Origin of the sequence: Micromonospora sp. BRA006-A (genome assembly GCF_033433935.1) — a bacterium.
Lineage (GTDB): Bacteria > Actinomycetota > Actinomycetes > Mycobacteriales > Micromonosporaceae > Micromonospora > Micromonospora aurantiaca.
Map to the genome: position 1 here is coordinate 158,700 of NZ_JANCLW010000001.1, position 55,730 is coordinate 214,429.

The following is a 55,730-nucleotide window of genomic DNA, read 5'->3' on the forward strand; positions in this document are numbered from 1 at the left end:
GCTGCCCGGCCTTCATCTGACTCGTGCGGCCGTACCGCCAGCGGTGACCAGTCCTGCGATTGATCCCGACCAGCCGGCACGCTTCACTCGTACTCACACCCCGCGCCACAAGATCCAAATATGCCTGACGCTCCGCCCGAAGCTTCTTCGGTCCCTGCGGCCGGCGATCCCCACGGATCTCGAACACTGCAACCCCTGATCAGGTCAGGCGTTGCAACGATCCCTAGAACCCAAGCAACTGCTGTTAACAAGGGGCCCTTCCTCTACCGGAGGCGTTAAAAGGGGGCCCTTCCTTTCACTGCACCAGCACCCGGACGGCCTCGCGCACGTCGTCGGTCAGGTGGATCGTGTGCGACAGGTCGCCGAACGGGGACGCGGCGAACAGTGGCCGCAGCAGCGACTCCACCGGCAGCTCCGTGGTCCAGTACGTGCGGTCCAGGAAGACGTACGCCCCGCTCGCTCCGTCGGTGCCGTAGAACGTCTTGGTGGCCGCCTGGAACACCTCCTGCACGGTGCCGGCCTTGCCGGGTGCGAACACGATCCCGCCCCGGGCCAGCCTCAGGATCGTGTCCTCCCGGATGGCGTTGGAGAAGTACTTCGCGATCCGGCCCGCGAACAGGTTCGCCGGCTCGTGGCCGTACAGCCAGGTGGGGATGGCCAGCCCGCCGGACCGCGCCCACTCGGTGCCCGGCGCCGACGGGCGGGGCGAGGGCAGCGACGTGCCGTCCGCGTACCGCTTGCGTACCGCCAGCGCCGCCGCCGTGTACCGGTCGTGGTCGGTGAAGTCCGGCGCGACGGCGAGCACGTCGATCGCGGCGGACAGCTCCTCGGCCGGCCAGGCCGCGAGGAACGCGCCGAGGTTCGCCGCCTCCATCACGCCCGGACCGCCGCCGGTGACCACCAGACGGTCGGCCCGCGCCAGCTCCCAGCCCAGCACGGCGGCCATCCGGTACGCGACGCTGCCGCGCGGCACCGCGTGCCCGCCCATCACCCCCACCACCGACTGCGGCCCGTGCGCGGCCAGCCACGACCGGGTGGCGTCGGCCAGCGCGTTGTCCACACCGTGGTCGTGCAGTCGCTGCCCGAGCGCCTCGCGTACGTCCGGCAGCGCGCCGCCGTGCGCCCGGAAGTGCGCGTACACCCGGGTGTCGTACATCTCGGCGAACCCGCCCTCGGCGAACCCGGCGGCCAGCTCGTCGGCGGTGTAGAGGTGCGACGGCTGGGTCGGGTAGGGCAGCCCGGAGAACGGCGGGACCACGTTGGCGCCCCGGCGGACCAGGTCCGCGCCCACCTCGCGGCCGGCGAAACGGCAGCCCACGAAGAGCGTGCCGGTGACGTCGACGTCGCGCAGGTCGGGTACCGGGTCGAGGTCGAGGCGCAGGCCCTGCACGGTCAGACCGGCCAGGGTTCCCCCGGCCAGCCGCTGCTCGAAGGCGGTGCGGGTCTCGATCTCGTTGACGTGGGGCGCGTGCGGCTCGATGACGTCCGCGGGTGGTGGGGTCGGCACCAGGCCATCCTGCCCCCGCGCGGCAAGTGCCGAAACCGGGGCGGGGAACGACAGGAGCCCGGCGGGCACGCCGCCGGGCTCCTGCGTAACCGGGTCCTGGGGAGGCTCCGGATCTGTATTTGTAGTGCAAGAACCACGGCGGCGGCATGGGCCGCGGGTACGTGTGCTCCCGCCGCAGGCGTGACGAAACCCTCAGCCGTTCAGCCAACCGTCCGGGCGGGGCCCCTCGCGTACCCGTGGGCGAAGCGGGTTGAATGGGGCGATGCAGAACCTGTTGCCTGAGCCACCGGCCACCCTGCTCCCGGTCCACGAGGAGGCCGACGCCGCGCTGGCGGCGGCGGCCGAGCAGGGCACCGACGAGGCGTACGCCGAGGTCGCGGCCCGATTCCCGACCTACAGTGCGGCCTGGGCCGCGCTGGCCGGCCGCTCGCTCGCCGCGGGTCAGGTCGTGACGGCGTACGCGTACGCCCGCACCGGCTACCACCGGGGCCTGGACCAGTTGCGCCGCAGCGGCTGGAAGGGCCACGGCCCGGTGCCCTGGTCGCACAAGCCCAACCGGGGCTTCCTCCGCTGCCTCTACGTGCTGTCCCGCGCCGCGGGGGAGATCGGCGAGGCGGACGAGGCGGCCCGGTGCGCCCAGTTCCTTCGCGACTGCGACCCGGCCGCCGGAGACGCGCTCTCCGGCGACTGACCACTGCCGCGACGGCCGGTCCCGATCCGGGCACCGGCCGTCGCGCCCGTCCTACAGCCCTTCCGCCACCGACGCGGCGATCTTCAGCCAGGCGTCCCGGGTGGCGGAGGAGAGCTGCCCGTACCGCAGCGGCTCGCCGGTGTCGATGAGCCGCTCGTACGGTGCCAGCAGCACCGCCCGGGTCCGCGCCGCGAAGTGGGCCTGGATCGCGGGCAGGTCGATCTCCTTGCGCGACGGCGGCATCGAGACCACTGTCACCGCCTGGCGGACCAGCCGCTGCCGGCCGCTCTGCTCCAGGTGGTCGAGCATCCGGGCGGCGGTCTCGGCCGAGTCGTTACGGGCCGACATGGTCACCACGAGCTGGTCGGTGGCGTCCATCGCGGCCTGCCAGTTCTGCGCCCGGACGTTGTTGCCGGTGTCCACGAAGATCAGCTTGTAGAAGCGGCTGACCACCTCGCGGATCTCCGCGAACGCGGCGGCGGTGAGCATCTCGCCGCCGGTCGCCGACTCGTCCGAGGCGAGCACGTCGAACATGCCCTCGCCCTGCGAGCGGACGTACTGCGACAGGTCGCCCACCCGGCCGTGCGCCCCCTGGAACTGGGCCAGGTCCCGCAGCATGTCCCGCACCGTACGGGCGTGGAAGTCCTGCTGCGCCCGCATGCCGAGGGTGCCCTGGGTCTCGTTGTTGTCCCAGGCCAGCACGTATCCGCCGCGCTTCTGGCCGAACGTCATGGCCAGCAGCAGGATCGCCACCGTCTTGCCGGCGCCGCCCTTCGGGTTGACCACTGTCACCTGGCGCAGCCCGCCGAAGTTGCGGCGGACCATCTCGATGTCGCGCTTCATCTCCTGCTCGTGCCGACCGGGCGCGAGCCGGACCAGCCCGATCTTGTTCACCACCGCGCGTACGCCCATGGTGGCCACCGGGTCGACCGGCCGGGCCTGGCGGCGGCGGGCGAAGTCCTCGGCGGTCGGGGGTACCGCCTGCTGCGGTGTCCAGCCCTGCTCCGGGTGGGGCGCTCCGGGCTGAGGCGGCGGTGGCGGCACCACCGGGCCGGACACCGGCGCCTGCGGCGGCATCGGGCCGCCCGGCTGCGGTGCGCCGGCCTGCGGAGTCCAGCCGGGCGGCGGGTACCAGCCGGGCTGACCGGGCTGGTACCCGGGCGGCGGGTAGCCGTTGCCGTACGGGGACGGCTGCGCCGGCACGCCCGGCGACGGCGGGAACGGCCCGAGGCGGGGCGTCTGCTCGGACGTGCCCGGCCCTGCCGGTCCCGTGCCGGAGGCCGGTGACGGATGCGTCCCGGCGACGGTGGCGCGGCCCGCGGCGATGCCGTCGGCAGGGAGGGCGTCGGATGGTGGCGGCGGTGCCGGGGTGACAGTGGCGCGGCCGGACACCGTGCCGTCCTCGGGGAGGGCGTCAGGTGGCGGGGGCGGTGTCACGGTGGCCCGGCCGGAGGCGGTGCCGTCGGCCTCCGCCGCCTCGGACGGCGGAGCCGCTGCATCGGCGGGAGGCGGGTCCGGCGTGGTGGCGGAGTCCGACCCGGCCCGCTGCGGCGGCTGTGCCCACGGCGAGGTGGCCCGCCCGTTCCCCGCGCCCTCGCCGCCGGTCGCCGTTCCGGCAGTGCCGGGGGTGGGCGTGGCCGCCGGGGCGGGTGCCGTCTGCGTACCGGGCACCGCCGGTGAGGCGGGTGCCGCCGGTTCCGGCTGGGCCGGTGACGGGGCGGAGGTCGCCCGGTCGAGCGTGAACGGCAGGTCCAGGTCGACTGCGGGCGCCCCGGGCGCCGGAACGTCCGCCGCCACCGGAGCCTGGGGCGCCGGGACGTCCGCCGCCGCCGGCGTGGGAGCGTCGGCGGGCGGGAGCGGCCAGGGCACCGACGCCCACGGCGGGATCGTGGCCGCCGCCGCGTCGGTCTCCTCCGGCGGCCACAGCGGCTCGACGTCCCGCTGCGGCACCTGCGGTCGGCCCGGTACGTGGGCCCGGTCGTCGTTCTCGTGCACCACGGTTCCTCCCCATTCCTTCCGCCGAGGATAGGCGGTCCGGCCAGCGCCGCGAGCCGGGTGGGGATCGACCGAGGTCAGCCCGTCCAGACCGCCCAGGCGCCGGGCTCGGTCCACCAGGAGCGCTTGCGGCTCAGCTCGCCCTCGACGCCGTCGTCGAGGAAGGGCACCTTCTCGTCGCGGGGCACCACCGCCACCGCGCGTCCCCGCGCACGGCGTACCTCCAGCCGGACCTTCTTCCGGCCCAACGCCGACCGGGTCACCACTGGTACGGCGACGCCCACCGTCACCCGGCCGTCGGCCGGATCCGGGCCGCCCAGCAGGTCCACCTCGCCGAGGCGCGCGTACCCGCCCGCGTTGCCGATCGCGCACGCGGTGATCGGCTCCGAACCGTCGCTGAGCACCGTGCCGTCGACCTCGACCCGGGCCCGCCAGTGCAGCGGACGGCCGGCGTCGTCGGCGGCGCCGAGCAGCGCGCCGTCCAGCGTCACCGAGCCGCCGTCGTTGCGCAGCAGGTCGAGCCGCCGGGCGGTGCCGTCCAGCACCGCGGCGGCCACACCCGCCGGATCGCGGGGCAGCCCGAGCTGCGCGGCCAGGTCCCGCGCCGTCCCGGACCGGGCCGGATCGAGCGGGAGTACGCCGACAGGGGGCAGGTCGGGCACCGTACGGTCGTCTGCGAGGTCCGCGGGGCGGCGGCTCGGCGGCGGAGCGTACCGGCGCACCAGCCGGCGCAGGACGGCGCGCAACTGACCGTCACTCGCAGTGGCGACGATCAGCCGGGTCTTGCCGTCGGAGTCCGGCCAGGTGAGGCCGTCGGCGCGCGGCGGGCCGTCGAGGCGGGCCAGCACCTCGTCGATCTCGGAGTCCGACCGGGCGGTCACGGTGGTCACCCGGGCGCCCCTGGCGGTCAGCTCGTCCGCACAGGCCAGCACCGGTACGCGCGGCGTCTCGCAGCGCTCCTCGCCGGTCTCGGCGGCGGTGTCGTCCGCGCCGCCGCAGCAGGCGCCGCCGCTGCCGCAGCCACCACCGGGAGCGTCCCGGTCCGAGCCGAGGGTGAGCAGCACCACGTCGTACACGAAGGAGCCTCCTGCTTCTCGACCAACCCCTGCTGGTCCCGCCGTCACTACTTGTTAGCCTGACACCCCGGGCTCGCTGACCGGTCGCCACCTGGCACCCGAGCCTTCTGGAGGCGAGAAGATGCCAGCGATCGTGCTGCTCGGCGCCCAGTGGGGCGACGAGGGCAAGGGCAAGGTTACCGACCTGCTGGGTGAGCGGGTCGACTACGTCGTGCGCTACTCCGGCGGCAACAACGCGGGCCACACGGTGATCACGCCGGACGGCCAGAAGTACGCGCTGCACCTCATGCCGTCCGGCGCGCTCTCACCGAGCGCGATGATCGTGATCGGCAACGGCGTGGTGGTCGACCCGAAGGTGCTGCTGCAGGAGATCGACGGGCTCGCCGAGCGCGGCGTGGACGTGTCCCGCCTGCGCATCTCCGGCGACGCGCACCTGATCATGCCGCACCACCGGGCGCTGGACCGGGTGGTCGAGCGCTACCTGGGCAGCTCCCGCATCGGCACCACCGGCCGGGGCATCGGTCCCGCGTACGGCGACAAGGTCGCCCGGATGGGCATCCGGCTCCAGGACCTGCTCGACCCGGGCATCCTGCGCAAGAAGCTGGAACTCGCGCTGCGCGAGAAGAACCAGCTCCTGTTCAAGGTCTACAACCGCAAGGCGATCGACGTCGAGGAGACCGTCGAGGAGTACCTCCAGTACGCCGAGCGGCTGCGCCCGTACATCGCCGAGACCCGGGTGATGCTCTGGGACGCGCTCGACCGCGGCGAGACCGTGCTGCTGGAGGGCGCCCAGGCCACCATGCTCGACATGGACCACGGCACCTATCCGTTCGTCACCTCGTCGAACCCGACGGCCGGCGGGGCGTGCGTGGGCGCGGGCATCCCGCCGACCGCGATCACCAAGGTCATCGCGGTGAGCAAGGCGTACACGACGCGGGTGGGCTCCGGCCCGTTCCCGACCGAGCTGTTCGACGACAACGGGCAGCACCTGCGCAAGGTCGGCCACGAGTACGGCACCACCACCGGCCGGGAGCGCCGCTGCGGCTGGTTCGACGCCGTGGTGGCCCGGTACGCGTGCCGCCTCAACGGCGTCACCGATCTGGTGGTCACGAAGCTGGACGTGCTGACCGGCCTGGCCAAGGTGCCGATCTGTGTCGGGTACGAGATCAACGGCGAGCGGTTCGACGACATGCCGATGACGCAGACCGACTTCCACCACGCCACGCCGATCTACGAAGAGCTCGACGGCTGGTGGGAGGACATCACCAAGGCGCGGACCGAGGACGAGCTCCCGGAGAACGCCCGCCGCTACATCGCCCGCATCGAGGAGCTGACCGGCACCCGGGTGAGCGTGGTGGGCGTAGGCCCAGGCCGAGAGGAAAACGTCCTCCGCCACCCCCTCCTCCCCTAACCCCCTCCCACCCCGCCCTCCCGGCCCCCCACCCTCCACCCACCCCCGGGACCACGCGTCGATCATGAAGTTAGCGGCCGTTTTGTAGATCCACATCGCCGCTAACTTCATGATCGACGGGACGGGGGCGGGCGGGGACGGGACGGGGGCGGGCGGGACGGGGGCGGGCGGGACGGGGGCGGGCGGGACGGGGGCGGGCGGGGCCTCGGGGGTGGGTTATCCACAGGGTGGGGTGGGTTGTCCACAGGGGGCCCCGCGTGGGTGGGGTGTGCGGGGACGCTCGGTGGGTGGAACGGGCTCGGGTGATCCGGCAGATCGCGAGTGACCAGGGTGGCGTCGTCACCCGTGCGCAGGCGCTCCGGGCCGGCTACAGCCGGCACGAGATCGACAACCTCCTCACCTCGCGTCGGTGGCGGCGGCTGGCTCGCGCGACCTACGCCGTCGAGCGCACCGGACCCGACGGCGTGGAACGGCGTCGTCAGATCCGGGCGGCGGTCCTGTCGCTGGGCCCGGAGGCGCACGCCGTCCTCGGCACCGCTGCCGAGCTGCACGGGATCGCGGGGCTGCCGAGGGCGGGCGCGATTCACGTCGCGGTCCCGGGCCGCGCGGCCCGGCCGTCCCGCGTCAGGGATCCCGCCGTGACGTTGCACCAGTTCGAGCATCCCGAGCCGGCGCTGACGACCGTCGACGGCATTCCGGTGACGGCTCCCGCGCACACGCTCGCGGACCTCGTCCTCCGGGTGCGTCGCTACTTCGCGGTGGCCCTGCTCGACTCGGCGCTCAACCAGGCGAGGATCACCGAGGAGGAGTTCGGTGCCATCCCCGCCCTGATCGCGGGGCGGCGGGGCGTGGTGAACGCACGTCGCCACCTGGCCGAGGCGAACGGTGCCGCCCAGTCGCCGCTGGAGACGCGTACCCGGCTGCGGTGCGTCGACGGCGGCGTCCCGCCGGACGCTCTCCAGATCGAGGTGCGTGACGCCGACGGTTATCTGCTCGGCATCGGCGACATGGGCTGGCGGGCCGCCCGGGTGATCGCCGAGGCGGACGGAAGTGGTCCGCACTCCACGCCCGATGCGCTCTTCGACGACCGGCAGCGGCAGAACCGCCTGACCAACGCCGGCTGGACCGTCCTCAGGTTCACCTGGCCCGACACCCTCCGCCCCGACTACATCCCCCAGGTCGTCCGCGCGGCGCTGGCCGCAAGAACCCGGCGTTGACCATGAAATTGACGGCGATGTCGATCTCACATCCTGCCGTCAACCTCATGATCGACGGGGTGGGGTGGGGCGGTCAGTAGGATGCCGGTCGTGCGCGTACTTCTTGTGGGTGGTGGTGGGCGGGAGCACGCTCTCGCGCTCGGACTGGCCGGTGACCCGGCTGTCGAGACGCTCGTCGCGGCTCCGGGGAATCCGGGGATCGCGGCCGTGGCACAGCTGCGGGAGGTGACACCCACCGATCCGGCGGCGGTGGCGGCCCTCGCCGTCGAGGTCGCGGCCGACCTGGTGGTCATCGGGCCGGAGGCGCCGCTGGTGGCGGGCGTGGCCGACGCGGTACGCGCCAAGGGCATCGCGGTGTTCGGCCCGAGCGCCGAGGCGGCCCGGCTGGAGGGCTCGAAGACGTTCGCCAAGGACGTGATGACGGCCGCCGGTGTGCCGACCGCCCGCGCGTACACCTGCGAGGACGCGGCTGCCGTGGCGCGCGCGCTCGACGAGTTCGGCGCGCCGTACGTGGTGAAGGACGACGGGCTCGCCGCCGGCAAGGGCGTGGTGGTCACCGACGACCGGGCGGTCGCCGAGCGGCACGCGGCGGAGTGCGGCCGGGTGGTGATCGAGGAGTACCTGTCCGGTCCCGAGGTCTCCCTGTTCGTGGTGACCGACGGCGAGGCGGCGGTGCCGCTGCTGCCGGCGCAGGACTTCAAGCGGGTCGGCGACGGCGACACCGGGCCGAACACCGGCGGCATGGGCGCGTACACGCCGCTGCCGTGGGCCCCGCCGAACCTGGTCGACGACGTGATGCGCGACGTGGTGCACCCGACGCTGGCGGAGCTGCGCCGCCGGGGCACGCCGTTCGCCGGCCTGCTCTACGTGGGCCTGGCGATCACGCCGTCCGGCCCGCGTGTCATCGAGTTCAACGCGCGTTTCGGCGACCCGGAGACGCAGGTCGTGCTCGCCCTGCTGGAGACGCCGCTGGGTGGGCTGCTGCACGCCGCCGCCACCGGCACGCTCGGCGCGCATCCGCCGCTGCGGTGGCGCGACGGCGCGGCCGTGACGGTAGTGGTGGCGGCCGACGGCTATCCGGCGGGCCCGCGTACCGGTGATGTGATCACCGGCGCGGACCGCGCCGGGATCATCCACGCCGGCACCCGCCGGGACGCCGACGGCACGTTGCGGTCCGCCGGCGGCCGGGTCCTCTGCGGTACGGCGACCGGGCCGGACCTGGCCGCCGCGCGCGACGCCGCCTACGCCCTGGTACGCGACGTGGATCTGGCCGGTTCCCACCACCGCACCGACATCGCGGCGGCGGCGGTGGACGGCCGGATCACGATCCCGGGCTGACCGTCCCGCGCCGGCGGCCGGCCATCCGGTTGAGCACGTTCGCCGTGGCCCGCTCGATGCGCGGGTCGCGGTGTCCCTGCCGGTCCAGCGCCAGCGTCCAGCCGAGCGTGCCGCTGGCGAACACCACGGCGCCGCGTGCCGTCTCGTGGACGTGGCTGCTCTGGAGCCGCCGGCCGCCCTGCTGGGCCGGGTACGGCGACGCGCTGAGCGTGGTCCCGGCGGGCCGGGCGAGGGCCGCGTGCAGCCCGTCCGCCTCGCCCGCCACCACGCCCGGGATGCGGTCGCCGTCGGCGACGCCGGTGCCGGACCACACCCAGTTGTCGGCACCGCGTACCACGAGCGGCTGCGGGGTCAGCACGATGCCGTTGTACTGCACGCCGAGCAGTGCCTGTTCCGGCCGGTCGAGGTCGCGCCACGTCAGCGTCGGGTCGCCGGTGCCGGCGCCCGGGTCGGGGAGCGTCTTGGCGCACTCCACGACGCGTTCGGGGCGGCCGTCGGCGGCGGCGCGTACGCGGACGTGCCAGTAGACGCTGTTAGCGCCGAGGAACGCGAGGCTGGTGCCCCCGTCCAGGCCGACCTCGGTGGCGCGGCGCATCTCGGCCGACCAGTACTCGTCGTGCCCGCAGAACACCAGGCCCCGGTACCGGGCCGGGTCGAGTCGCCCGGAGTGCAGGTCGAAGCTGGTGGCGTAGCTGACGTCGTAGAGGTTGCGTTCCAGCCACCGGACCGCTGCCTCGTCGCGGTCGAAGTGGGTGGGCAGGCCCGCGCCGGCGTACGGGCGGTCGAACGAGACGGCGCGTGCCCGCAGCGCCGGGTCGCGCCGCCCGTCGGGCCGGTAGCCGTTGTAGAGGCTCTTGCCGACGCGTCGGTCGCGCGGCCACTGGTTGTACGCCTGCCAGGTGGTCACCGGCAGCACCACGCAGAGCGCGGCCGGGCGCCGGTCGTCGCGTACCACGAACGGCGTGCAGGCCCGCCAGCCGCCGGCCGAGGTGAAGACCGCCTGGTAGAGGCCGGAGGTCCAGCCGTGCGGGACGGACAGGCGCCACGACACCGGCCACCGGCAGTCGAGCACACCGGTGTCCGGGTCGGCGACCGGCACCGGCTGCGGCTCGCCGCGCAACTCGGGGCTGGTCAGCATCGTGCGGGCGCCCGCGCCGTCGTACCAGCCGATGCGGTGCACGCTGATCCGGAACCGGCCGCCCGGGTTGACGGCGACGTGGAAATCGATCACCTCGCCGGGGGCGACGCTCGTCGTCGAGGCGTACCCCTGGATCTGACGCCGCCGGTCGTCGGCGGCCCGGCCGCCGCGCTCGGGCCACCACGGCTCACCGGCGGCGCGGTTCTCCCGCTCGACGGGCGGAACCGGCCACCGGGTGGTTGGGTCGTCGGGCCGTCCGTGGACCGGGTCGAACGAGCCGAGCGCGGCGGCGGACGCGCCGCCGACGAGGAGGCCGAGCGCGGTACGCCGCCGAAACCGGTCCATTGTGGTGCTCCCCGTTCCCCGTTCGATCGGGAGAGAAGGTAGCACCGGGCGGCCAGGGCTGTCCGACCGATGTTGATCAATCGAAGTAGCGGCGCAGCTCCCGGGTGAGCACCTTGCCGGTGGCGTTGCGCGGCAGGTACTTCACGAACACCACGTCGCGGGGCACGGAAAAGCGGGCCAGGTAGCGCCGGACGTACTCGCGGACCGCCTCCGGGTCGAGTGTCTCGCCGGTGCGCAGCGCGAGGAACGCGGCCAGCCGCTGACCGTAGTCGGGGTCCGGGACGCCGATCACCGCGACCTCGCGGACCTGCGGCAACCGGGCGATCAGATCCTCCACCTCGGACGGGAAGACGTTCTCGCCACCCGAGACGATCATGTCGTCGGCCCGGCCGTCGACGAAGAGCAGTCCGTCGGCGTTGAGCCGGCCCAGGTCGCCGGTGTCGAGCAGTCCGTCGCGGCTCTCCCGGCCGGTGCCCGAGGTGTAGCCCTCGAACAGCATCTCGTTGCCGACGAAGATCCGCCCGACCTCGCCGTCGCGGACCGGCCGGCCGGTCTCGTCCAGGATGGCCAGCCGGGTGCCGTGCGGCGGCCGGCCCGCGGTGGTGGGCGCGGCGCGCAGTTCGGGCGGGCCGGCGATGGAGGCCCAGGAGACCTCGGTCGAGCCGTAGAGGTTGTAGAGCACGTCGCCGTACCGGTCCATGAAGGCGGTGGCCAGGTTGCCGGGCAGCGCGGATCCGCTGACCGCCACCACCTTGAGCGGCGGCCGGGGCTGCGGCGGCGCGACCTCCATCAGTCGTTGCAGCATCACCGGTACGGCGAACATCGCGTCGCACCGCTGGTCGACGAGCGCGGCGAGCGTGGCGGCCGGGTCGAAGCGCCGGTGCAGCACGACAGTGGCGCGCAGCGCGAACGAGACCTGGAGCGCGGCGTACCCCCAGGTGTGGAAGATCGGCGCGGCGATCATCACGGTGTTCTTCGCGTGCAGCGGGATTCTGTCGATGATGGACACCAGCGGACCGAAGCCGTGCGGGGTGGGCCGGCGGGCGCCCTTGGGCGCGCCGGTGGTGCCGGAGGTCAGCACTATGGTGCGGCCGTCGCGCTCCGGCGGCTGGAGCTTCTCCCCGGGCACGGCGGCGGCGATCAGCTCCTCCTGCCCCCGCTCGTCGACCCGGTGCAGCTCGGCCGGGAGGCCGAGGACGCGCTCGGTGAACTCGCCGTCGTGCACCAGGACGCGCAGGCCCTGTTCCTCGGCCACGGTCACCAGTTGCGCGGCGGACAGGCCGGTGTTGACCAGGACGGCGTCCGCGCCGAGCAGCATCGCTGCGACTATCGCCTCGATCAGGCCGTGGTGGTTGCGGCAGAGCACGCCCACCCGGTCGCCGGTCTGCACGCCGAGGTGGGAGCGCAGCGACCGGGCCAGCCGCTCGGAGCGGTCGAGCAGTTCCTGGTACGTCATGGTGGCGCCCTGCTCGTCGACCACGGCGACGCGGCCGGGGTCGCGGGCGGCGGCCTGGCGCAGCTCACCGGCGAGACTCCAGCCCCACCGGCGCAGCGCGTTGAGCTGGGAGGCCACGCGGATCGGTCCACCCGGGGCGAGCAGTCCACGTCGGGTCAGCGTGGCGGCGATGAACGGCAGGTCCAAGGCGCAACTCCTTCGCGTTCGTGGTTCGTCGACCAGGCTCCGGACGGTCGGCCGTCCGGTTCGGCGTGATCTTGTGCCCGATCGCGGTTCGGGTCGGCCCGGGAGCGGCGGCCCGGCCCGCGACGACGTTCCATGCCGTCACGGGCCGGGCCGCGGCCCGCCGGCGCTCAGCGGATCTGCATCCCGGAGATGGCCCGGGAGATGACCAGCCGCTGGATCTCGGAGGTGCCCTCGAAGATGGTGTAGATCTTGGCGTCGCGGTACCACCGCTCGACCGGGTGGTCGCGCAGGAAGCCGGCGCCGCCGAGGAGCTGGACCGCCTTGTCGGTCACCGAGACGGCCACCTCACCGGCCTTGAGCTTGGACATCGAGCCCTCGCCGGCGGTGAACGGCCGGTTGTTACGGCCCATCCAGGAGGCGCGCCAGACCAGCAGCCGGGCCGCGTCGATCTCCATCTTCATGTCGGCGAGCGCGAACGCGACCGCCTGGTTGGCGATGATCGGGCGTCCGAACTGGACCCGCTCCTTGGCGTAGTCCAGGGCGTACTCGTAGGCGGCGCGGGCCACGCCGAGCGCCTGCGCGCCGACTGTCGGGCGGGACAGCTCGAACGTCCGCATCGCCGCCTGACCGGAGGCGCGCTGCCCGGACCGGGCACGGGCCAGACGCTCGTCGAGCGCGTCCTTGCCGCCGAGCAGGCAGCGGCCTGGCACCCGGACGTCGTCGAGGAAGACGTCCGCGGTGTGCGAGGCGCGCAGCCCCAGCTTGCGCAGCTTGCGGGTGGCGGTCAGACCGGCGGTGCCAGGGGGTACGACGAACGCGGCCTGGCCGCGCGAGCCCAGCTCCGGCTCGATCGAGGCGGTCACGACGTGCACCCCGGCGATGCCGCCGTTCGTGGCGTACGCCTTCTGCCCGTTGAGCACCCACTCGTCGGTGGCCTCGTCGTAGACGGCGCGGGTACGCATCGAGCCGACGTCGGACCCGGCCTCCGGCTCGCTCGTGCAGAACGCGGCCACGGCCGGGGAGTCGACGTCGCCGAAGCACTGTGGCACCCACTCGACGAGCTGCTCGGGGGTGCCGGCGCCGTAGATCGCGGCGACCGCGAGGGAGGTGCCGAAGATGCTCAGGCCGATGCCGGCGTCACCCCAGAAGAGTTCCTCGCTGGCGATCGGCAGGGAGAGGCCGGTGGGGTCGGCCCAGCAGGTGGCGAGGAACTCGAACCCGTACAGGCCGACCTTCGCGGCCTCCTGGATGATCGGCCAGGGGGTCTCCTCCCGGGCGTCCCACTCGGCCGCGGCCGGGCGCACGACCTCGGTGGCGAAGCCGTGCACCCAGTCGCGAAGGTCCCGCTGTTCCTCGTTCAGGTCGAGCGAGAACTCGGCCATGTCAGGCCTTGGGGATGTCGAACAGGTTGGCGATGTTGGCGGCCAGGCCCAGGTCGCCCTTGGCCTTCAGCTTGCCGGTCATGAACATCATCACCGGGTTGGCGCCACCGGAGACGATCTTCAGGAACTCGACCGGGCCCATGGTGAGGCTCAGCTTCGGGTCGCGGGTCGCGGTCTCCGAGACGGTGCAGGTGCCGTTCTCGATGACGATCTCGTAGGTGTCGGTGCCACCGTCCGGACGGCCGGTGATGTTCCAGTGGATGACCGCGTTCGTGGCACCGGCGCGGTCGGCGCGGAACAGCGTGGGCATCCGGTTGAAGACCTCGCTGAGGATCTTGCCGCGCGCGTCACCGGACATGATCTCGGCGATCTTCGCGTCCGGCGTGGACTTGACCAGCTGCGCGAACTCCTTCGGGCCGACGTTCGCGAAGTTGGCCGGGTCGAAGTCAGTCATGGGGGATTGCACCTCTCGGGCGGGGCCACTTTGGTTACTCTGGCGTAACCTTACGCACGGGTAGGTATGCTCGCAAGGGTGTCCAGCACGCCGACCTTCAAGCGCCTCCCACGCGCCGTACGCGAGCAGCAGATGCTCGACGCGGCGGTGAAGGTGTTCTCCCGCCGCGGCTTCCACGCCGCCAGCATGGACGAGATCGCCGACGACGCCGGCATCTCCAAGCCGATGGTGTACGCCTACCTCGGCACCAAGGAGGAACTCTTCATCGCCTGCCTGCACCGGGAGAGCACCCGGATGATGGAGGCGATCGCCGGCGCCGCCGTCCCCGACCTGCCCGCTGACGAGCGGCTCTGGCGCGGGCTGCGCGCCTTCTTCGGCTTCGTCGGCGCACACCGCGACGGCTGGGCGGTGCTCTACCGGCAGGCCCGCGGCTCCCAACCGTTCGCCGCCGAACTCGCCGCCATGCGGGGCCGGCTGGTCGAGGTGGTCGCCGGGATGCTCGACCACGCGCTGCGCGCCTCCGGCCGCGAGATCGGCGCCACCGACCTGGAGGTGGTCGCGTACGGGCTGGTCGGGGCCAGCGAGTCGCTCGCCGACTGGCTGGCCGACCACCCGGAGGCGGACGCCGGGAAGACCGCGACGCGGATGATGAACGTGGCCTGGCTCGGCGCCGACCAGCTCCTGCGCGGCGTCACCTGGCATCCGCCGGCGGCGTAAGGAAGGGCCCCTTCTTAACGTCTCCGGTAGAGCAAGGGCCCCCTCTTAACACCTGCGGCGCGCGGCGCCCCCGGGCCCAGCGCACCACCTCCACCACCAGCGTCACGGTGAGCGCGAGCCCCAGCCCGAACAGCAGGCCACGGACCGGGTCCCGCTCGAAGGCCAGCCCACCGAGATAGCCCACCGACGCCGAGTAGGTGCCCCAGGTGGCGGCGGCGAGCGCGTCGAAGGCGAGGAACCGCCGTCGGGGAAAGCGGGTAGCGCCCATGGTCAGGGTGACCGCGGTCCGGCCGCCCGGCACGTACCGGGCGACGGTGAGGATGAGTCCGCCGCGCACCGCGATCCCGCGCCGGGCCCGGTCCACCGCGGCCCGCCGACGGCTCTCCCGTGGCAGCCGGTCCAGCAGCCGTGCGCCGCCGTGCCGGCCGATCGCGTAGGAGACGTGGTCGCCGACCAGCGCGCCGAGCGCGGCCACGCTGATCACCAGCGGCAGGTCCGGCTGGCCGGTGGCCGCGAAGACGCCTGCCGTGATGACCGCCGTCTCGCTCGGTACGACGGGGAAGAACCCGTCCACCACGGCGATGGCGAACAGCGCCAGATAGACCCAGGGCGACGAGATCGTGTCGTGGAGCAGTTCGAGAGCGGCATCCATGGCGTCGATGCTGGTCCGGCCGGCGTACCGGGGAATCTGCCGTCGGTCGGCCGTGGGGGTCCACTTTCGTCGTGCCCGACCCGGAGAGCGTCTCGGGGTGGCCACCCAACCCTCCCCGAGCCCGTCCCCGGCGCGAGCCGATCCGGCCTAGGCTCGCCCGATGACCACCTGGCCCCGTGCCGTACGGCGGGTCGCGGCGCATTCTCCGGTGCTGTTGGCACTGACGGTGGCCGTCGCCACCTGGGCCTCGGCCACCGGCGGGCTCGGCGCCCGTTCGCCGCTGCCACCGGTGGTGATCGTACTGATCGCACTGGCCACCGGTGCCTCGGTGCTCAGCGCCCGGCGCTGGGTGCTGCCCGCCGCCGCGGCCGCCTGCTGGCTGGTGCTGGTCGCCTGGGCGCCCGTCGTGCTCGCCTCCTGGCGAGCCGGCACCGGCCTGCGGGGCCGGCAGCTCGCCGCGTACCTGATCGGGACGTTCCCCGTCATGCTCGCGGGCATGGCGGTCGGCAACGCGGTGGGCGGCCAGCGCCGCCTTCTCGTCGCCGGCCCGGGCAACGCGATGATGTCCTACGCCTGGCTGGTGATCGCACCGGCGCTCGTCGGGCTCTGGATCAGGGCCCGGCGGGACGCCCTGACCGCGTTGCGGGACCGCGCCGAGAGGCTGGAGCGCGAGCGGGAGGCACACGCCGAGCGGGTGCGTGCGCAGGAGCGGGCCCGGATCGCGCGGGAGATGCACGACGTCGTGGCGCACCGGGTCTCACTCATGGTGGTGCACGCGGGCGCGCTGGAGGTGACCACCGCCGATCCGGCCACGGCCGAGGCGGCCGCGGTGATCCGGTCCACCGGCCGGGCCGCCCTGACCGACCTGCGGGAGGTGCTCGGCGTACTCCGGCAGGAGCCGCCGCTGCCGGCCGCCGGCTGGGACGGGATCGACGAGTTGATCAGTGAGTCACGCGCCGCCGGCCTGCGGGTCGGCCGCGTGGACGATGGGACGCCCGGGCCGGTCTCGGACGCGGTGGCCCGGACCGCGTACCGGGTGGTGCAGGAAGGGCTGACGAACGCGCGCAAGCACGCGCCGGGCGCCGCGGTAGGCGTCCGCGTGCGTCACCTGCCCGACGGGATCGAGGTCGCCGTCCGCAACGACAGGGCCGACGGCGCCGGTCCGGTCCTGCCCGGTTCCGGTCTCGGTCTGGTGGGCCTGCGGGAACGGGTGGAGCTGACCGGCGGGAGGCTGGCGGCCGGTCCGACCCCGGACGGGGGATTCCTGCTGCGCGCGTTGGTGCCGGTCGGGGAGGCGACGTGATCCGGGTCGTGATCGTGGACGACGAGCAGCTCATCCGCGCCGGGCTCCGGCTCATCCTGGAGGCCGCGCCGGACATCGCCGTGGTCGGCGAGGCCGCCGACGGCACCGAGGCGCTGGCCGCCGCTGTCCGGCTACGCCCCGACGTGGTGCTGCTGGACGTTCGCATGCCCGGCGTCGACGGGCTGACCGCCGCCCCCGGAATCGTGGCCGCCGGACCGAAGCTGGTCATGCTGACCACCTTCGACCTGGACGAGTACGTGCACGAGGCGCTCCGGGCCGGCGCGGTCGGCTTCCTCCTCAAGGACACCCCGCCCCGGGAACTCGCCGCCGCCGTACGGACCGTCGCGGCCGGGAACGCCATGCTCGCGCCGACGGTGACCCGGCGGCTGATCAGCTCCTTCGCCGAGCGTGGTCCGGCGCGACGGGAGGCGGCCCGGCAGCGGCTGTCCCGGCTGACCGAGCGGGAGGCGGCGGTCGTGCGCGAGGTGGCCCGGGGTGACGGGAACGCCGAGGTGGGCCGCCGGGTGGGTGCCAGTGAGGCGACAGTGAAGACGCACGTCAGCCGCGCGCTGGCCAAGCTCGGCGTGGCCAACCGGGTGCAACTCGCCATCCTCGTACACGACGCCGACCTGCTGGAGTGACGGCTCCGGTCAGCGGCCGGCGGCGCGCTCGCGGGCGCGCCGCCGCGCCCATCGGACCGCCTCGAACAGGCCGGTGACGGCCAGCGAGATGGCGACGCCGGCGAGCAGCCCGGACAGCGGATTGTGCTCGAACGCCAGCCCACCGAAGTAACCCAGCAGCCCGCAGTAGACCCCCCAGGTGAGGCACGCCAGGCCGTCGTACAGCAGGAACGTGCGCGCGGGATAGCGGACCGCGCCCATGGTCAGCGTGACCGCGGTGCGGCCGCCGGGGACGTACCGGGCGGTGGTCAGGATCATCCCGCCGCGCCTGTCGACCGCCCGGCGGGCCCACTCCGAGCCGGCCCGCCGCCTGCTGTCCGCCGGGAAGCGGGCCAGCCGGTGCGCGCCGCCGCCGCGACCGATCGCGTACGAGATGTGATCGCCGACGAGCGCGCCGAGCGCGGCGGTCAGGATCACCAGTACCAGGTTCGGTTCGCCGCCGGCCGCGAAGACCCCGGCGGTGATCACCACCGTCTCGCCGGGGACCGCCGGGAAGAACGCGTCGACGGCGGTGACCGCGATGATCACCAGGTACACCCACGGCGACGTCACCGTGTGGTGCAGCAGGTCGAGCACGTCCCCCATGCACCCATGCTCGGTGGTGCGGTGTTAAGCAGGGGCCCTTCCCATACAAAAGGCGTTAACAAGGGGCCCTTCCTTCTCTTCGGCCGTCGGCCCGCGCGACGTGAGCACCACCGGTGCCCCCAGCGCCTCCGAGACCGCCGCCGGCCAGTCGGCGGGCGCCTCGTCCAGCACCGGCCGGGCCCGCAGCAGCCGTTGCGTGAGCGCCGCCTGCCGGTTCAGGTCACCGGCCGGGCCAGGGACGAGCCGGTCGGTGTCCTCGTACCGGCGGCAGATCCGCAGCTCGGGCCGGGCCAGGTCGAGGTGGGTGAGCGCCAGCCCGTCGACGCCACCTGCCACCTCCAGCGCGTACCGGTGGGCGACCGCGTCGAAGTGCCCGAACCGGAACCGGCCCTGCCAGGGGTTCGTCCCGTTGTGCCGGTCGGTGAACGGCAGCGCCGCGTCCTCGGTGACCAGCGGTCCAGGACCGTGCCGGGTGGTGGTCGTGCGCAGCACGCCGAGCCGCTGCGCGGTCCCGGCCATGCCCGCCTCGGCGAGCAGCGTCTCGGCGTTGGCGAACGTCGTGGTGCTCCACGTCGTGTACGGGTGGAAGCCGTGCCACTCGTCCAGCAGCACCCCCTGGGCGCCCTCGAACACGCAGGTGCCCTCGCGCAGCGCCGATGCCAGCCAGGTCCGGTCGACGATCGCGACCCGGCGTGCGAAGGCCGCGTACGCGGGCAGGCAGTCCTCCACCGGCGGCGCGTCGAGCGGGCCCAGCTCGGCGGTGAGCCGGTCGCGCAGCGCGGTCAACCGCCGGCGGAGCACCGCCGGGCGGCGGCAGTCCGCCACCCGGGGTGCCTCGTCGGGGTGGGCGAGGCCGTACGCGACAGCCTCCCCCACCCCGAGCCCGCAGGAGCCGTGCCGGTCGGCTCCCCGGGCGATCTCCCGGGCGCGATTCGCGGCCCGGTGGTACGGGGTGGCGAGCAGCGCCTCCCCGTCCACTGTCAGACGGTCGAGCGCGTCTGGGACGCCGACCGACGCGAGGTGGTCGGCCTCGGCGGCCAGCGCCAGCGGGTCCACCACCACGTGCCGCGCCAGGTGTGTCCGTACGCCCGGACGGAACGTCCCGGCGCCGAACTGCGCGAACGTGTGGTGCCTCCCGTCGCGCAGGACGACGTTGTGCGCCGCCTGCGCGCCCCCGTTGAACCGGACCACCGTGTGGACCTGCCGGGTGGCGCAGAGCAGGTCCACCACGGTGCCCTTGCCGGCGTCGCCGTAGCCGAGGTCGACCACCATCACGTGGTTCACAGCCGGGTGACCCCGCTTCCGCCGTCGGCCGGGCTGAACGGCAGCGTCGCGACCGCGCGCCGGTCGGAGCCGAGCCGGGCGAGCGCCTTCGAGACGGTCCGGGTGGCGGTGGAGCCGGCCCGGTCCAGGTCGCGCAGCCCGGCGTCCAGGTCGATGGCCTGCTCGCCGAGGCCGACGGTGAGCGCGATCGTCTCGCAGACCGCGTCCAGGTCGTCCAGCTCGACCGCGTTCTGCCCGAGCAGGCCGCGCCAGAAGTCGAGCACCTTGCGGTTGCCCGCGTAGTGGCTGCCGGCGGGCAGCAGGTAGTAGGTGTCCCAGCGCGCGGTCACCTCGTCCACCATCTGCCGGACCGGCATGTCCTCGCCCAGGCCGTCGCCGATCAGCCGGGCCACCTCAGCGGTCTTCACGGCCGGGTACGCCAGTTCGTCGCCGATGATGAACAGGTAGCCGCGCCGGCCGCGCTTGTCCCAGCTGTCGGTGGCCGTGTGCCGGGCCATGAAGTACAGCGCCAGCTCGTACGACTCCATCATCTGGCCGCCACCGCCGCCCTCCAGCACGATCCGGCCGAGGTCGTCGTCCATCCGGTTGTCGGACTCGAACTGCCCGATCTGCAACGGCACCCGGTCGCAGGTGGCGTCGCCGATCGCGCCGAACATGACCTGCGGGTCCGTCGCGTACCCCTGGCGCAGCAGGAGCCCGAGCAGCTGCGGCAGCTTGCTCTGCAGCACCCGGGGCACGTGCCCCATCGAGCCGGTGACGTCGAACAGCACGGCGATCGGCGTCGACTGCGGGTGCTCGGCGGAGTCGCGGCTCTCCCGCAGCGCGTCGCGCGGGTCGAGCGCCGGGTGCACCTTGCGGGCGCCGCTGTCGCTGTAGGAGAACGCGCTCTTGCCGGTGCGGCGCCGGTAACGGTCGGCGGCGTCGTACACGTCGGTGGACCAGATTCCACTGCCCATGGCAGCCTCCCTACGGGTTGAGGGTGAAGGGTCGGAAGGTGCGCGGCCCGTACAGCCGGTGCAGCACCTCGTCCAGTTCGCGCAGCAGCCGCCAGGCGTCGTCGGGCCGGGTGGCGAGCGCGGTGCCCTGGCAGCCGTCGGCGAAGGCGCGCAGCTCGCGCGGCGCGCGGTCGCCCATCAGCCAGGTCATGCAGCGGGCGGCGAGCGCGATGTCGGTGCCCGGCCCGCACTGCCGCTTCGCGGCGACCTCCGGCGGATACCAGTCCTCGTGGCCGGGCACCAGCGCTGGCACGAGCCCGCCGGGTTCGGCCGAGAAGCACCAGTCGACGAGCACCAGGCCGTGCGCGTCCGGCTCGATCAGCACGTGGCGGGGCAGCACGGCGCCGTGCACGACGCCGGCCCGGTGGGCCAGGCCGAGCGCCACGAGCAGCCGCCGCCACATCCAGGCCGCGTCGCGGGGGTCCAGCCCGTCCGGGTACGCGCGGCGTACGTCGTCCAGGCTGCGCAGCCCGGGTACGGTCACCAGCTCGTTCACCTGCCGTTGTACGCCCGTCGACGGGTCGCGCGCCGGGTAGGAGTCGACGAGCCGGGGCACGTACGCGAGGTGCTTGGCGTCGCCGCGCTCGGCGATGCGGCGCAGCGCGCGTGCCTCGCGGGCCATCAGGTCGTTGTCGCCGGGGTGCCGGCACACCTTGGCCAGGTGATAAGAAGGGGCCCCTCCTCTACCGGAGGCGTTAACAGGGGGCCCTTCCTTGCGTTCGTGCAGGGTGGCGACGTCGCCGGTGTACGCGGGGGCGGGAGTGCGCCACCGGGTGGTGACGGTGACCAGCGCTTCGGCGGCGGCGGCGCGTACCTGCGGGTCGGCCGCGCCCAGACGGTCGGGGTGCAGCGCGCCGACCAGTTCGCGGTAGCGGCGGGCCGGCTCCTGCGTGCCGAACAGGTCGGCGTCGGTACGCGCGGCAGTGACCAGCCGGATCGCCTCCTCGGTCCTCACCGCACCGTCTCCTCCCGGGCGGGGCGCAGCAGCGCCGGGTGCAGCAGCCGGGCGTCTCCGGCGCGGTAGAGCTTGGCCCGGGGGCCGCCGCGTGCGCCGCCGCGTTCGGTGCTGGCGCCGGTGCTCTCCACGAAGCCGGGCACCGAGAGCACCTTGCGGTGGAAGTTGCCGGCGTGCAGCGGGTGGCCCCAGACCGTCTCGTAGACCTCCCGCAGCTCGGTGACTGTGAACTCGGGGGCGAGGAACCGGGTGGCCAGCGGCGTGTACTCCAGCTTGGAGCGGGCGCGCTCCAAGCCGTCGTCGATGATCCGGCCGTGGTCGAAGGCGAGCTGCCGGCTGGTGAGCGCGGTGACCGGCAGCCAGATCGCCTCGTCGGCGTCGGTGTCGGCGACCGGGTCGGGCAGGTCGGGGGCGAACGCCAGGTGCGCGACCGAGACCACCCGCATGCGGGGGTCGCGGTCCGGGGCGCCGTAGCTGCCGAGTTGTTCCAGGTGCACCCGGCGCAGCCGCTCACCGCCGAGGCCGGTCTCCTCGGCCAGCTCGCGCCGGGCACCAGCGGTCAGGTCCTCGTCCGGGTGGACGAAGCCGCCGGGCAGTGCCCAGTGCCCCTCGTAGGGCGGCGCGCCGCGGCGGATCAGCAGCAGGTGCAGCGCGCCCTCGCGGATGGTCAGGGCGACCACGTCGACGGTGACCGCGACCGCCGGGTAGTCCCGGGGGTCGTACCCGGCGAGGAAGTCCTGCTCGTTCACGGTCACTCACTCTCTCAGGTTGAGAACAACTCAATCTGAGAACAACTTAGCGCCGAAAAGAGGGGACGGCAAGTCCCCTCTTTCGCTCAGCGCACCGAACCGACCAGATGCGGCCTTCCGTCCCGGGCGCTGTGCAGCGCGAAGTCCCAGCCCGCACCGGCCGCCGAGGCGCTGAACGCCACAGTCGACGGCAGCGGCACCGGCAGCTTGAACGACACGTCCACGGTGTACGCCTCGGGCAGCCGGGGCGCCAGCGCGGCCAGGCAGCGGGCCTTGCTCCACATGCCGTGCGCGATCGGGCGCGGGAAGCCGAACAGCCGCGCGCCCAGCTTCGAGGTGTGGATCGGGTTGTGGTCGCCGGAGACGCGTGCGTAGTCCGTACCGACCCGGGGCGTCACCCGCCACCGCGCCGAGGCGGCCGGCGGCGCCGGGCGGTCACCCGGGTCGCGCCGCGGACCGCCGCCCGCGGCGCGCTCCTTTCCGAGGTACGTGGACACGCCGCGCCACACCTCCTCGCCGCCGATCGATCCGACCAGCACCACGTCGAGCTGGCGGCCCCGCTCGTGCGGGCGCAGGTTCTCCGCGTACGTGTGGAAGTCGACGCTCTCGCCGACCTCGACCGGGCGGTGCACGGTGATCCGGTTGGCCACGTGCACCACGCCGGTGAGCGGGATGGGAAAGCCCGGACTCGTCATCAGCCGAAGCGACAGCGGGAACCCGAGCACGTGCAGGTACGTCGCCGGCAGCCGGTCGGTCAGCCGGAACCCGCACACCCGGTCGTAGTCCGCCAGGTGCCGCTGATCCACCGAGACCCCGCCAACGGCCAGCTCGACGGCCGGCACGTCCGCCCCGCGCCGCCCCCCGACCCCAGGCACCACCCCGAGCAACGCCCGCCGATAGAGCGCCCCACTGGCCGGCAGCCCGTCCAGCACCACCCGCCGCCGCCCCGCCACTCCTTCACCCCGTCGATCATGAGGTTGGCTGCCTTGTGGATCTCCAGAAGTGCCGTCAACTTCATGATCGACGGAGGCCGGGCGGGTACGGGCGAGGGCGGCGGCTCGGGCTGCGGTCAGGTCGCGGGTGGGGCCCTCGATCAGGTCGTGCAGGCTGAGGTCGTCGTCCTCGTGGTCACGGGGTGCCATCACGCCCCCAGCAGGCTCTGGCCGCAGACCCGGACCACGTTGCCGCTGACCGCGCCGCTCGCCGGCCAGGAGAGCCAGCCGATCGTCTCGGCCACGTCCACCGGCAGGCCGCCCTGGGCCATGCTGTTCATCCGCCGTCCCGCCTCGCGGATGGTCAGCGGGATACGTGCGGTCAGCCGGGTCTCGATGAAGCCCGGCGCGACCGCGTTCAGGCTGATCCCACGCTCGCGCAGCACCGGGGAGAGCGAGTCGACCAGGCCGATCACGCCGGCCTTGCTGGTGGCGTAGTTCGTCTGCCCCCGGTTGCCGGCGATCCCGGCGATCGACGAGACCGACACGATCCGGCCGCCGGCCGGGATCAGGTCGCGTTCCAGCAGCACGTCGTTGATGCGCTCCTGGCTGGACAGGTTCACGTCGATCACCGAGTCCCACCGGTCGGCGTCCATCCGGCCCAGCGTCTTGTCCCGGGTGATGCCCGCGTTGTGCACCACCACGTCGACCCGGCCGTGCCGGGACGCCAGATGCTCCGCCAACCGGGTCGGCGCGTCGGGCGCGGTCAGGTCGAGCTGCACCGCGCTGCCGCCGATGTCGTTGGCGACGGCGGCCAGCTCGTCCCCGGCGGCCGGGATGTCCAGCGCCACCACCCGGGCGCCGTCGCGGGCCAGCACCTTCGCCAGCGCCGCGCCGATGCCCCGGGCCGCGCCGGTCACCAGCACCACCTGTCCGTCCAGCGGCCGGTCCCAGTCGGCCGGCGCGACGGCGGTGCCGGTGCCGACCCGGATCACCTGGCCCGAGACGTACGCGGACCGGCCGGAGAGCAGGAACCGGAGCGTGGACTCCAGGCTCACCGGGGTGCCGGCGTCACCCTCGCGGGTCACGTAGACGAGCTGGGCGGTCACGCCCCGGCCGAACTCCTTGCCGATGCTGCGGGTCAGGCCCTCCAGCGCACGCTGGGCGGTAGCCTCCCGGGGAGAGCCGCACTCGGCCGGCGGGGTGCCCAGCACGATCACCCGGCCGCTGGGCAGCAGCGTGCGGGCCTGCGGGTGGAAGAAGTCGTAGAGCTGGCGCAGCCCGGTGGAGTCGGTGATGCCGCTGGCGTCGTACACCAGGGCCGCGAAGCGGCGGTCGGCGTCGTGGGCGGCGACCGGGTCGGCCAGCTCGACCCCGGCGGCGGTCAGGATCTTGCCGGCCGGCTCGGCGATCCGGCCGCCGGCCGAGGAGCCGAGCAGGACCGGCCCGGGAACGAGCGGGTCGCCCGGCGTGTGCCGGCGCAGTCGGGGCGGGTCGGGCAGCCCGAGGCGCTTGACCAGCGCGCGACCGGCCCCCGTCTGGACGAAGCTCGCGTACCTGTCGGTCATAGGCGTAGCCTACTGGCGAGTAGGGTTCGGGCAACAGTTTCGAGGGAGGCCGATCGTGCAGAGTGTCCGGCGGGTCGCGGTCATCGGGGGCAACCGCATCCCCTTCGCCCGGTCCAACTCGCGCTACGCGCACGCGTCGAACGCGGACATGCTCGGTGCGGCGCTCGACGGGCTGGTCGCCCGCTTCGGGCTGGCCGGCGAGCGGGTCGGCGAGGTCGTGGCCGGCGCGGTGCTCAAGCACTCCCGCGACTTCAACCTCACCCGTGAGGTGGTGCTCGGCTCCCGGCTCGACCCGCACACCCCCGCGTACGACATCCAGCAGGCCTGCGGCACCGGGCTGGAGGCGGCCATCCTGGTCGCCAACAAGATCGCCCTCGGGCAGATCGAGGCCGGCATCGCCGGTGGCGTCGACACCACCTCGGACGCGCCGCTCGCCGTCAACGAGGACATGCGGCGCACGCTGCTCCAGCTCAACTCGGCCCGTACGCTCGGCGAACGGCTCAAGATCGCGGCGAAGCTGCGCCCGCACCAGCCGTTCAAGCCGGAGATCCCGCGCAACGCCGAGCCGCGTACCGGACTGTCCATGGGGGAGCACGCGGCTCGCACCGCGCTGCGCTGGAACGTCGACCGGACCGCACAGGACGAACTCGCGCTGCGCTCGCACCAGCGGCTCGCCGCCGCGTACGACAAGGGGTTCTTCGACGACCTGATGACCCCCTACCTGGGGCTGACCCGCGACCAGAACCTGCGCCCGGACACCAGCCTGGAGAAGCTCGGCTCGCTCAAGCCGGTCTTCGGCGCCTCCGGCGCGGACGCCGAGCGGGCCACCATGACCGCCGGCAACTCCTCGCCGCTCACCGACGGCGCGTCGACGGTGCTGCTCGCGTCCGAGGAGTGGGCCAAGGCGCACAACCTGCCGGTGCTCGCCTGGTTCTCCTGGTCCGAGACCGCCGCCGTCGACTTCGTGCACGGTGACGAGGGCCTGCTGATGGCCCCCACGTACGCGGTGCCCCGGATGCTGGCCCGGGCCGGGCTGAGCCTCCAGGACTTCGACTTCTACGAGATCCACGAGGCGTTCGCCTCCCAGGTGCTGGCGACGCTGGCGGCCTGGGAGTCGCCGGAGTTCTGCAAGGAGCGCCTCGGGCTGGACGCCCCGCTCGGCTCGATCGACAGGGAGAAGCTGAACGTCAACGGCTCGTCGCTGGCGGCCGGGCACCCGTTCGCCGCCACCGGTGGCCGGATCGTCGCCACGCTCGCCAAGCTGCTGGATCAGAAGGGGAGCGGGCGCGGCCTGATCTCCATCTGCGCCGCCGGCGGGCAGGGCGTGACAGCGATCCTGGAGCGCTGACGACGAGACCCGCCCGGGGTGGCTCCCGGGCGGGTCTCGACGGTGCCGGCATCAGCCCCCGACTGTGAACTTCTCCCACGGGCCGATCGTGGTGCGGTTGGCGATCAACGGCTTGGCGCCCGCACTCTCGGCGCTGACGTAGCGGTTGTTGATCGTCGCCTTGAGGCTGACCGTGCCGTCCGCGTTGCGGACCAGGACGAACGTCTCCCAGGCGCCGGCGCTGGTGCGGTTGGCGATCAGTGGCTTGGTGCCGGTGCCGTCCGCGCAGACGACCTTGCCGTTGGCCTGGGCGAGGAGTGCGACCTTGCCGTTGCCCAGGTCGAGCACGTCGAACCGCTCCCACGCCCCGGCGGTGGCACGGTTCGCGATCAGCGGCTTCGCGCCGGCGCTCTCCGCGCTGACGAACTGCCCGTTAGCGCCGGCCTTCAGGGTGCGGTTCGCGTCGGCCAGGTTGACCCGGTAGAACTTCTCCCGGGTAGCGATCGCGGTGGCGTTCGCGACGAGCTCGGCGCTCCCGTTGACGCCCACGTACGCCCGGCCGCTCCAGCGCAGACTGATCGTGCCGTCCGCGTTGGTGACCAGGTCGAAGGTCTGCTCGTCCGTGACCGACGGGCTGTTCGGCAGGATGGCGCCGCTGTTTACCAGATACCGTCCGACCGAGCGGGACAGCACGGCGACGCGCCCGTTGCCGGCATCGGCCAGGTCGAACTGCCCGTCGGCGGCCAACGTGGCCTTGTCGGCGGTCAGGATCCGCCCCGCCGTGGCGGACGTGTAGCGCAGGTTGACGAGAGCGAGCAGACCGATGGTGCCGGTACGGCGCAGGACGCTGATGCCCTGCGTGGCGGTGCCGGTCCGGTTGTCGGAGCCGGAGACCGTCACCGAGACCGTGTAGTCGCCGGTGGTCGCGTAGGAGTGCGAGGCGACTGGCTTGTCCGAGGTGACCACCGTGCCGTCACCGAAGTCGAAGACGTACCTGGAGATCGGCCGGTACCCGGGGAGAGAGAGGGACGCGTCGGCGGTGACGGTGCGGGTGCCGAGATCCAGCTTCGTCTCGACCCAGGCGCGCGGGGCGCCCAGATATTCGGTCACCCCACGATCTGCCCACGGCATCGGGCCGGCGCCGGTGTTGGGCCGGTTCGGGTTGTCGGCACGGGCGTTGCCGGCGCGGTCGGTGGCCTGGAAGCCCGGGGCCGCGGAGTTCGCCGAGTCCTCCGCCTCGGTGGCGTAGGACGTGTCCAGGTCGTGCGCGGCCTGCCCCGACGCGAGCCGGAACGCCTGCACGCCCATCCGGGTGCCGTTCCATGAGTAGGCCGTGTCGGACGGCGAACTGTAGTGGTAGGTGTTGTTGTAGTCCACCACGGTGCTGCCGGCGGCGGCGTCGAAGAGGCCGACCTCCACGCCGGGCGGTTCCGCCGGGTCGCAGTAGCTACGCGTGGTGATCCCGTTCGAGGTCATGATGTTGTTCTGCACCGAGACGCCGGTGGCGTCGCCGTCCACCCGGATGCCGTCGCCGCAGTGGTCGCGTACGTAATTGTTGGTGATCGCTGTCCGGGCGGCCCCGCGGACGTGGATGCCCCGTCCTGCCCCGCTCTGGACCTGGGTATTGGCCACGACGGTGTCCGCCGCTGCCGGGCCGATCGCGATCCCGGCGCTGGTGAACGCGCCGACGGTGCTGTTCAGGATCGTGTTTCCCGGCCCGTCGATCCGGATGCCGACGTTCGGCTCGGCGACCGTGTAGGTTCCGCCCACGGTGGCGGAGCGGACGACGACACCAGTGGTCGCCGCGTCCATACTGATGCCGCTGGCCGGCGCCGCGCCCTTGACGACGATCTGGGCCAGCGTCGTCCGGCTCACGGCGGTGAGCCGGACGATCGGTGCGGTGGCCGTGTCCGCCGGAAGGAAGCTGCCGCCCTGCACCGTCAGCCCGGAGGCATTGGCGAGGTCGAGGGCGGGACCGTCGGTTGTCTTGGCCACCCGGATGTTCTGGAGCACGATGTCGTGCTGGCCGTGCACCACGACGCCGGCCGTGGGTCCGTTGATCGTGGCCGTACCGTCGATGACGATGGTGATCGGCTGCTCGGGGGTGCCGGAGCGGCCGACGGTGACCCGCTCCGAGTAGCTGCCCTGGCTGATGTCGACGGTCTGGCCCGGTTCGACCCGTGCCACCGCCGGATTGATGGAGCAGAACGGTGCGGCCAGAGTGCCGGGGCCGGTGTCTGAGCAGGCCGTCGCCGTCTGGCGGACGTAGATGGTGGTCGTGTCGGCCGCCTGGGCAGGCGCGGCGAGGGCCAGCAGGGAACCGCCGGTCAGCACGGTGGTGGTGAGCCCGGCGAGAAGAGGTCTGTGCATGTGAACCTCGGTCGAGGAGTGAAGGCCCTGATTGGGGCCGGAGAACATGATCCGCGACTTGTCGGGTCCGCGTAGCCCTTGAGGACGTATCGGACGCGGTCATCGAGCAACCGGTTGTGCTGGATCGGGTACCGGCGTCGCCGGGACCGGCCCGGGCCTCATGAAAGACTGAGGTACGTGACGACGATCCCGAACGTGCTCGCCAACCGGTACGCCTCGCCCGAACTGGTCGCCCTCTGGTCGCCGGAGGAGAAGGTCCGGATGGAGCGCCGGCTCTGGCTGGCGGTGCTCAAGGCCCAGCGTGATCTCGGCGTGCCGGTGCCCGACGGGGTGGTCGAGGCGTACGAGCGGGTGGTCGACCAGGTCGACCTGGCCTCGATCGCGGCGCGGGAGCGGGTCACCCGGCACGACGTGAAGGCCCGGATCGAGGAGTTCAGCGCGCTCGCCGGGCACGAGCACGTGCACAAGGGGATGACCTCCCGCGACCTCACCGAGAACGTCGAGCAGCTCCAGATCCGCGCCTCGCTGGAGCTGATCCGGGACCGGGTGGTCGCCACCCTGGTCCGGCTGGGCCGGCACGCGGGCGAGTACTCGGCGCTGGTGATGACCGGCCGGTCGCACAACGTCGCCGCGCAGGCCACCACGCTGGGCAAGCGCTTCGCGTCGGCGGCGGAGGAGCTGCTCATCGCGTACGAGCGGCTGGAGGACCTGATCGGCTGGTTCCCGCTGCGCGGGATCAAGGGGCCGGTGGGCACCGCCGCCGACCAGCTCGACCTGTTCGACGGCGACGCCGGCAAGGTGGCCGAGCTGGAGCGCCGGGTGGCCGAGCATCTGGGGTTCAGCCGGGTGCTGGACAGCGTCGGCCAGGTCTACCCGCGTTCGATCGACATGGCTGTCGTCGCCGCGCTGGCCCAGGTGGCCGCCGCGCCGTCGTCGCTGGCGACCACGATCCGGCTCATGGTGGGCCAGGAACTGGTCACCGAGGGTTTCAAGCCGGGCCAGGTCGGGTCCAGCGCGATGCCGCACAAGATGAACACGCGCTCGTCGGAGCGGGTGAACGGCTTCGCGGTGATCATCCGGGGTTACCTGTCGATGGTCGGCGAGCTGGCCGGTGACCAGTGGAACGAGGGGGACGTCTCCTGCTCGGTGGTGCGCCGGGTCGCGCTGCCTGACGCCTTCTTCGCCGCGGACGGGCTGTTCCAGACGTTCCTCACCGTGCTGGACGAGTTCGGCCCGTACCCGGCGGTGATCAACCGGGAGCTGGAGCGTTTCCTGCCGTTCCTCGCCACCACGAAGATCCTGGTGGCGGCGGTACGCCGGGGTGTGGGCCGGGAGGTCGCGCACGAGGTGATCAAGGAGCACGCGGTCGCCGTGGCGCTGGCGATGCGGGAGAAGGGCGCGGCCGAGAACGACCTGTTCGACCGCCTGGCCGCCGACGGCCGGCTGACCCTGACCCGGGCCGAGATCGACACGCTGGTCGCCGACCGTAACGCCTTCGTGGGCGCCGCCGCCGACCAGGTCACTCGGGTGACCGCAAGGATCACCAAGATCGTCGAGACCCACCCCGAGGCCGCCACCTACTCCCCGCCCCCCATCCTCTGACCTCTTTTCCGGTCGATCATGAAGTTGGCGGCACCCAAGGAGATCATTCCTGCCGTCAACTTCATGATCGACGGGGCGGAGGCGGCAGGCGGAGGCGGCAGGCAGCGCCGGTCAGGGGCGGTCAGGGGCCGGTGGGGGTTTCGGCCGCGGAACTCAGGTTGGGGGCGGACGCGGGTTCGGCGATGCCGCCGGGGGCGGAGGCGATCTCCGGGTCGTGGGCGGTCTCGGCCGCGATCGCCGGCTGGTCCGGCGGCATGACGTCAGGCATCTTCGGCGCGACGATCACCGCAGTGCCGTACGCGCAGATCTCCATCCACATCTCGCCGCAGTCCCGGCTGTCGAAGCGCATGCCGATCACCGCGTTCGCGCCCAGGCGGCGCGCCTCCTCGCCGAGGCGGGCCACCGAGTCGGTACGCCACCGGGTCAGGTTGTCCGGCGCCATCGGGTCGTAGGCGCCACCACGCAGGTTCTTGACCCCCTCGCGGTACGGGTTACGGGTCCTCGCCATCGAGGAGACCACTTCGCCGAGGATCTGGCGGATCTCGTAGCCGGGCAGTTGATCCGTCGTCACGACCAGCACACTTCCGATGCTGTCAGTCCTCGGCCGGGTGGTTCGCGAGCCGTGTTCAGCTGATCGGATGCTGAAAAACGGCGCGGCGCGGACGGTCGGGCCGCACCCGACCGATCCGCGCCGCATCGGCATCAACCGTCAGACACCGGCCGTCGAGGTGATCCAGGCCCGGTTGTACGCAACACTGCCGTAGTTCTGGATGCTCTGGCCGTCGGCGGTGGAGGCGACGCCGACCTGCCGGCCGTTGTAGAACTGCGGGCCGCCCGAGTCGCCCCGCCACGCGTTGCCGTTGACCCGGGTGCTCCGGATCGCCTGGCCGCCGTACGCGTCGGTGACGCTGGTGCTGGTCACCCGTACGCTCGCGGTCTTGAGCTGGGGCGACGCGCCGCAACCGCTGTAGCAGGTCATGCCCCAGCCGTAGATCGTGTTCGTCGAGCCGACCGGCGGGTTGCTGCTGGCGAGCGAGACGGCGGAGGTGCTGACCGTGCTGGACAGGCGGAGCAGGGCCAGGTCGTAGCGGGTGTAGGAGGCGCTCACGGTGCGGGTCACGCCGCCCGAGGCGTAGTAGACGCTGCCGACCCGGACGGACATGGTGCCGCTGACGCAGTGCCGGGCGGTGAGCACCCACTGGGGCGCGATCACGCTGCCGGAGCAGGTGAACGAGCCGTTGCTGAAGACGGCGGCGGCCCACGGCGCCGACGAGACGGTGCCGCCGCCGATGATCGGCTGAGGGCCGGCCGGCGCGGCGGTGGCGCCGGAGGCGGTGACCAGGACGCCGGCCAGCGCGGTGGTCAGCACGGCGAGCAGGGGACGGAGGCGCATGTCGGGGCTCCTTCTGCGCGGACGCCCGGGGTTGCCGGGCAGGGGGTGACACCCGCCGGGTGGGGTGGGCCGGCGAGGGACATCGATCTCACTCATCGACATCTGACGATGCATGCTACGGCCGTGACGCCCTCTGTCACAAGGTGCGGATCGAATCACACCGATGGAGTGACGCGCGCCGCGTGCCGTGCGGGGGTGCTGTCGGATACCGGTCCAAGGTGGGGTGTTTCGCGGCAGAATGCCTGCTGAGAGGCGTTGTCGAAGGGCTCTGGCGAGCACGCAGCGCAACGAATTCGCATCGACGCCGCAACGAACGGGCAACGGTGCCCGTCCGGTGCCGCCGACGGGGTCGATCAGTGCCGGAACTGCCCCCGGCCGGTGCGGGCCGGGCGGTATCTGCCAGGTAGGCTGGCTGCGCTCGCCCGATTGTTGGGCCGGCACCCAACTGCGTACACAGTCAGGAGTGCCCAGTGCCTCGCGTCGTCGTCGACGTCATGCTCAAGCCCGAGATCCTCGATCCGCAGGGCCAGGCCGTCGCAAACGCGCTGCCCCGCCTCGGCGTCAGTGACGTCGCCTCGGTTCGGATCGGCAGGCGGATCGAGATCGAGTTCACCGGCGAACCGGACCTGGACCGGGCCCGGGAGATCGCCGACAAGCTGCTGGCCAACCCGGTCATCGAGGACTTCACCGTCCGCGTGGTCACCGCCGACGAGACCGCGGGCGCGCAGTCGTGACCGCCCGGGTCGGTGTGGTCACCTTCCCCGGCTCGCTCGACGACGGGGACGCGGCCCGGGCCGTACGGATCGCCGGCGCCGAGGCGGTCCGGCTCTGGCACGGCGACCCGGACCTGCACGGGGTGGACGCCGTCGTCCTGCCCGGCGGCTTCTCCTACGGCGACTACCTGCGCTGCGGCGCCATCGCCCGGTTCGCACCGGTGATGGAGACGATCGTCCAGGCCGCGCGCGGTGGCCTGCCGGTGCTCGGCATCTGCAACGGCTTCCAGATCCTCTGCGAGGCCCATCTGTTGCCCGGGGCGCTCACCCGCAACCAGCACCTGCACTTCCGCAACCGGGACCAGGTCCTGCGGATCGAGAGCACCGGCACCGCCTGGACGAACGCGTTCCAGCCGGGCCAGGAGGTGCTCATCCCGGTCAAGAACGGCGAGGGGTGCTACGTCGCCGACCCCGCGACGCTCGACCGGCTGGAGGGCGAGGGCCGCGTCGTCGCCCGCTACCTCGGCGGCAACCCCAACGGATCGCAGCGCGACATCGCGGCGATCACCAACGAGGCCGGCAACGTCGTCGGCATCATGCCGCACCCCGAGCACGCGGTGGAGGCGCTCACCGGCCCCTCCCTGGACGGCCTCGGCTTCTTCACCTCGGTGCTCAAGCACCTGGTGGGAGCGCCGGCGTGATGGTGGCCGGGAACATCGGTCGGCTCACCTGCCGCACCGGCGGCGAGCGCAGCAAGGAGACGTCATGACCACCCATCCGGACCCGGCCCTGCGCGAGGCGCAGGGCGTGGTGCCGCAGGCCGGCCCGAACGACGACTGGGCGCTGGGCGTGGACACCGTTCCCCGGGCCGCCGACTCGCCGGAGGAGCTTCAGCCGTACGCCGAGCTGGGCCTCCGCGACGACGAGTACGACCGGATCCGGCACATCCTCGGCCGCCGGCCCACCCAGGCCGAGCTGGCCATGTACTCGATCATGTGGAGCGAGCACTGCTCCTACAAGTCGAGCAAGGTGCACCTGCGCCAGTTCGGCGAGAAGGCGCCGCCGAGTGACCGGCTGCTCGCCGGCATCGGCGAGAACGCCGGCGTGGTCCGGGTCTCCGACGAGCTGGCGGTGACCTTCAAGGTCGAGTCGCACAACCACCCGAGCTTCGTCGAGCCGTACCAGGGCGCGGCGACCGGCGTCGGCGGCATCGTCCGCGACATCCTCGCCATGGGCGCCCGCCCGGTCGCCGTGATGGACCCGCTGCGCTTCGGCGCGGCCGACCACCCGGACACCGCCCGGGTGCTGCCGGGCGTGGTCGCCGGCGTCGGCGGCTACGGCAACTGCCTGGGCCTGCCCAACATCGGCGGCGAGGTCGTCTTCGACCCCTGCTACCAGGGCAACCCGCTCGTCAACGCGCTCTGCCTGGGCGTGCTGCCGGTCGACCGGCTGCAGAAGAAGGACGCCACCGGCCCCGGCAACATCGTGGTGCTGATGGGCGCCAAGACCGGCCGCGACGGCATCGGCGGCGTGTCCGTGCTCGCCAGCGCCACCTTCGACGAGGGCAGTGAGCAGCGCCGCCCGTCCGTGCAGGTGGGCGACCCCTTCATGGAGAAGCTGCTCATCGAGGCGTGCCTGGAGCTGTACGACGCCGAACTGGTCGTCGGCATCCAGGACCTCGGCGGCGCCGGCCTGACCTGCGCCCTCACCGAGACGGCCGCCTCCGCCGGCACCGGCATGCGGGTCTGGCTGGAGCGCGTGCCGCTGCGCGAGCCGTCGATGGAGCCGCACGAGATCCTGGCCAGCGAGTCCCAGGAGCGGATGCTGCTCGTCGTCTCGCCGGACAAGCTCGACGCCGTGCTGAAGACCGCCGAGAAGTGGGGCGTCTGGGCCACCGCCATCGGCGAGGTCACCGCGCCGTCGGCGGACGGCCAGCCAGGCCGCCTGGTCATCACCTGGCGCGACCAGCTCGTGGTGGACGTGCCGCCGGGCTCGCTCGTCGACGACGGCCCGGTGTACGCCCGGCCGATGCGCGAGCCGGCCGACCTGATCCTGCTCCAGGCCGACCGCGCCGAGACGCTGCCCCGGCCGAGCACCCCGGAGGCGCTCCGGGAGACCGTGCTGCGCATGATCGCGTCGCCGAACCTGGCCGACAAGACCTGGGTGACCGAGCAGTACGACAGGTACGTGCTCGGCAACACCGTGCTCGCCCAGCCGGAGGACTCCGGCGTGATCCGGATCGACGAGCGCAGCGGCCTCGGTGTCGCGCTCTCGGTCGACGGCAACGGCCGGTACGCCCGCCTCGACCCGTACCACGGGACGAAGCTGGCGCTGGCCGAGGCGTACCGGAACGTGGCGGTGACCGGCGCGAAGCCGATCGCCGTGACCAACTGCCTGAACTTCGGCTCGCCGGAGGACCCGGGCGTGATGTGGCAGTTCGCCGAGGCCGTGCGCGGCCTGGCGGACGGCTGCCTGGAGCTGGGCATCCCGGTGACCGGCGGCAACGTCAGCTTCTACAACCAGACCGGCGCCGCCGCCATCCACCCGACCCCGGTGGTCGGCGTGCTGGGCGTGCTCGACGACGTCGCCGACCGGGTGCCGATGGGCTTCGTGCCGCGTCCGGCCGGCGACCACGACCAGCTGTTCCTGCTGGGCGAGACGCACGTCGAGCTGTCCGGCTCGGAGTGGGCCTGGGTGACGCACGAGCACCTGGGCGGCATCCCGCCGCAGGTCGACCTGGCCCGTGAGCGGCAGCTCGCCGAGCTGATGGCCGAGGCGGCCCGGGTCGGGCACCTCAGCTCCGCCCACGACCTGTCCGACGGCGGTCTGGCGCAGAGCCTCGTCGAGTCGGCCCTGCGCCGTGGCGTGGGCGCCCGGGTCGTGGTGCCGGAGCACTTCGCCGGTGGCTCGATGCCGTTCGTCTTCCTGTTCAGCGAGTCCGCCGGCCGCGTGCTGGTGTCGGTGCCGCGCGGCCACGAGAAGGCGTTCACCGCCCTGTGCGCCGAGCGCGGCGTGCCGTGGGAGTTCATCGGCGTCACCGACCCGGCCTCCGGCGCGCTGGAGGTGCACGGCCAGTTCCGGATCGGCCTGGACGAGCTGCGCGAGGCGCACACCGGTACGCTCCCGCGTCTGTTCGGCGCCGCTGAGGCGGCCCGGGTGGAGGTGGAGGCGACCCGTACCGGGACCACCACTGTGCTTCCGGCCACCGCCGAGCAGCCGGTCGGCGTGGACCCGGCCGCTGTCGACGCCGAGCCGATCGCCAAGGCCGGCCGGGACACCCCGGAGGTCGACGCCGAGGCGTCCGCACCCGCCGCCGCGGCGGAGCCCGAGGCGCCCGCTGCGGCGTCCGACGAGGCCGAGCCGGCCGGCGGTACGGCGAGGCCGGCAGTCGACGGAACCCCGGACCAGGACGAGTCGGCGCCCGCCGACGGGTCCGACGGTCCGGCTCCCGGTGAGCCGGCGCCGGGTCAGCGCTGAGGCGCTGGCCTTGGCCGTCTTCGCCCAACCCGGCTCCGGTGCCCGGTTCGACTGGGGACTGACCGGAGCGGCGGAACTCGGCCGGGTCTGTGCCGCCCTGGTGGTGGTGGACGTCTTGTCGTTCACCACCGCCGTGGAGGTGGCGGTCAGCCGCGGCATGCGGGTGCACCCGTTCCCGTGGGGTGAGCAGGCCGCCGACTACGCGCGCCGGGTGGGTGCCGTGGCCGCCGTGGGCCGCCGGAAGACGACGGCGGAGCACCAGTGGTCGCTGTCCCCGGCGGCGCTGCGGGCCGCGCCGGTCGTCGCCGACCTGGTGCTGCCGTCACCGAACGGCTCGGCGATCAGCGCCGCGGCCAGCGCCACCGGAGTGCCGGTGGTCGCGGCGTGCCTGCGTAACGCACCCGCCGTCGGGCGCTGGCTCCTGGCCGAGGGGTACGGCTCGAAGGACGCACCCGTGGGCGTGGTGGCGGCCGGGGAACGCTGGCCCGACGGGTCGCTCCGGCCGTGCGTGGAGGACCAGCTCGGTGCGGCATGCGTGCTCGACGCGCTCGCCGGGGTGCCGGGCGGGCTCTCGGTGGAGGCAGCGATGGCGCTCGCCGCGCTGGCGAGCACGCCGGACGTGCCGGCGGCGGTCCGGGGCTGCGTCTCCGGGCGGGAACTCGCCGAGGGCGGCTTCGCCGAGGACGTCACGGTCGCGACCGAGGTGGGCGTCTCCGACGTGGTGCCGGTGCTCCGCCAGGGCTACTTCGCCCCCGCCTGAGCACGCTTCCAACTCCCGTCCTGCGGGGCCCGCTGACGACTGTGGCCGCCCGCTGTTCGCGGGCGGCCACAGTTCTCACATCCGATGCCTGTCAGTCGTCCAGCCAGTCGAGGCGTCGCCCGCTCCGGTCCGCCGGACCGTCCGGGCGGGCGCGACCCGCCTGCGCCGGGTCGTTGGGGTATCCGTTGTCGTAGCCGCCCCCGCGCTGCTGCGGCGGCTCCTGGCCGTAACCGCCCTGCTGGCCGTAACCACCCTGCGGGGCCTGACCGTAGCCGTCGCCGTACCCGCCGCCCTGCTGGCCGTAGCCGCCGGACTGGTGACCACCGTCGTAACCGCCACCGGCGTTGCCGTAGCCACCGTTCGGCGCGTCGCCGTATCCGCCCTGCGGGCGGGTGCTGTCGTAGCCACCGGTCGCGCCGCTGTCGTAGCCGCCCTGGGACCGGCTGTCGTAGCCACCGGGGTTGTCGTAGCCGCCCGCTGGCGCGTCGCCGTATCCGCCCTGCTGCCGGGTGCTGTCGTAGCCGCCGGCCGGGGCGTCGCCGTAGCCGCCTGCGGGGGCGTTGTCGTACCCGCCGGTCGGCGCGTCGCCGTAGCCGCCGCCCGCCGCGCGACCGCCGCCGTAGCCCGGGGCGTCACCGTACCCGCCGGTCGGGTTGTCGCCGTAGCCACTACCAGCGGCGTTGCCGTAGGCGCCGGTCGGCTCGCCGTATCCGCCCTGCTGGCGCGTGCTGTCGTAGCCGCCGGTCGCACCGTTGTCGTAGCCGCCCGACGCGGCGCCGCCGTAGCCACCGGCCGCACCGTAACCGTCGCCCTGCTCCGCGCCACGGCCGTACGGGGCCGAGCCGGCCTGGTCGTAGCCGCCGCGGTCCTGCTCCGGCTGGTAGGTGCTGGTCGGGTACGGGTCGGCCGCCGGCGCGTACTGCGTGCTGTCACCGGTGTAGCGACCGGTGGGCTCGTCGAAGCGCTCGTTGCCGTAGCCGCCGCCCTGGGCCGCGTATCCGGCCGCGCCAGCCGCCGCGCCTGCGGCGTTGTCCGGGCTGCCGTAGCCGGCACCGGAGGAGGGGCCGTTGCCGTAGCCGGCACCGGAGGACGGGCCGTTGCCGTAGCCGCCGCCCGAGGAGGGCGCGTTGCCGTATCCGCCCGCGCCGCCGTAACCGCCCTGGCCCGATGCGTCCTCGCCGTAGCCGTAGCCGCCCTGGCCGCCGCCTGCGCCGTACGCCGGGCCGGGCGGTGCGCCGTACGGGTCCGGCGGGACGTCGTCCACGACCGGCCGCTGGAGCATGGTGGGGGCGTCGCTGATCGAGGGGCCGCCGACCATCGTCGCGGCCGGACCGGCGCTCATACCGTTCACCACGCGGGTCTGGTCGTCGGTGCCGTGGTAAGCGCCCCGGGCCGCCGGGATCGCACCGGCCGCGCCGGGCCCACCCGGACCGGACGGGCCACCCGGACCGTCGCCGTCACCGTCGTCGCCCTCGTTCTTGCGGCGCATGTAGAGCAGCACGATGGTGCCCACGCCGACGGCGACGAACAGGCCGCCGAGCAGGATGAGCAGCCAGGAGCCGAAGCCACCGGAGTCCTCGTTCGCGGCCGGCTGCTGCGCGGCGGGCGCCTCGGCCGACGGGGTGTCGGTCGCCTCCTCGTCGAGCGGCTCCTCGGACGGCGGGGCGGACTCACTCGCCGACGGGGTGGCGCTCGGGCTCGCCGACGCCTTCAGCTGGATGCTGAGCCGGACACCGGTCACCGACTGGCCGGCATTCGCGTTTATCGACCGGGCGACCGGCGAGGCGCCGTCGGTGGAGGCGCCGAGATCGATCCGGCCCGGTGCGATCGGGTTGGACTCGGAGCCGCTGAAGCTGAAGTTGCCGTTGCCGCTGGTGTTGGTGCGGCGTTCCTTGCCCGCGCTGTCGCGGAGCATGACGAGGGCGCCCTCGATCGGATCGCCGTCGGCGTTTACCACCTTGCCGGACACCGTCTTGACGGTCTGCGGCTGCTGCGGCGCCTCCGGACCGTTCACGGTCATGTTGCGCGAGTCGCCACCCTGGTCACCGCCGGCTCGTGCGGAAACCCGGACCTGCCCGGACTTGTTAGCACCCGGTGCAAGGTTGTCGGCGGTCAGCGTGACGTTGAATTCTGCGCTTCCCTTAGCGGGAATGGACTGCGCCGGCACCCGACACTGACCCTGACACCTCAGCCCGTCGAATACATCGACGTTGACGCTGAAGACGCTCGCCGTTTCGTTGTTGTTCGTGACGGTGAACTTCATGGGCGTCGATTGACCGCTGGACAAGGTTTCTGTCTGCAGGCTGGTGATCTGCACGCCCGGGTTCTCCGCGAAGGCGGGAGCTGCGGGGACGGTGAGCAGGGCGCCGAAGACCAGCGCTACGACCACACCGGCCCGCTGCTTCCAGGCACGTCGGTGTGTTGACACGTCCACCGCCTTCCGGGTCTGATCGCCCCGCCGGCCGTTCGGCCGAGGTTGATCACTCACGGTACGAATAACGCCGTCGGCAACTATGCCTTGTCTGACCGGATCATCTCTACCCAGGGCCGCCGTCGGGCGGCCTTCTGCCGGGTCGTATCGTCCCGTCGTGTCCTCTCCGCACGCTTATTCCGAAGCGGTACTCGCCGCCCTGGCGGCGCTGGACGAGGGGCGTACGCCCGAACGGCCGGTGCTCCGGGAGGCGGTCCGGACCCTCTTGGCTGCCCTCGCGGATCGCGCCCCCGGCCGATCGGTGGAGGTGCGCGTCCCACCCTACGGTGCGGTCCAGTGTGTGAGTGGTCCACGACACACCCGCGGTACGCCGCCGAACGTGGTCGAGATGGATCCGGCTACCTGGCTGGCGATCGCCACCGGGCGCCGGGGATGGGCGGAAACGGTCACTGAGGGTCGCATCCGGGTTTCCGGAAACCGGGCTGACCTCTCCCCGTACCTCCCGATTTAGGCGTCGGGCAGCGTAAACCCTGCTCACGCTGAGCGGAGACTTCGTGACTGTCGGTGTCGACTGCTGGTCGCGTACACTGAGAGCCGACGACGGTCCCGGCCCATGCGTGCGGAGCTGCCCCCCTGACTCCGCCAGGCCAGTCCAGACCCCACTGCGAGGGAGCGGCAGGTGCCCCGAGGCGATGGCCGGCTGAGCCACGACCTTGACCCCCAGCGACCCGGCCCACAGGACGCGTGCGGCGTCTTCGGCGTCTGGGCGCCGGGTGAAGAGGTCGCCAACCTCACCTACTTCGGGCTCTACGCCCTCCAGCACCGCGGTCAGGAGGCCGCGGGCATCGCGGTGAGTGACGGCTCCGGTGTCGTGGTCTACAAGGACCTCGGCCTGGTCGCCCAGGTGTTCGACGAGCCGACGCTGGCGAGCCTGCGCGGCCACGTCGCGATCGGGCACGCGCGCTACTCCACCACCGGCGGCTCGACCTGGGAGAACGCCCAGCCCACCATCCGTGCCACGACCGCCGGCACCACAATCGCGCTGGCGCACAACGGCAACCTGGTCAACACCGCCGAGTTGCAGCGCGAGGCCGCCGTGCGGGGGCTCGACTCGGACGGCTCGACGAACGACACCTCGCTGGTCACCATGCTGCTGGCGAGCCGGCCCGACCTGTCGGTCGAGGCGGCCGCGCTGGAGGTGCTGCCGCAGCTGCGCGGCGCGTTCAGCTTCGTCTTCATGGACGAGTCGACGCTCTACGCGGCGCGCGACGCGCACGGCGTACGCCCGCTGGTGCTCGGCCGGCTCGAACGCGGCTGGGTGGTGGCGAGCGAGACCGCCGCGCTGGACATCGTCGGCGCGAGCGTGGTGCGCGAGGTCGAGCCGGGCGAGCTGATCGCCATCGACGAGAACGGGCTGCGGTCCAGCCGGTTCGCCTCGCCCGAGCCCAAGGGCTGCCTCTTCGAGTACGTGTACATCGCCCGGCCGGACGCCACCATCGCCGGTCGCAACGTGCACGCCGCGCGGGTGCAGATCGGCCGCCAGCTCGCCAAGGAGCACCCGGTCGAGGCCGACCTGGTGATCCCGGTGCCGGAGTCCGGCACGCCGGCCGCGATCGGCTACGCCGAGGAATCCGGCATCACCTACGGCCAGGGCCTGATGAAGAACCCGTACGTCGGGCGCACGTTCATCCAGCCCTCGCAGACGCTGCGCGCGCTCGGCGTCCGGCTGAAGCTGAACCCGCTGCGGCAGAACGTCCGCGGCAAGCGCCTGGTCGTGGTGGACGACTCGATCGTGCGGGGCACCACCCAGCGGGCGATCGTCCGGCTGCTGCGCGAGGCGGGCGCGCTGGAGGTCCACGTCCGGATCTCGTCGCCGCCGGTGAGCTGGCCCTGTTTCTACGGCATCGATTTCGCCACCCGTGCCGAGCTGCTCGCGAACGGGCTCGACAACGACGGCATCCGGCGGTCCATCGGCGCCGACTCGCTCGGTTACGTATCGCTTCCCGGTCTCATCGCCGCGACCGAGCAGCCGAAGAGCCGGCTCTGCCGGGCGTGCTTCGATGGGGAGTACCCGATCGAACTGCCGGCCGGGAACCTGATCGGCAAGCACGTGCTCGAAGGAGTGGGACGCCGGGTCGCCGCCGAGGCGGCCGGGCCGACCGGTCCGCTCGTCGCCACACCGACCCACCACCCGTAGCACCACCGACGCGGGTCCGGCCGCTCCGGGCTCGCGGGAACCACAAAGGGGAGAACCGTGACGCACGTGTCCGAGCGCAGCGGCGCAGGATCCAGCCCGACGGGCGCCGGCGGCGACCGCCAGCCCTGGTCGGCGGGGTCCAGCCGGACGCAGCGCAAACGCTCGGTCTCGTACGCCGACGCCGGGGTGTCGATCGAGGCGGGCGACCGCGCTGTCGAGCTGCTCAAGTCCAAGGTCAAGGAGACCCGGCGTCCCGAGGTCATGGGTGACCTGGGCGGCTTCGCCGGCCTCTTCCGGCTGGACACGAAGAAGTACAAGAATCCGATCCTGGCGTCCTCGACCGACGGCGTGGGCACCAAGCTGGTGATCGCCCAGCAGCTCGACATCCACGACACGGTCGGCATCGACCTGGTCGCCATGGTCGTCGACGACCTGGTGGCCTGCGGCGCCGAGCCGCTGTTCCTGCTCGACTACATCGCCACCGGCGAGGTCGTACCGGACAAGGTCGCCGAGATCGGCGCCGGCATCGCGGACGGCTGCCGGTACGCCGGCTGCGCGCTGCTGGGTGGCGAGACCGCCGAGCACCCGGGCGTGCTGCGCCCCGACGAGTACGACATCTCCGCCACCGGCGTCGGCGTGGTGGAGGAGAGCGAGATCCTCAGCCCGGAGCGGGTCGAGGTGGGCGACGTGGTGATCGCCATGCGCTCGTCCGGCCTGCACTCCAACGGCTACTCCCTGGTCCGGCACGTGCTGCTCGGCGCCGGCCGGATGCGGCTGGACGTGGTGATCGACGACTTCGGCCGCCAGCGGACGCTCGGCGAGGAGCTGCTCACCCCGACCAAGATCTACGCCCAGGACTGCCTCAAGCTGATCGCCGAGGCCGAGGTGCGGGCGCTGGCCCACGTCACCGGCGGCGGCATCCCCGGCAACCTGGTCCGGGTGCTGCCCGAGCACGTCGACGCCGTGGTCAACCGCTCCACCTGGAAGCCGCAGCCGATCTTCGACCTGATCCAGTCCAAGGGCCGGATCGAGGACCCGGAGATGGAGGCCACGTTCAACATGGGCGTCGGCATGTTCGCCATCGTCTCCGCAGAGGACGCCGACCGCGCGCTGGCCACCCTGACCGGCCGGGGCGTGGACGCCTGGCAGGCGGGCGAGATCATCGAGGGGTCCGGCAACGTGCAGATGGTCGGACAGCACACCCGAGGCTGATCACCCTGTGCCTATCGGCCGGGCACGTGATCGGGGGTTCACCCGAGCGGCCGCCGCGGCCTAGCCTGGAGGTTCGGTTTTCAGGCAGGCGGGGGAGGTGCTGATGGCTGCGCGCACGCCCGAAGGGATGCGGGGCATCGCCGCCGTCCCGTCGTACGTGGTGATGCAGCCGACGACCCTGTGCAACCTCGACTGCGCCTACTGCTACCTCCCCTTCCGGGCGGCCGACAGGCGGATGCCGGTGGCCGTCGCCGAGGCGGTGGCGGCGTCGGTGAACCCGTGGGCGGCGGGCGGTCGCTTCTCCGTGGTCTGGCACGGGGGCGAGCCGCTCGCTGCCGGCCGGGAGCATCTGGCCGCGCTGCTGGCGCCGTTCGGGCCCGACGTCGAGCACCACGTGCAGACCAACGCCACGCTGATCGACGACGCGTGGTGCGCGTTCTTCGCCGAGCACCGGGTGCGGGTCAGCGTCAGCGTGGACGGGCCGCGGGCGCGCAACGGCGAGCGGGTCACCCGGGGCGGGCGGCCCGCGTACGACCGGATCGTGGCGGGTGTGGCGGCGCTGCGCCGCCACGGCCTGCCGTTCTCGGCGCTCGCGGTGGTGTCGCGGCCGGAGCCGGGCCTGGCGACCGAGCTGTACGACTACTTCCTCGACCTGGGCTGCGACGTGCTCGGCGTCAACATCGAGGAGACCGAGGGCGTCAACACCCGGACGAACGCGCGCGACGAGGGCGCGGTCACCGGGTTCTGGGCCGAGCTGGTGGCGGCCTGGCGCCGGGATCCCCGGATCCACCTGCGCGAGGTGGAGTGGTCGCTGCGGTACGCGGGCGCGGTGCTGGCCGGCACCGCCGACGACCTGCTGCCGCGCAGCCTCGACCCGATCCCGACGGTCGGGCACGACGGCTCGGTGGTGGTGCTCTCGCCGGAGCTGGCCGGTTTCACCGACCCCCGGTACGGCGACTTCGCCAGCGGGAACGTGCTCACCACGCCGCTGGGGGAGATCCTCGCCGGCGCGGCCGGTACGCCGTGGGTGGGCGAGTTCCTCACCGGCGTGGAGGCGTGCCGGGCGTCCTGCGCGTACTTCGGGTTCTGCGGCGGTGGGCACGCCGCCAACCGTTACTTCGAGCTGGGGCGTTTCGACGGTACGGAGACCGAGCACTGCCGCAACAGCAAGATCCGCCTACTGGAGGGAGTGTTGGAGCATGCCCGAGACCATCAGTGACACCGACCGGGAGGCGGTCGCCGACCGGGTGCGGGACGCCGCTGCGGGGCTTACCGCTCTGCTCCACGAGGCGGAGGCGGCACGGCTGCTGCGGGCGGAGGTGTCGGGCGGTGACGGCGCCGACGCGGTCTGCGCGTGGAACCACTTCGAGAACATCCCGACGTTCTACAACTGGAACAACCGGCCGCGCTGAGGGGACGGTTCCGCGATCAAGGACCTGCCGGCGCGTCGGAGCGGGGGCGCCCCGGAGCGCCGGCAGGTCCCTGATCGTCGGTCGTACGCCGGCTCAGCAGAGCACATGCGTGAGCACGCGGGGGTTACCGCGTGCTCAGATGTGACCGGAGGTCAGCGGGTCGGACGAGCCCAGGTGTCCGGGTCGTCGTCCGCGTGGTCCTCGTCATCGTCGTCGACATACTCTTTGTAGTCGTCGTCGAAGTTGTGCTCAGACTTTCCACTACCCGCCAGTTCGCGCTGCAAGGCGGTTAGGTCGGTGTTCGGGGAGTGGTACTTCAACTCCCGGGCCACCTTCGTCTGCTTGGCCTTAGCACGGCCGCGCCCCATGGCTCGACCCCCTCGCACAGAATGCGGGGCAGCCCGAAGGCGGGCCCCGATGACGTCAGGCATCTCTCGTGGCTCTTACGGTACATGGGGATGCCATCGTTCGGCACCTCGGGTCACCGTCGACCGGACCTGCGCGTCGCGGTGGTCCAGCTGTCACAAAGTGTACCGGGTAAGGGGTAACCCCCGGGGCTGGCCGTGACACCGGACATACCGGTACGAACAAGCCCGAGGATCAGCTTAACGCGCACCGCCTCCGGGGGAGGAGCGTCGCCCCGCCCCCGGAGGTGAGCTTCACCGCAGATGGATCGTCCGCAGCCGGCCGACCTCGGCCATCCGCCGCTCGGCGAGCCGGTCCGCAGCGACCGCCGGCGGCACGCCCTCGTCGTCGGCGAGCTGGAGGATCTGCCGGGTCGTGTCGAAGATCCGGGTGGCGCGCAGCTTGGCGCGGTCGAAGTTGAAGCCCTCGATCTCGTCGGCCACCTGGATCACGCCACCGGCGTTCACCACGTAGTCGGGCGTGTAGAGGATGCCCCGGTCGGCGAGCAACTTCTCGATGCCCGGGTGGGCGAGCTGGTTGTTCGCCGCCCCGGTGACCACCTTCGCCCGCAGCACCGGCACGGTGTCGTCGTTCAGCGCGCCGCCGAGCGCGCACGGGGCGTACACGTCGATGTCGGAGGCGACGAGCGCCGCGGTGTCGTCCACCAGGGTGACCTGCGGGTGGGTGGTGCGCGCCCACTCCAGGGCGCGCGGGCTGACGTCGGTCGCCACGACCTCGGCGCCGTCGTCGAGCAGGTGGGCGGTCAGGTACTTGCCGACCTTGCCCAGCCCGGCCACGCCGACCCGGCGGCCGGCCAGCGTCGGGCTGCCCCAGACGTGCTCGGCGGCGGCCCGCATGCCCTGGAACACGCCCCAGGCGGTGAGGATCGAGGAGTCGCCCGCGCCGCCGTGCTCCACGCTGCGGCCGGTCACGTAGCGGGTCTCCCGGGCGATCACGTCCATGTCCGCCACGTAGGTACCCACGTCGCAGGCGGTGTAGTAGCGGCCGTTGAGCGACTCGACGAAGCGGCCGTACGCGCGCAGCAGCGCCTCGCTCTTGATCTGGTCGGGGTCACCCCAGATGACCGCCTTGCCGCCACCGAGGTCGAGGTTCGCCAGGGCGTTCTTGTAGGCCATGCCGCGCGAGAGGTCGAGCACGTCGGCGAGGGCCTCGGCCTCGCTGGCGTACGGGTAGAACCGGGTGCCGCCGAGCGCGGGGCCCAGCGCGGTCGAGTAGATCCCGATGATCGCCTTCAGGCCGGACTGCTTGTCCTGGCAGAACACGACCTGCTCATGCCCCGTGGAGACGGGGTCGTCGGTACTGGCGAATACGCCCATGGCTGACTCCTGTGTCGGTGTGCGCCCTTGTGGGGCGCGGAACCCGGGTGGCACGCCGGCGGGATGCTGCCGGTGTCGTAGAGCCTAATATCGGCCCGAACCGTACTGTCGCGCATGTCACGCCACGGGCCCGAGGGCGGCGACGGGCGGTCCCGTCTCGTGGGAGGATCGCGCCGTGCCGTCGCTCTTCGCTTCATACCTGCGCGTGTACGAGCCGCTGACCGCCTTCGACCGGGATCGGCAGTCGTACTGGCGCCGGTACGTCAGCGAGGGCCGTGCGATCGCTCCGCTGGAGGGGCCGGTGCGGCAGCGGACCACGGTGATCGAGGCGCTCGGCGCCGGCTGGACCCGGTTACCCGACCTGCCCGACGAGGCGTACGTCCTGGAGTCCGACGACGCGCTGCTGGTCTGCCCGTGGAACCTGCGTATCCGGGTCGCCGAGGCGGCGCTGAGCGCCCGCGACGGCGTGCCCTCGGTGCTTGCCGACGCGTTCGTGCCACCGGTGCTCGCCGGGCAGGCCAAGGCCGTGGTGGAGGACTGGCGCAGCGGTGCCCGGGTGCTGGAGCACGGGGTGCCCCGGGTGCACGAGCAGATCGCCACCTGGGGCGTGCCGCTGCGCTGGTTCGTGCTGTTCGAGGCCGGCGAGCGGCACCTGGTCACCGATCCGGGGCGGCGGGCGCTGCGCTACCGCACCGAGATCTCCAAGGCGCGGCGTCGCGCGTCCCGGGCGCTGTCGGTGCTGCGCAAGTCGATCGGCGAGGCACCGATCACCGAGGCGGTCGAGGAGGCGGCCCGGTGGCTGGAGGAGTTCCACCCGCGTTCGGTGGTCGAACTGGACTACGGCGGCCTGGTGCAGCTGCTGCCGGACGAGACGCTCGAAGCCGACGACTCGACCGATCTGGTGGCCGCCGGACTGTCCGGACTGGGCCGGGGCGAGGCCGAGGAGGCGTCCGCCGCGTACGACAAGCTGGTCGCCCGCTGGCGCGCGGTGCAGCTGCTCGAACGGTGCAACTGACGTCCGGTTTGCCCTGCTAAGTGGTCTTGGACACGAGAGTGTCTCGTAGCTGATGCGTCACGAACCGTGATCATGAGTCCGAATAAGGTACTTTCTGCGGCATAAAAGTCGTAAAAATCGGGCATGGTTCATCCGTCCGTCTAGCGACCTTCAGCCGTTCGGCCCATGTCGGACATCGGGGACTAGCCGGACCATGGGAGACGCGTCGGCCGGCGGGACCCCGGCCGATGTCTATACATGTGGAGGAGTGACCCCGATGGCATCGCGAACGCACGAACCTGAGCCGCTACTCACACCGGCCGAGGTGGCGTCGATGTTCCGTGTCGACCCGAAGACGGTGACCCGGTGGGCCAAGGCTGGCAAGCTCAGCGCCATCCGGACCCTCGGCGGTCACCGCCGCTACCGCGAGTCGGAGGTTCGGGCCCTGCTGCAGGGGCAGATCCCCCAGCAGCGCCAGGGAGACTGACGAACCGGCGTTCTCCGGCGTTCCGATCAAGGGCGGTGCCGTCACGGCGCCGCCCTTGATCGCGTCCGGGTTTGATCGTGTCGAGGGCGGATCAGTCCAGCACGATCCGCAGCCCGACCGTGCCGCGCTCGCCCCGGCGCAGCCGGCTGCCCAGCAGGCTCAGCCGCCCGATCAGCCGGTACTTCCGCTTGAGCAGCGTCCGGACCCGGTTCGTGCTCTCCGGGTCGGCGATCGTCGCGTGGCCCGGCACCGCCTCACCGTGCGGCCGGCCGCGCACGTCGCACGGCGCCACAGTGACCCGGCCGTCGCGCCGGATGCGCTTCACCTTCCCGGAGTCGGCCACCGTCCAGACCGCGAGCCCGTCGCCGTCGCGTACCGCCCACACCGGAGTCGGCACCGCCCGGCCGTCCTTGCGGAACGTGGTGAGCAGGACGTACTTCTCCGCAGCCAGGCGGTCCAGGTCGGTCACGCCGCCAAGGATACGGCGGTCAGGGTGCCGCCGACCGCCGGATAGCGTGCTCTCATGACCGGGGAACCCGAGATCGGCGACGTGTTCGGCGAGATGATCCGCGACGCGTACGCGGTCGCCACCGGGATCGGCCCGCGCCCGATGGCCGGCGGCCGCCTCCCGCGCCCGGTCATCGAGATCATCGAGCGCGACGACGGGCTGATCAACGGCGCACCCGCCGGGCACTACCTGGACCCGCCGCAGCGGTGGCAGCCGCACGACCACCGGGCCGTGGACCGGGTACGCGGGCACGTGCTCGACATCGGCGTCGGCGCCGGCCGGATCGCGCTGCACCTCCAGGAGCGGGGCGTACCGGTCACCGGGCTGGACACCTCGCTCGGCGCGCTGCGGGTCAGCCGGCACCGGGGCGTACGCGACCTGGTGCACGGCACCGTCGACGAGCACGCCCCCGACGGCCACCGGTACGACACGTTCCTGCTGCTCGGCAACAACCTCGGACTGTTCGAGGGGCGGGAACGCGCCCCGGCGATGCTCGCGGCGCTCGCCGCGCTGGCCCGCCCCGGCGCGCGGGTGATCGCCCACGGCACCGACCCGTACGGGACCACCGACCCGGTGCACACCGCCTACCACGAGCGCAACCGGCAGCGGGGCCGGATCGGCGGGCAACTGCGGCTGCGGCTGCGCTACCGGCTGCTCGGCACCGACTGGTTCGACTACCTGGTCTGCTCGCCGGAGGAGTTCGCCGAGCTGGTCCACGGTTCACCGTGGCGACTGGCCGACGTGGACGACACCGACCACCCCTACTACCTCGCCACTCTGGAGCTGCGGCGTTAGGAAGGGCCCCTTTCAAGCGCCTAGGCGTTAATAAGGGGCCCTTCCTTACATGCTCAGACCTGGACGGTGGGGGTGGTCTGCTCCGGGGGCAGCCCGCCGTCGCCGTCGACCACCTCGTCCGGCGTGCCGTCCTCGTCGATGTCCACCATGGTGATGTCCACCTTGCCGTCACCGTCGGTGTCGAACTGGAACAGGTCGGCCTTGCCGTCGCCGTCGGTGTCCACCACCCACACGTCGGTCTTGCCGTCGTTGTTGGTGTCCGCGCGGAGCAGGTCCACCCGCTCGTCGCCGCGGGTCTCGACCGTCTCGGTGTTCTCCGCGCTCTCCGGTGCCTGGCTCATCTCGTTCCTTCCTTCGGCGTTGACGGCCGTCCTTACCCCGTCCGCTCCGCCCCCACGCATACCGGCGGCCCGGCCCTGCATAGGGTCGCATGCAGGAACGAGCGAGCGGACGGGCCCGGCGGCGGAGACCCCGCGCGCCCCCGCCGCGGCGAGGGGACACCGATGAGTGGTCGTTTTGTGGTCGTCGGGGCCGGCACCATGGGCCTCGGCATCGCGTACGTGGCGGCCGGCGCCGGGTACGCGGTCGAACTGGTCGAGGTCGACCCCGCCCGGGGCGCCGAGGCCGTGCGCCGGCTCGGGGAGCTGTGGGACCGGGGCGTGCAGCGCGGCAAGCTGACCGAGGAGGCCGCCACCGCCAACCGTGAGCGCGTCACGCTCCGGGCCGGGCTCGCCGAGGTGACCGAGGGCGCCGACGTGATCGTGGAGGCGGTGCCCGAGCGGCTCGACCTCAAGCGTGCCGTCCTGCGCGAGGCGGAGAGCCGCCGGCCCGCGTTGCTGGGCAGCAACACGTCCAGCATCCCGATCGCCGAACTGGCCGCCGGGCTGGACCGGCCCGCCGGCTTCGTCGGGTTGCACTTCTTCAATCCGGTGTGGGCGATGGCGCTGCTCGAGGTCGTGGTCGGCCCGGCCACCGCGCCGGCCACGACCGAGGCGGCCGTCGCGCTCGCCGCCCGGCTGGGCAAGGACCCCGTCGTCGTACGCGACATGCCCGGCTTCGCCACCTCCCGCCTCGGTGTCACGCTCGGGCTGGAGGCGATCCGGATGGTGGCCGACGAGGTGGCCGGCCCGGCCGACATCGACAAGGCGATGGTGCTCGGCTACCGGCACCCGATCGGCCCGCTGGAGCTGACCGACCTGGTCGGGCTGGACGTACGGCTCGACATCGCGCGCACGCTCCAGGCCGCGTACGGCGACCGCTTCGCGCCACCGCCGCTGCTCGTCGAGATGGTGGCCGCCGGGAAGCTGGGCAAGAAGTCGGGGCAGGGCTTCTACACGTGGAAGGACGGCCAGAAGAAATGAGCGGGCTGCGGATCGAGGAGCTGCCGGACCGGCTCGTGGTCACCCTGGACCGGCCGGAGAAGCGCAACGCCATCGACGCCGACCTGGTGGGCGAGCTGCACGCGGTCTGCGCCGACCTGGAGGCGCGTCCCCGGCTGCTGCTGCTCACCGGCGGGACGGCGGGCATCTTCGCCGGGGGCGCCGACATCGCCCAGCTCCGCGAGCGCGGCCGGCTGGACGCGCTGGCCGCCATCAACCAGGGCGTCTTCGCCCGCATCCGGGCACTGCCGATGCCCACCGTGGCGGCAGTCGACGGGCCGGCGCTGGGCGGCGGCGCCGAGCTGACGTACGCCTGCGATCTCCGGGTGTGCACGGACCGCGCGGTGTTCGGCCAGCCCGAGGTGCGGCTGGGCATCCTGGCCGGTGCGGGCGCGACCTACCGGCTGCCGGCGCTGATCGGTGAGGCGCGGGCCAAGGAGCTGCTGTTCACCGGCCGGCGGGTGGACGCCGAGGAGGCGCTGCGGATCGGGCTGGTGAACCGGGTGGTGGCCGATCCGGAGGAACTGCTGCCCACCGCGCACGGCCTGCTCGACGAGATGGCGAAGGGTTCCGCGCTGGCGCTGCGGCTGACCAAGATGGCGGTGGACGCCCCGGCGGCCGCGCACCCGCAGCTCGACCTGCTGAGCCAGGCCGTGCTCTTCGAGGACGAGGAGAAGCACCGGCGGATGACCGAGTTCCTGGACCGGCGCCGGGCCCGCTGAGCCCGGGAGAGACGACGAGGGCCGCACCGGGTGAATCCGGTGCGGCCCGTCGCGTCGGTACGCGTCAGTTCTTGATGTCGACTCCCGCGTCGTCCAGCGCGGTGATCGCCGGCGCGGACTCGGCGAAGCCGATGAGCAGCAGCGCCTCCGGCCCGAACGCCTTGATCTCCTTGGCGGTGCCGCTGAAGTCGACAGGCGTCTTCGGATCGGCCGGCGGCTCGTAGGTCAGCAGCTTGATCCGGTCCGCGCCGATGCCGGCCTTCTCCAGCTCCGAGCGGACGTTCTCCTGGAGGCCCTCGCCGTAGGAGTCCTTACGGGCCAGGATCGCGATCTTGCGCGGCCCGTCCCGGAGCATCACGTCGGCCAGGGCACGGCCCTGGAGGCTGTCCGGCGGCGCGGTACGGAAGTAGAGGCCTTTGTCGTCCACGGCGCTCAGCCCCGCGTCGGTGTTCGACGGGGAGAACAGGATCCGCCCGGCGGCCACCACGTCCGGCAGTACGGCCCGGGAGATGCCGGAGCCGCCCGCGCCGATGATGACCTGCACGCCCTTGCTGACGTGCGAGGCGACGGTGGCCTTGGCGACCTCCGGGTTGGTGCCGTCGTCGCCCTCGATCCACTTCACCGGCTCGCCGAGCACACCACCGGCGGCGTTCACCTCACGGACCGCGAGCGCCGCGCCGGCCGCCAGCGGCGGGTTCGCCAGCGCCAGGTCACCGGTCTTCGGCAGCAGCCCGCCGAGGACCAGCGGGGCGTCCTTCGCCTTCCCGTCGCGAACCTTGCGCCCACGCGGCGGGGCCTTCGTGCTCGCCCCCGACTCCTCACCGGCGCCGACGAACTCGGTCTTGCTGTCGTCGATCTTCTGGTTGTCGAAGTGCATGGTGCCGTAGCTCGCGGTGGCCGGCTCGCCGGTGTCGGTGAACCCGGCGCGGGTCAGCGACACGCCCCGGTACTCGATGTCCCGGCCCGCGCGGGCGAGCTCCAGGCAGGCCGCCACGTCGTCGCAGCGTTCACCGCCGGTGGTCACCCCGACGATCTGCTTGGCGATCTCGGCCGGAGCGGTGGTGCCGGCGAGCTGGGCGGCCAGCGCACTGATCACCACCGCGTCGTACGACTCGGCGGAGTAGAGGAAGTCACCCAGCTTCGGGTCTACGGCGAGTAGTCGTTCCTTGAAGCTCTCGGCAAGCGGGGTGAGGGGCGTGGTGCCCTTCATCCCGTTCACCAGGTCCGCCCGGTCCTTGAGCTCCGCGGCGTACGAATTGAGCATGTTGCCGTCGGTGCCGTAGAGGCGTACCTGGGTGGCAGGCGTTTCCTCCGGCTCGTCGCTCCCGCAGGCGCTCGTGGCGAGCAGAAGCGCCGCGCAGGCCATGGACAGGGCCGCGCGCGACGTGCGTGTTCTCAGCATGGTCGTCCTTCCTCCGGCGAAGGTCCGCTGCGCACCTTAGCGTGCTCACGCGGCACGCGGGACTGTGGAGTCGGCTGCGTCGGCACCCCGACTGCGGGTATCACTCTGCGTGGTCGGCGAGCCGTTTCCGGGTCACCGCTTGACCCCCGGCGATACTGTTCCGCGGGTGAACGACGAAGCACAGCAGACGCTCGACGACGCGACCGCCGTGCTCCGTTCCGCCCTCGCCGGTGACGGCGCCGGCGTGGTGGGCACGTTCGACGCGGTGGTGGACCGCTCCGGCCTCGCCGGGGCGTACGGAGTGGCATGGTGCCTCGCCGCCACCATGCTCGGCGACGACGCTCCGGCCGGCGGCGCCGCCCTCGACTTCCCCGGCATCGACCAGGCCGACTACGACACCCGCTGGGTGGCCCGTTTCGTCAGCGCGTGCGCGAACGACGACGCGGACACCGGCGAGGCGCTGTTCGGGGCGGCCGCAGCCGACGGCCTGCTGCCCGACTGCCTGCTCACGCTCGCCGGGTCGACGATCGCCACGCTGCGCAGCCGCTCGGACTGAGCCCGGCGCGCGGCTAGGCGCCCCGACTGTGGTAGCTCTGGGTGCATGTCCGAGGCGATGCTCAGCAAGGTGCGCAAGCTGCTCGCCCAGGCGGAGGATCCGGCCTGCACACCCGCCGAGTCGGCCGCCTTCATGGCGAAGGCCACCGAGCTGATCGCCCGCTACGGCGTCGACAGGGCGCTGCTCGCCGCCCGCGACCCGGCCGCCGACCCGGTCGGTGACCGCACCGTCGAGGTGATCGCGCCGTACGCGCGGGACAAGGCCGGTCTGCTCGCGGCGGTCGCCGAACCGTTGCGGTGCCGATGTGTACGCCGCCGGCACGGCAACGGTTTCGTCATGCACCTGTTCGGCTTCGCCAGCGACCTGGAACGGGTCGAGCTGCTGTTCACGTCGCTGCTGGTGCAGGCCGCGCACGGGCTCGCCGGTGCCGTCGTACCGGCCGGGGAGCATCCGGCGGCGTTCCGGCGTACCTGGCTGGCCGGTTTCGCGTACGTCGTCGCGGAACGACTGCGCGCGGCCGAGAGCAAGGCGGTGGCGGAGTCGGGTGGACCCTCCACGGCTCTGGTGCTCGCCGACCGCTCCGATCGCGTCCAGCGCCGGGTCGCCGAGGCGTACCCCCGGTTGCGCACCGCCCCGCGACGGCGGCTGGCGGGCGGCGGGTTCGGTTCCGGCGCGGCCGCCGGCCGCCGGGCCGACCTCGGTGGCACCGGCGTGGCCGGCACCGGCGCGGCGCCCGGTATCGCCGGCTGACCGATCTCAGGCGGTACGGGCGACCGTCGCCAGGTAGCGGCAGAGCAGCTCGTGCCAGCCTGCGGTGAGCGCCTCGCGGTAGCCCTCGGCCGCCGCGCCGTGCCTGTCGAAGTAGCGGTGCTCGACGTCCACCCGGGTCTGCTCCGGACCGTCGGCGTGGAACAGGACCTCCACCTCGCTGGCCCGCGCCGGATCCGGCACCGGCACCCGGTCCGGGCCGATCTGCCAGGTGAACACCAGGCGCCGCGGCGGATCCCAGGTCAGCACGCGGCCCCAGTCGTTGCGGAAGCCGTACGGGCCGATCTCGTAGAGCATCCCGCCGGCCCGGGGCTCGATGCCGAGTGCGGCGAGCGCCTCCGGGCCGGACCAGGTGTATTCACGCACCCACCAGTCGGCGAGTGCGCCGGTGAAGACGGCGTACGCCCGCTCGGCGGACGCCGGGACGAGCAGGCTGCTGCGGAGGGAGAAGCGATCGGATTCCTGCCGGACCTCATCCGGATCGGCCATCTCCTGTCCCATAGGTCCGGACCATACCGGCTCATGTCTCGGTGTGCAGCTTCCGTTCCGCCCGCTTCCGGACACCGGGAACACCGGTTCCCGACAGCGCTGAGTGGTGGGACAGGCGCTCTGCGCAAGACGCGGGTGGCGCTTACGGGAGGTGCGCGGCGGTGCTTCCGGGAGGTCAGGTGGGCTTCCGCGAGGTGCGGGCGGGCTTCCGCGAGGTGCTGGTGGGCGACGGATGCCGTACCGGAAAGCGGGTAAGCGCCGCCGACCGGACCGATGGGAGAGCGGGCAGAATGACCGACAGCCGAGCCACCGCACCAGTGCCGGACCCCGGTGACGACCTGACCGGCTCGCCGGCCGCTCCCGAGCCGGAGCCGGACGTCCTGCTCGATGTGCCGGAGCTGACCGTCGACGAGATCCGGCTCGCGGTGGACGGGCTCGACGCCGACCTGTCGCTGCGCGCCCGGCTGGCGAACCTGCTTCAGCTCGACGCCGGTGTCCGGGTGCACCTGGAGGGTGTCGAGCTGGACATCACCGGGGTGAGCGCCGAGGTGCTGCTCAAGGTGCGGCTGGAGAAGCTGGTGCAGATCCTGGACCGGGCGCTGACCACGATCGACCGCAACCCGCAGCTGATCGACGCGCTGGCGCGCTCGGCCGGCGTCACCCTGGACGACGTGCACCGGCTCGCCGCGCCGGTGGTCGACAAGACCGGGCGTACGGTGGCCGCGGCCGGCGAGGTGGTCGAGCGCACCGGGCCGGCGGTGCCCGGCCCGATCGAGGCACCCGAGCCGCCCCGGCGCCCGGCGCGGACGGAGTCCGAGCGTGCCGCCGGATCGGGGCAGGGCGCCGGTGCGGGCCCGTCGGCGGAACGTCCCACCGAGAAGAAGCGCGGTTCGGAGCGCCCGGGCGGGACCGGCCAGCCGGCGAGCGCCGCCGCCGAGGCGGCACAGTTGGCGGGACAGGCCGGACAGGCACTCCGGCAGGCCGGCCGGAGCGTCTGGGAGGCGATCCAGGGCAGCCCCACCCAGAACCGCCGCCCCCCAGAGACCTGACCGCCCGCCGCCGGTCCCGCCGCCCGTCCGTCCGGGATCGGGTGACCGGGGAGGGCGTCACGCGGGTGGGAAGTCGTCCGGACCGGCCGAGGTGGAGGGCTGTGCGGCCTGCTGGTGGCGGCGGAGCAGCTCCTGGAGGGCGGTGATCTCGGAGTGCAGGGCTTGACGGCCCTCCCGGGTGATCCGGATCCACGTCCGCGGACGACGGCCGTGGTAGCCCTTCTCCACCTCGATCAGGCGTGCCTCCTCCAGCACGGTGAGGTGCCGGGACAGGTTGCCCGCGGTGAGTTCGAGGGCCTGGCGGAGATAGGCCACCTCCACCCGTTCGCCTTCAGCGGCGATGGTCAGGATGCCGAGCCGGTGCCGCTGGTGGACCCTGTCGTCGAGGCCGTTCGTCGGGAATGGCCCGCTCGCGCGAGGGTCGTCCACGGTGCTCACGACTACCGATTGTGCTGCTTCTTGGCGGCGGCGAGTGCCAGACCCCCGCCGATCAGCAGGACCGGTGCCGGGAGCACGGCCGCCTGCATGAAGCTGAACCGGGTCAGATCACCCGGTTGCAGGTCGGAGAGCTGGAACCAGGCGTTCACGGCTATCAGCACGACGGTGTAGAGCCCGACCACGACCCACAGGCTCCGGCTGCGTTCCAGGCGGGCGAGGACCGCCAGGCCGACGGCGATCACGAGGTGCGGCAGCATGCCCCGGTTGGCGAGGCCGAGTAGCGGACCGGTCAGCCGACTGGTGCCGCCCCACACCGGCCCGCTGGTGTTGAACAGCAGGAACTCCAGGGCGACCGGAAGGGCGAGGCCGACGAGAGTGCCCGCGAGGCCGGCGATGACGTACGCCCGGGTCGGGGTCTGGACGCCGGCTCGCCGGCCGTGCCAGCGGTACCACGTCAGGCCGGCCAGGTAGCCGCCGACGAGCGCGGCCAGCCAGTACCAGCCGAGCGCGGTCGACTTCTCCAGGAAGCCGCCGCCGAGACCGCTCAGGGCAGGGCCGCCGGTCCCGGCGCGCAGCGGGGCTGGTTCCGCCGACTCGACGTACAGCGGCGCGGCCGCCGCGATGAGCACCCCGAAGAGCAGGAGCGGAAGCCAGTACGCCTGACGAGCCGCCCGGGCCTGCCGGCGGAGGGTGGTCATCGAGGCGAGCAGTTCCTGGGCATCGTCCTCGCGGGGTGACTCGGACGGCATGGTTCCTCCCGGCAGCCGTAGCGCTGTGACCCAAATAGGTTTGCATTGCAAACCTGTTCGCGCAAGAGGTCGAGGGGTCTCGAACATCGGCGCCTGTTTCGACATTTCTCTAGGTTGACAGACTTCGAATCAATAGGCAGGG

Annotated in this window: 54 protein-coding genes; 26 read left to right on the forward strand and 28 right to left on the reverse strand. The window is 72.8% G+C overall.

The annotated features are described in order from the left end of the window. Positions 1-187 (reverse strand): helix-turn-helix domain-containing protein (locus tag NMK34_RS00815; protein WP_318336241.1); only part of this gene is annotated, 187 nt, incomplete at its 3' end. Between the two features lie 108 nt (positions 188-295). Beyond that, positions 296-1,507, reverse strand: a complete 1,212-nt coding sequence (locus NMK34_RS00820) for a hypothetical protein (RefSeq protein ID WP_318331810.1) — start codon at positions 1,505-1,507, stop codon at positions 296-298. A gap of 262 nt (positions 1,508-1,769) precedes the next feature. Between NMK34_RS00820 and NMK34_RS00825 the strand changes: the two genes are divergently transcribed. Then, on the forward strand, positions 1,770-2,198 hold the full coding sequence (locus tag NMK34_RS00825) for a DUF3151 domain-containing protein (protein WP_318331811.1): 429 nt from the start codon (positions 1,770-1,772) through the stop codon (positions 2,196-2,198). 51 nt (positions 2,199-2,249) lie between these two features. Here NMK34_RS00825 and NMK34_RS00830 read toward each other — a convergent pair whose 3' ends face one another. Together NMK34_RS00830 and NMK34_RS00835 are read right to left on the reverse strand one after the other, a co-directional pair. Beyond that, on the reverse strand, positions 2,250-4,196 hold the full coding sequence (locus tag NMK34_RS00830; RefSeq protein WP_318331812.1) for a chromosome partitioning protein: 1,947 nt from the start codon (positions 4,194-4,196) through the stop codon (positions 2,250-2,252). 74 nt (positions 4,197-4,270) lie between these two features. After that, positions 4,271-5,269, reverse strand: coding sequence for a diacylglycerol kinase family protein (locus tag NMK34_RS00835; RefSeq protein ID WP_318331813.1), 999 nt, complete (start codon positions 5,267-5,269; stop codon positions 4,271-4,273). 121 nt (positions 5,270-5,390) lie between these two features. On the opposite strand from NMK34_RS00835, the gene NMK34_RS00840 reads away from it, so the two are divergent. The 3 genes from NMK34_RS00840 to purD all read left to right on the forward strand — a co-directional run bounded on the left by NMK34_RS00840 (position 5,391) and on the right by purD (position 9,235). Beyond that, positions 5,391-6,680: an adenylosuccinate synthase gene (locus tag NMK34_RS00840; RefSeq protein WP_013473426.1), complete on the forward strand. Its 1,290-nt coding sequence runs from the start codon at positions 5,391-5,393 to the stop codon at positions 6,678-6,680. 287 nt (positions 6,681-6,967) lie between these two features. Next, on the forward strand, positions 6,968-7,897 hold the full coding sequence (locus NMK34_RS00845; RefSeq protein WP_318331814.1) for a type IV toxin-antitoxin system AbiEi family antitoxin domain-containing protein: 930 nt from the start codon (positions 6,968-6,970) through the stop codon (positions 7,895-7,897). A 90-nt stretch (positions 7,898-7,987) separates the two neighbouring features. Then, positions 7,988-9,235, forward strand: a complete 1,248-nt coding sequence (gene purD / locus NMK34_RS00850) for a phosphoribosylamine--glycine ligase (RefSeq protein ID WP_318331815.1) — start codon at positions 7,988-7,990, stop codon at positions 9,233-9,235. Here purD and NMK34_RS00855 read toward each other — a convergent pair. The 4 genes from NMK34_RS00855 to NMK34_RS00870 form a co-directional block, all read right to left on the reverse strand. Further along, the gene (locus tag NMK34_RS00855) at positions 9,219-10,718 is read right to left on the reverse strand and encodes a N,N-dimethylformamidase beta subunit family domain-containing protein (RefSeq protein ID WP_318331816.1); all 1,500 of its coding nucleotides are present in this window, start codon (positions 10,716-10,718) and stop codon (positions 9,219-9,221) included. The two genes, purD and NMK34_RS00855, sit on opposite strands and share 17 nt — an antisense overlap. Before the next feature lie 76 nt (positions 10,719-10,794). Next, positions 10,795-12,360, reverse strand: coding sequence for an AMP-binding protein (locus NMK34_RS00860; protein WP_318331817.1), 1,566 nt, complete (start codon positions 12,358-12,360; stop codon positions 10,795-10,797). A gap of 167 nt (positions 12,361-12,527) precedes the next feature. Next, positions 12,528-13,742: an acyl-CoA dehydrogenase family protein gene (locus NMK34_RS00865; protein ID WP_318331818.1), complete on the reverse strand. Its 1,215-nt coding sequence runs from the start codon at positions 13,740-13,742 to the stop codon at positions 12,528-12,530. Between the two features lies 1 nt (position 13,743). Further along, positions 13,744-14,196, reverse strand: coding sequence for an SCP2 sterol-binding domain-containing protein (locus tag NMK34_RS00870; protein WP_194800159.1), 453 nt, complete (start codon positions 14,194-14,196; stop codon positions 13,744-13,746). A gap of 78 nt (positions 14,197-14,274) precedes the next feature. Between NMK34_RS00870 and NMK34_RS00875 the strand changes: the two genes are divergently transcribed. Next, positions 14,275-14,913 carry a TetR/AcrR family transcriptional regulator gene (locus NMK34_RS00875; RefSeq protein ID WP_318331819.1) on the forward strand — a complete coding sequence of 213 codons (639 nt, stop codon included), beginning with the start codon at positions 14,275-14,277 and terminating at the stop codon, positions 14,911-14,913. On the opposite strand, the gene NMK34_RS00880 is transcribed toward NMK34_RS00875, so the two are convergent. Beyond that, the gene (locus tag NMK34_RS00880; protein ID WP_318331820.1) at positions 14,888-15,565 is read right to left on the reverse strand and encodes a DedA family protein; all 678 of its coding nucleotides are present in this window, start codon (positions 15,563-15,565) and stop codon (positions 14,888-14,890) included. The two genes, NMK34_RS00875 and NMK34_RS00880, sit on opposite strands and share 26 nt — an antisense overlap. Positions 15,566-15,725: 160 nt before the next feature. Between NMK34_RS00880 and NMK34_RS00885 the strand changes: the two genes are divergently transcribed. Both NMK34_RS00885 and NMK34_RS00890 read left to right on the forward strand, forming a co-directional pair. After that, the gene (locus NMK34_RS00885) at positions 15,726-16,868 is read left to right on the forward strand and encodes a sensor histidine kinase (RefSeq protein WP_318331821.1); all 1,143 of its coding nucleotides are present in this window, start codon (positions 15,726-15,728) and stop codon (positions 16,866-16,868) included. Then, positions 16,865-17,509 (forward strand): response regulator transcription factor, encoded by a 645-nt coding sequence (locus tag NMK34_RS00890; protein WP_318331822.1) that lies wholly within the window; start codon positions 16,865-16,867, stop codon positions 17,507-17,509. Before NMK34_RS00885 ends, NMK34_RS00890 begins: the two co-directional genes overlap by 4 nt. A gap of 9 nt (positions 17,510-17,518) precedes the next feature. Here the strand turns inward: NMK34_RS00890 and NMK34_RS00895 are convergent, their stop codons facing one another. From NMK34_RS00895 to NMK34_RS00925, 7 genes are all read right to left on the reverse strand, one after another. Next, entirely contained in the window at positions 17,519-18,133 is a 615-nt protein-coding gene (locus NMK34_RS00895) for a DedA family protein (protein ID WP_318331823.1), read from the reverse strand. A 24-nt stretch (positions 18,134-18,157) separates the two neighbouring features. Next, the gene (locus NMK34_RS00900; RefSeq protein WP_318331824.1) at positions 18,158-19,417 is read right to left on the reverse strand and encodes an adenylosuccinate synthetase; all 1,260 of its coding nucleotides are present in this window, start codon (positions 19,415-19,417) and stop codon (positions 18,158-18,160) included. Then, the gene (locus NMK34_RS00905; protein WP_318331825.1) at positions 19,414-20,373 is read right to left on the reverse strand and encodes a hypothetical protein; all 960 of its coding nucleotides are present in this window, start codon (positions 20,371-20,373) and stop codon (positions 19,414-19,416) included. Before NMK34_RS00905 ends, NMK34_RS00900 begins: the two co-directional genes overlap by 4 nt. A 10-nt stretch (positions 20,374-20,383) precedes the next feature. After that, the gene (locus NMK34_RS00910; RefSeq protein ID WP_318331826.1) at positions 20,384-21,367 is read right to left on the reverse strand and encodes a serine/threonine protein kinase; all 984 of its coding nucleotides are present in this window, start codon (positions 21,365-21,367) and stop codon (positions 20,384-20,386) included. Then, a complete protein-coding gene (locus NMK34_RS00915; protein ID WP_269697938.1) occupies positions 21,364-22,122 on the reverse strand; it encodes an NUDIX hydrolase in 759 nt (252 codons plus the stop codon). The genes NMK34_RS00910 and NMK34_RS00915 overlap by 4 nt, the downstream gene beginning before the upstream one ends. An 80-nt stretch (positions 22,123-22,202) precedes the next feature. Further along, on the reverse strand, positions 22,203-23,258 hold the full coding sequence (locus tag NMK34_RS00920; RefSeq protein ID WP_318336242.1) for a MaoC/PaaZ C-terminal domain-containing protein: 1,056 nt from the start codon (positions 23,256-23,258) through the stop codon (positions 22,203-22,205). Beyond that, complete coding sequence (locus NMK34_RS00925) at positions 23,258-24,616, reverse strand: 3-oxoacyl-ACP reductase (protein WP_318331827.1); 1,359 nt, start codon at positions 24,614-24,616, stop codon at positions 23,258-23,260. The genes NMK34_RS00920 and NMK34_RS00925 overlap by 1 nt, the downstream gene beginning before the upstream one ends. A gap of 55 nt (positions 24,617-24,671) precedes the next feature. Here NMK34_RS00925 and NMK34_RS00930 point away from each other — a divergent pair, with 55 nt between their 5' ends. Further along, positions 24,672-25,964, forward strand: coding sequence for an acetyl-CoA C-acetyltransferase (locus NMK34_RS00930; RefSeq protein ID WP_318331828.1), 1,293 nt, complete (start codon positions 24,672-24,674; stop codon positions 25,962-25,964). 51 nt (positions 25,965-26,015) lie between these two features. On the opposite strand, the gene NMK34_RS00935 is transcribed toward NMK34_RS00930, so the two are convergent. Next, on the reverse strand, positions 26,016-28,313 hold the full coding sequence (locus NMK34_RS00935; RefSeq protein ID WP_318331829.1) for a PKD domain-containing protein: 2,298 nt from the start codon (positions 28,311-28,313) through the stop codon (positions 26,016-26,018). A gap of 177 nt (positions 28,314-28,490) precedes the next feature. On the opposite strand from NMK34_RS00935, the gene purB reads away from it, so the two are divergent. After that, entirely contained in the window at positions 28,491-29,915 is a 1,425-nt protein-coding gene (gene purB / locus NMK34_RS00940) for an adenylosuccinate lyase (protein WP_318331830.1), read from the forward strand. Positions 29,916-30,036: 121 nt separating this feature from the next. Here purB and NMK34_RS00945 read toward each other — a convergent pair whose 3' ends face one another. Together NMK34_RS00945 and NMK34_RS00950 are read right to left on the reverse strand one after the other, a co-directional pair. Then, positions 30,037-30,612, reverse strand: coding sequence for a YbjQ family protein (locus tag NMK34_RS00945; RefSeq protein ID WP_209310384.1), 576 nt, complete (start codon positions 30,610-30,612; stop codon positions 30,037-30,039). Positions 30,613-30,624: 12 nt separating this feature from the next. Further along, positions 30,625-31,308: a S1 family peptidase gene (locus NMK34_RS00950; protein ID WP_318331831.1), complete on the reverse strand. Its 684-nt coding sequence runs from the start codon at positions 31,306-31,308 to the stop codon at positions 30,625-30,627. 470 nt (positions 31,309-31,778) lie between these two features. Between NMK34_RS00950 and purS the strand changes: the two genes are divergently transcribed. From purS to NMK34_RS00970, 4 genes are all read left to right on the forward strand, one after another. Beyond that, positions 31,779-32,042: a phosphoribosylformylglycinamidine synthase subunit PurS gene (gene purS, locus NMK34_RS00955; RefSeq protein ID WP_013473439.1), complete on the forward strand. Its 264-nt coding sequence runs from the start codon at positions 31,779-31,781 to the stop codon at positions 32,040-32,042. After that, positions 32,039-32,722, forward strand: a complete 684-nt coding sequence (purQ, locus tag NMK34_RS00960; protein WP_318331832.1) for a phosphoribosylformylglycinamidine synthase subunit PurQ — start codon at positions 32,039-32,041, stop codon at positions 32,720-32,722. The genes purS and purQ overlap by 4 nt, the downstream gene beginning before the upstream one ends. 64 nt (positions 32,723-32,786) lie before the next feature. Then, positions 32,787-35,498 carry a phosphoribosylformylglycinamidine synthase subunit PurL gene (gene purL / locus NMK34_RS00965; protein WP_318331833.1) on the forward strand — a complete coding sequence of 904 codons (2,712 nt, stop codon included), beginning with the start codon at positions 32,787-32,789 and terminating at the stop codon, positions 35,496-35,498. A gap of 10 nt (positions 35,499-35,508) precedes the next feature. After that, positions 35,509-36,258 carry a 2-phosphosulfolactate phosphatase gene (locus NMK34_RS00970; protein ID WP_194802214.1) on the forward strand — a complete coding sequence of 250 codons (750 nt, stop codon included), beginning with the start codon at positions 35,509-35,511 and terminating at the stop codon, positions 36,256-36,258. A 91-nt stretch (positions 36,259-36,349) separates the two neighbouring features. On the opposite strand, the gene NMK34_RS00975 is transcribed toward NMK34_RS00970, so the two are convergent. Next, positions 36,350-38,278, reverse strand: coding sequence for a carboxypeptidase-like regulatory domain-containing protein (locus NMK34_RS00975; protein WP_318331834.1), 1,929 nt, complete (start codon positions 38,276-38,278; stop codon positions 36,350-36,352). Between the two features lie 568 nt (positions 38,279-38,846). Between NMK34_RS00975 and NMK34_RS00980 the strand changes: the two genes are divergently transcribed. From NMK34_RS00980 to amcA, 5 genes are all read left to right on the forward strand, one after another. Further along, the gene (locus NMK34_RS00980) at positions 38,847-39,200 is read left to right on the forward strand and encodes a sterol carrier family protein (protein WP_318331835.1); all 354 of its coding nucleotides are present in this window, start codon (positions 38,847-38,849) and stop codon (positions 39,198-39,200) included. Between the two features lie 168 nt (positions 39,201-39,368). Next, positions 39,369-40,886, forward strand: a complete 1,518-nt coding sequence (gene purF / locus NMK34_RS00985) for an amidophosphoribosyltransferase (protein ID WP_013283425.1) — start codon at positions 39,369-39,371, stop codon at positions 40,884-40,886. A 57-nt stretch (positions 40,887-40,943) separates the two neighbouring features. Continuing rightward, positions 40,944-42,098 (forward strand): phosphoribosylformylglycinamidine cyclo-ligase, encoded by a 1,155-nt coding sequence (purM, locus tag NMK34_RS00990; protein WP_262015985.1) that lies wholly within the window; start codon positions 40,944-40,946, stop codon positions 42,096-42,098. Between the two features lie 127 nt (positions 42,099-42,225). After that, positions 42,226-43,317 (forward strand): cyclophane-forming radical SAM peptide maturase AmcB, encoded by a 1,092-nt coding sequence (amcB, locus tag NMK34_RS00995; protein ID WP_318336243.1) that lies wholly within the window; start codon positions 42,226-42,228, stop codon positions 43,315-43,317. Next, entirely contained in the window at positions 43,298-43,510 is a 213-nt protein-coding gene (gene amcA / locus NMK34_RS01000) for a multiple cyclophane-containing RiPP AmcA (protein ID WP_135242751.1), read from the forward strand. The genes amcB and amcA overlap by 20 nt, the downstream gene beginning before the upstream one ends. A gap of 152 nt (positions 43,511-43,662) precedes the next feature. On the opposite strand, the gene NMK34_RS01005 is transcribed toward amcA, so the two are convergent. Further along, positions 43,663-43,878 carry a DUF3073 domain-containing protein gene (locus NMK34_RS01005; RefSeq protein ID WP_013283429.1) on the reverse strand — a complete coding sequence of 72 codons (216 nt, stop codon included), beginning with the start codon at positions 43,876-43,878 and terminating at the stop codon, positions 43,663-43,665. A 291-nt stretch (positions 43,879-44,169) separates the two neighbouring features. Continuing rightward, complete coding sequence (locus NMK34_RS01010) at positions 44,170-45,252, reverse strand: Glu/Leu/Phe/Val dehydrogenase (protein ID WP_318331836.1); 1,083 nt, start codon at positions 45,250-45,252, stop codon at positions 44,170-44,172. 175 nt (positions 45,253-45,427) lie between these two features. Between NMK34_RS01010 and NMK34_RS01015 the strand changes: the two genes are divergently transcribed. Together NMK34_RS01015 and NMK34_RS01020 are read left to right on the forward strand one after the other, a co-directional pair. Beyond that, entirely contained in the window at positions 45,428-46,267 is an 840-nt protein-coding gene (locus NMK34_RS01015) for a hypothetical protein (protein WP_318331837.1), read from the forward strand. Between the two features lie 256 nt (positions 46,268-46,523). Then, positions 46,524-46,733, forward strand: a complete 210-nt coding sequence (locus NMK34_RS01020) for a BldC family transcriptional regulator (RefSeq protein WP_007073996.1) — start codon at positions 46,524-46,526, stop codon at positions 46,731-46,733. 91 nt (positions 46,734-46,824) lie between these two features. Here the strand turns inward: NMK34_RS01020 and NMK34_RS01025 are convergent, their stop codons facing one another. Next, positions 46,825-47,202: a PPOX class F420-dependent oxidoreductase gene (locus tag NMK34_RS01025; protein ID WP_135242754.1), complete on the reverse strand. Its 378-nt coding sequence runs from the start codon at positions 47,200-47,202 to the stop codon at positions 46,825-46,827. A gap of 54 nt (positions 47,203-47,256) precedes the next feature. On the opposite strand from NMK34_RS01025, the gene NMK34_RS01030 reads away from it, so the two are divergent. Beyond that, positions 47,257-48,036 carry a class I SAM-dependent methyltransferase gene (locus NMK34_RS01030; protein WP_318331838.1) on the forward strand — a complete coding sequence of 260 codons (780 nt, stop codon included), beginning with the start codon at positions 47,257-47,259 and terminating at the stop codon, positions 48,034-48,036. A gap of 53 nt (positions 48,037-48,089) precedes the next feature. Here the strand turns inward: NMK34_RS01030 and NMK34_RS01035 are convergent, their stop codons facing one another. Further along, positions 48,090-48,377 carry a hypothetical protein gene (locus NMK34_RS01035; RefSeq protein ID WP_043327533.1) on the reverse strand — a complete coding sequence of 96 codons (288 nt, stop codon included), beginning with the start codon at positions 48,375-48,377 and terminating at the stop codon, positions 48,090-48,092. A gap of 162 nt (positions 48,378-48,539) precedes the next feature. On the opposite strand from NMK34_RS01035, the gene NMK34_RS01040 reads away from it, so the two are divergent. Together NMK34_RS01040 and NMK34_RS01045 are read left to right on the forward strand one after the other, a co-directional pair. After that, a complete protein-coding gene (locus tag NMK34_RS01040) occupies positions 48,540-49,397 on the forward strand; it encodes a 3-hydroxyacyl-CoA dehydrogenase family protein (RefSeq protein ID WP_318331839.1) in 858 nt (285 codons plus the stop codon). Beyond that, the gene (locus tag NMK34_RS01045; RefSeq protein WP_318331840.1) at positions 49,394-50,137 is read left to right on the forward strand and encodes an enoyl-CoA hydratase/isomerase family protein; all 744 of its coding nucleotides are present in this window, start codon (positions 49,394-49,396) and stop codon (positions 50,135-50,137) included. The genes NMK34_RS01040 and NMK34_RS01045 overlap by 4 nt, the downstream gene beginning before the upstream one ends. A gap of 64 nt (positions 50,138-50,201) precedes the next feature. Here NMK34_RS01045 and NMK34_RS01050 read toward each other — a convergent pair whose 3' ends face one another. After that, positions 50,202-51,539 (reverse strand): ABC transporter substrate-binding protein, encoded by a 1,338-nt coding sequence (locus NMK34_RS01050; RefSeq protein ID WP_318331841.1) that lies wholly within the window; start codon positions 51,537-51,539, stop codon positions 50,202-50,204. Positions 51,540-51,705: 166 nt separating this feature from the next. Here NMK34_RS01050 and NMK34_RS01055 point away from each other — a divergent pair, with 166 nt between their 5' ends. Further along, positions 51,706-52,095: a hypothetical protein gene (locus tag NMK34_RS01055; RefSeq protein ID WP_043327529.1), complete on the forward strand. Its 390-nt coding sequence runs from the start codon at positions 51,706-51,708 to the stop codon at positions 52,093-52,095. 45 nt (positions 52,096-52,140) lie between these two features. After that, positions 52,141-52,845: a DUF2786 domain-containing protein gene (locus NMK34_RS01060; RefSeq protein ID WP_318331842.1), complete on the forward strand. Its 705-nt coding sequence runs from the start codon at positions 52,141-52,143 to the stop codon at positions 52,843-52,845. 6 nt (positions 52,846-52,851) lie between these two features. On the opposite strand, the gene NMK34_RS01065 is transcribed toward NMK34_RS01060, so the two are convergent. Further along, positions 52,852-53,364: an SRPBCC family protein gene (locus NMK34_RS01065; RefSeq protein WP_318331843.1), complete on the reverse strand. Its 513-nt coding sequence runs from the start codon at positions 53,362-53,364 to the stop codon at positions 52,852-52,854. Positions 53,365-53,642: 278 nt separating this feature from the next. Here NMK34_RS01065 and NMK34_RS01070 point away from each other — a divergent pair, with 278 nt between their 5' ends. Beyond that, positions 53,643-54,401: a hypothetical protein gene (locus NMK34_RS01070; protein WP_318331844.1), complete on the forward strand. Its 759-nt coding sequence runs from the start codon at positions 53,643-53,645 to the stop codon at positions 54,399-54,401. Positions 54,402-54,458: 57 nt separating this feature from the next. Here the strand turns inward: NMK34_RS01070 and NMK34_RS01075 are convergent, their stop codons facing one another. After that, complete coding sequence (locus NMK34_RS01075) at positions 54,459-54,839, reverse strand: transcriptional regulator (RefSeq protein ID WP_318331845.1); 381 nt, start codon at positions 54,837-54,839, stop codon at positions 54,459-54,461. Positions 54,840-54,841: 2 nt separating this feature from the next. Next, entirely contained in the window at positions 54,842-55,588 is a 747-nt protein-coding gene (locus tag NMK34_RS01080) for a hypothetical protein (protein WP_318331846.1), read from the reverse strand. Positions 55,589-55,730 lie beyond the last annotated feature (142 nt).

What these genes read in the sequence shown, in the direction of transcription:
- NMK34_RS00825 (WP_318331811.1), top strand. Translation starts at nt 1,770, where the DNA reads ATGCAGAACCTGTTGCCTGAGCCACCGGCCACCCTGCTCCCGGTCCAC.
- NMK34_RS00840 (WP_013473426.1), top strand. Translation starts at nt 5,391, where the DNA reads ATGCCAGCGATCGTGCTGCTCGGCGCCCAGTGGGGCGACGAGGGCAAG.
- NMK34_RS00855 (WP_318331816.1), bottom strand. Translation starts at nt 10,718, where the DNA reads ATGGACCGGTTTCGGCGGCGTACCGCGCTCGGCCTCCTCGTCGGCGGC.
- NMK34_RS00865 (WP_318331818.1), bottom strand. Translation starts at nt 13,742, where the DNA reads ATGGCCGAGTTCTCGCTCGACCTGAACGAGGAACAGCGGGACCTTCGC.
- NMK34_RS00870 (WP_194800159.1), bottom strand. Translation starts at nt 14,196, where the DNA reads ATGACTGACTTCGACCCGGCCAACTTCGCGAACGTCGGCCCGAAGGAG.
- NMK34_RS00880 (WP_318331820.1), bottom strand. Translation starts at nt 15,565, where the DNA reads ATGGATGCCGCTCTCGAACTGCTCCACGACACGATCTCGTCGCCCTGG.
- NMK34_RS00885 (WP_318331821.1), top strand. Translation starts at nt 15,726, where the DNA reads ATGACCACCTGGCCCCGTGCCGTACGGCGGGTCGCGGCGCATTCTCCG.
- NMK34_RS00895 (WP_318331823.1), bottom strand. Translation starts at nt 18,133, where the DNA reads ATGGGGGACGTGCTCGACCTGCTGCACCACACGGTGACGTCGCCGTGG.
- NMK34_RS00905 (WP_318331825.1), bottom strand. Translation starts at nt 20,373, where the DNA reads ATGGGCAGTGGAATCTGGTCCACCGACGTGTACGACGCCGCCGACCGT.
- NMK34_RS00920 (WP_318336242.1), bottom strand. Translation starts at nt 23,258, where the DNA reads ATGGCACCCCGTGACCACGAGGACGACGACCTCAGCCTGCACGACCTG.
- NMK34_RS00925 (WP_318331827.1), bottom strand. Translation starts at nt 24,616, where the DNA reads ATGACCGACAGGTACGCGAGCTTCGTCCAGACGGGGGCCGGTCGCGCG.
- NMK34_RS00935 (WP_318331829.1), bottom strand. Translation starts at nt 28,313, where the DNA reads ATGCACAGACCTCTTCTCGCCGGGCTCACCACCACCGTGCTGACCGGC.
- NMK34_RS00945 (WP_209310384.1), bottom strand. Translation starts at nt 30,612, where the DNA reads ATGCGGCGCGGATCGGTCGGGTGCGGCCCGACCGTCCGCGCCGCGCCG.
- NMK34_RS00950 (WP_318331831.1), bottom strand. Translation starts at nt 31,308, where the DNA reads ATGCGCCTCCGTCCCCTGCTCGCCGTGCTGACCACCGCGCTGGCCGGC.
- purL (WP_318331833.1), top strand. Translation starts at nt 32,787, where the DNA reads ATGACCACCCATCCGGACCCGGCCCTGCGCGAGGCGCAGGGCGTGGTG.
- NMK34_RS00975 (WP_318331834.1), bottom strand. Translation starts at nt 38,278, where the DNA reads ATGACCGTGAACGGTCCGGAGGCGCCGCAGCAGCCGCAGACCGTCAAG.
- amcB (WP_318336243.1), top strand. Translation starts at nt 42,226, where the DNA reads ATGCGGGGCATCGCCGCCGTCCCGTCGTACGTGGTGATGCAGCCGACG.
- amcA (WP_135242751.1), top strand. Translation starts at nt 43,298, where the DNA reads ATGCCCGAGACCATCAGTGACACCGACCGGGAGGCGGTCGCCGACCGG.
- NMK34_RS01005 (WP_013283429.1), bottom strand. Translation starts at nt 43,878, where the DNA reads ATGGGGCGCGGCCGTGCTAAGGCCAAGCAGACGAAGGTGGCCCGGGAG.
- NMK34_RS01010 (WP_318331836.1), bottom strand. Translation starts at nt 45,252, where the DNA reads ATGGGCGTATTCGCCAGTACCGACGACCCCGTCTCCACGGGGCATGAG.
- NMK34_RS01020 (WP_007073996.1), top strand. Translation starts at nt 46,524, where the DNA reads ATGGCATCGCGAACGCACGAACCTGAGCCGCTACTCACACCGGCCGAG.
- NMK34_RS01030 (WP_318331838.1), top strand. Translation starts at nt 47,257, where the DNA reads ATGACCGGGGAACCCGAGATCGGCGACGTGTTCGGCGAGATGATCCGC.
- NMK34_RS01035 (WP_043327533.1), bottom strand. Translation starts at nt 48,377, where the DNA reads ATGAGCCAGGCACCGGAGAGCGCGGAGAACACCGAGACGGTCGAGACC.
- NMK34_RS01040 (WP_318331839.1), top strand. Translation starts at nt 48,540, where the DNA reads ATGAGTGGTCGTTTTGTGGTCGTCGGGGCCGGCACCATGGGCCTCGGC.
- NMK34_RS01045 (WP_318331840.1), top strand. Translation starts at nt 49,394, where the DNA reads ATGAGCGGGCTGCGGATCGAGGAGCTGCCGGACCGGCTCGTGGTCACC.
- NMK34_RS01050 (WP_318331841.1), bottom strand. Translation starts at nt 51,539, where the DNA reads ATGCTGAGAACACGCACGTCGCGCGCGGCCCTGTCCATGGCCTGCGCG.
- NMK34_RS01060 (WP_318331842.1), top strand. Translation starts at nt 52,141, where the DNA reads ATGTCCGAGGCGATGCTCAGCAAGGTGCGCAAGCTGCTCGCCCAGGCG.
- NMK34_RS01065 (WP_318331843.1), bottom strand. Translation starts at nt 53,364, where the DNA reads ATGGGACAGGAGATGGCCGATCCGGATGAGGTCCGGCAGGAATCCGAT.
- NMK34_RS01070 (WP_318331844.1), top strand. Translation starts at nt 53,643, where the DNA reads ATGACCGACAGCCGAGCCACCGCACCAGTGCCGGACCCCGGTGACGAC.
- NMK34_RS01080 (WP_318331846.1), bottom strand. Translation starts at nt 55,588, where the DNA reads ATGCCGTCCGAGTCACCCCGCGAGGACGATGCCCAGGAACTGCTCGCC.